The organism is Pseudomonas sp. DE0157, from assembly GCF_007678615.1.
Classification (GTDB): domain Bacteria; phylum Pseudomonadota; class Gammaproteobacteria; order Pseudomonadales; family Pseudomonadaceae; genus Aquipseudomonas; species Aquipseudomonas parafulva_B.
Genome location: NZ_VEJN01000005.1, coordinates 115,344 through 165,118, shown reverse-complemented (window position 1 = coordinate 165,118; position 49,775 = coordinate 115,344). Strand labels below are relative to the sequence as shown.

Genomic DNA, 49,775 nt, shown 5'->3' with positions numbered 1-49,775 from the left:
GGTGGCGCGCTTTAGATCTTGGGGCCGCTTTGCGGCCCATCGCGGCACGAGGCCGCTCCCACCCGGGGAGGTGGGAGCTTTCAAATGCGGTGCTAGGCAGGCGATAACACGGCGTGAAGCACAGGCCTAATCGCACCTGTGGGAGCGGCCTCGCGCCGCGATGGGCCGCAAAGCGGCCCCAGGGTATCAGTCCGCACATCAATAGCGATGGCTGCAAAGGCACGACCACCCCCTCGAGCGCCAAACCCAATAGGCAGGCCAAGCACTTACCGCTCCACCGGCCCCTGGCGACGCTGCAAGTAAACCCAGTCCACGATATCGCCCTGGGGCGAATAGCCGTTCACCATCTCGCGCAGCAACTGCCGCACGCGGGTGAAGTCGTCTTCGGCCACCGCCGCCAACAACAGCGTCAGCCCTTCGCGCAACCGCTCCCACGCCAGATAGTCCTCATTGGCCGCCATGATCATCGGGTGCGCGGTGGGCGATACGTCGTCGCCGATCAGCAGCTCCTCGTACAACTTCTCACCCGGCCGCAACCCCGTAAATTCGATGGCGATGTCGCCCTGGGGGTTGGAGGAGCTGCGCACGCTCAAGCCCGAGAGGTGAATCATCTTCTCCGCCAGCTCGACGATGCGCACCGGCTCGCCCATGTCCAGCACGAACACATCCCCACCCTGCCCCATGGCCCCGGCCTGCACCACCAGTTGCGCCGCCTCCGGGATGGTCATGAAGTAACGCGTGATCTTCGGGTGGGTAACGGTCAGCGGGCCACCCGTCTTGATCTGCTGGTGGAACAACGGGATCACCGAACCGGACGAGCCCAGCACATTGCCGAAACGCACCATGGTGAAGCGGGTCTTGTTCACCCGCGCGATCTTGTTGCAATCGCCATACAGCACCGGCGCCGCTTCCCGGCTAAGCGCCTGCAGGATCAACTCGGACAAACGCTTGGTGCTGCCCATTACATTGGTCGGGCGCACGGCCTTGTCGGTGGAGATAAGCACGAAGTTGGCCACCCCGGTCTGCAACGCCGCCTGGGCCGTGCACAAAGTGCCGTAGACGTTGTTGAGAATGCCTTCGGCGATGTTGTGCTCGACCATGGGCACATGCTTGTAGGCGGCGGCATGGTAGACGGTATCCACACGCCAGGTGCTCATCACATCGACTAGATGCTGCTGGTTGCGCACCGAGCCCAGGATCGGCAGCAGCTGCACCGACAGCGACTCCCGGGCCACGCGCTGCTCCAGCTCGCTGAGAATGCTGTACAGGTTGAACTCGGCATGGTCCAGCAGCAGCAAGGTCTTGGGCCCAAGGCCGATGATCTGCCGGCACAGCTCGGCGCCAATGGAGCCACCGGCACCGGTCACCAGCACCACCTGCTTGTGAATGCAGCGCTCCAGCAAGCCTTCCTGCGCGGGCACCGGGTCGCGGCCCAGCAAGTCGGCAATGTCCACGTCCTGGATATCGTCCACCTTCACCCGGCCAGTGGCCAGGTCGGCAAAGGCCGGCACGCTTCGCACGTGCAGCGGGTACGGTTCGAGCAGGGCGAGAATTTCCCGGCGCCGCGCGCGGGTGGCCGAGGGCAGTGCCAGCAACACCTCCTGGGCGCCGGTTTCCTTGAGCATCTGCTGCAAGTGCTTGGGCTTGTACACCTGCAACCCGGAAATGACCCGGTTGGCCAGGTCGCCGTCATCGTCGAGGAAGGCCACCGGGCGCATCACACGGCCCATGCGCAGCGCCGCCAGCAACTGGTTGCCGGCGGTACCTGCGCCATAGATAGCTACCTTGATTTGCCCGTCGTCGCGGTTGGCGAAAGGGATCTGATGGGCGCCGGTGAACCAGTCGCCCAGAAAATACTGGCGCATGATCAGGCGCAAGCCACCGATGATCACCATGCTCAACCACCAGTAGTTGAAGATGGTCGAGCGCGGTACCACGGCCTCGTGGTTGCTGTACCAGTACACCACCACTGCCAGGATGAGCGAAGACAGGGTCACCGCCTTGATGATCGCCACCAGCGCATCGTTGCCGAAGTAGCGCATCACCGCCCGGTACATGCCAAAGCGGATGAACAAGGGAATAGCCACGCACGGCGCGGCCATGAACAGCCAGGTGTGCTCGACGATGGGGTTGTACATTTCCTCCACGCCCAGCCGCACGATGAACGACAACCACAAGGCGAACCAGATAAGGACAATGTCCGTGCAGACCTGGATGAGGCGTTTCTGCCGGCGTGACAGGGTGACCAGAAACTGCCGTAGCCTGTCGTTCTTTGCGTTGCTCATCCGGTTTTCCTCATGGCTACGCCAAATTGTGAAAATGACCAGAGCGACTGCCGAACATACAGCCCTGTACAACCCTGATTGCGCCTGCCTTGCTGGAGCATGCTATTCCTTCTCCCCTGCCCGGTAGGCAATTGCCAACAGTATCAGAGGGGCATAGGCCACCAAGGTTCCGGTTGCCCCATCCAGTTTGAGCACCACCACGACCAACGCGACGGGCAGCAGCCAGCCCAGGTTGATGGCCGCCACCGCCAGGCTTACCGGCCGGTGGCGACCGTGGCGCCGCGAGGCGTACTGGTAGGCATGGCTGCGGTGTGCTTCGTAGACCCTTTCACCGCGTAGCAAACGGCGCGCCAAGGTGAAGGTAGCGTCCACCACGAACACACCCAGAAGTATTAACCACCCCCAGAAGAGTAGCGGATCTATCCAACCTGCCACGATTGCCAGCAAACCCAGCACGATGCCGAGAAAACCGCTGCCGGCATCACCCATGAAGATACGCGCCGGCGGGAAGTTCCAGATCAGGAAACCGGTGACGGTGGCGGCCAGCAGCAGCGGCAGCCACGCAGCACCCGGCGCACCCGCCAGCCAGAACAGCACGGTGCCACCCAGGCACACACAAATGGCTTCGATGCTGGCAATGCCATCGATGCCGTCCATGAAGTTGTAGAGGTTCAGCAGCCAGACCAGGTACAGCAGCCCCAGCGGCGCGGCTAGCCACAGGGCATGCAACGGCCAGCCGAACACGCTGATTGGCGGCAGGCCACCCAGCCAGGCCAGCCCCCAGGCGGCTGCGGCAAAGTGGCCCAGCAGGCGCCAGCGCGCGGCGATGTGCCCGTGGTCGTCCATGAACCCAATCACGGCCACCAGGCCCCCTGCCCCGAGGATGCCCACCAGCACCGACGGCGCCACATACCCTGCCCAGCCCAGCACCAACACGCCGGCCATGAAGGCCACGACGAAGGCGACGCCGCCGCCACGGGGTGTGGGCAAGGTGTGTGAGCTGCGGGCATTGGGAATGTCCAGCAGGCTGCGCGACAGCGCGTAGCGGCGCAGTGCGGCCGTCATCAGCCAGGTGGCGATGCCTGCCACGATGAGGATGGCGGTCATGGGCGGGGGTTCTCCTTGAAGGCGCGGGCGGTGGCGGCCAGGCCTTGCTCCAGGGTGTAGGGCGGTCGCCAGCCCAGCAGCTGGTGGTTCTTGGTGATGTCCACTTGGAGGGAGCCCAGCAGGCGCTGGGCCAAGTCACGGCGCCCCAGCAGCGCGGCACCCGTTTGCAACAGCGCGGCTGGCACCGGCACCAGGCGGGCGGGACGGCCTAACGCATGGCCAAGGGCCCGCAGCAACTCGCTTAAGGATACATCCTCGCCATCGCTGGCCAGGAACGTCTGGCCCGCGGCCGCAGGGTCATCCACGCAGGTGATGATCAAGTCGACCAGGTTACCCAACGAGACCAGGCTGCGACGGTTGTGTACCGCCCCCAGCGGCAGGGGCACGCCGCGCTCCAGCCAGCGCATCATGCTGAGGAAGTTGGCCTTGACGCCTGGGCCGTAGACCAGCACTGGGCGGATGACGACGACTTCCATGCCCGTTTCGGCGGCTACCGCCTGCAACCCCTGCTCGGCCTCGTGCTTGGAAACGCCATAGGCGTCCTGGGGCGCGGGGGTATCGTCGGCATGCAGGGGCTGGCCCGGCTGGCTGGTTTCGCCATTGACCTTGACCGAGCTGATGAAAATGAAACGGCGCACGCCCGCAGCCGCCGCCTGGCGGGCCAGGTTGAGCGTACCCTGCACGTTCACACGGCGAAATTCGGCCAGGCTGTCGGTGGCGGTTTCCTTCATCACGTGCACGCGCGCCGCCGCGTGCACCACGACGTCTACATCGATAAGGGCCGCTTGCCAGTCAGTATCGGCGCCAAGGTCCGCAACGGTGGCCGCGTCAATGCCCGCCAAAGGCAATGAGCTTCCGCGGCGCAAGGCGGCGCGCGGCGTAAGGCCTTCGACCGTCGCCAGGCGCTGGCACAGGGCGCTGCCGACAAAGCCCGAGGCCCCAGTGATCAATAGTGTGCGTCGTTCCATGAAATCCGTTCTCGGTTCACGCCGGCAGGGCCGGCATGCGGCGATCTTCGCCCTCGTTGTGCCTGACTGACCGGGCTACAAGAGGCCGCGATAAAGCTCGGCGTAGGCATTGGCCATGGCCGATGCGGTAAAGACATGCTCGAAGCGCTGCTGGGCGGCGGCACCCATGGCCTGGGCCTGGGCCGGGTCGTCCCACAGCCGCTGCATGGCCTGGGCCAGTGCCGGTGCGTCGCGCGGCGGTACCACCAGCCCGGTCTGGTCGGCCAGGTTGATGAAGGTGGTGCCGGAGCCCATTTCGCAGGAGATCAGCGGCTTGCCGTACATGGCCGCTTCCAGCAGCGAGATGCCGAAGGACTCCGAGCGCAGGTGCGACGGGAAGGTAAAGGCATAGCACAGTTCCAGCAGCGCCACCTTGTCTTCGTCTGGCAAGCCACCCAGGAACTGCACCTGGCTCAGGCCCGCGTCGCTGGCCTGCTGGCGCAGCTGCTGCTCCAGAAAACCCCCACCCATGATGACCACGGGCAAGCCGCTGATGCGTGCGGCCTCCAACAGGTAGTCCAGCCCCTTGTAATAACGCAGCGCCCCGACGAACAGGAAGAACCGTTCGCCTAACCGTTGCCGCCAGTACGCCAGCTTTTCGGCACTGGCCTTTGGGTACGTGGACCGGTCCAGACCATACGGGATGATCGACACCTTGTCCTTGAACTGGGTCAATACCGGGCTGTGCGCCGCATAGTTGGGCGAGGACGCCACAACCCGGTCGACGCTGGAGAAAAAGCGGTTCATCAGCGGCTGGTACAGCTTGAGCAGCCACTTCTGCTTGACGATGTCGGAGTGGTAGCTGACTACGGTCGGCTTGTTCAGCCGGGTAGCGAAGTGCACCAGGTCCATGTACGGCCAGGGAAAGTGGAAATGCACGATATCGGCCTTGCGGGCCAGTTCGGCAAAGTCCTTGAACGCCGACAGCGAAAAGCCGGTGGAGGCGACATGCAGGTCGAGCTTGGCGCGGTGCGTGAGGTGGTTGGCCACCGGCTCGTTGCGGGCAGCGCCGCGTGAGCTCAGGTACAGCACCTCGGGCTCGATACCGTGGGCCTGGGTGCCTTCGGCGATCTGGAAAATCACCTGCTCGATACCGCCCATGGAATCGGGGTAATAGGTTTTGAAAAAATGCAGGACCTTGATCATCGTTGCTTGACCGCTTGATACACCTTAAGGGTGCCTTGGGCACACCGCTCCCACGAGAAACCACCGGCATGCTGCAAGCCCTGGGCGATGGCCGTGGCGCGCCAGGCTTCGTCTTCCAGGCCGCGTTGCAGCAGTGCGGTCAGGCCATCGACGTCGTCGGGCGCGCACATGAGCGCTGCATTGCCAGCGACTTCCGGCAGCGAAGAGCTGTTGGAGCACACCACCGGCACGCCGGAGCTCATGGCTTCGAGCACGGGCAGGCCAAAGCCTTCGTAGTGCGACGGGAAGGTGAACAGGCGGGCGCCGGCGAACAGCAACGGCAAGTCTTCGCTGGGGGCGAAGCCCAGGTAGCGGGCCCAGCCCTGCTGCTGCGCCTGGGCGATGCGGGCGTGGATGGCCTCGCTGCGCCAGCCTTGGTAGCCGGTGAGGATCAGCGGCCAGCGTTGGCGCAGGGCAAGCGGTAGGCGACCATAAGCGTCGAGCAGGTTCTCGATGTTCTTGCGCGGCTCGATGGTGCCCACGAACAGGCTGTAGCCGCCAGGTTCCAGACCATGACGCGCCAGCGTTTGTGTGAGCGCCTGCGGGCTGCGGGGGTGAAACTGCGGCGAGCTGGCCAGGGGAACCGCATGAATGCGGTCCAACGGCCAGTTGAAGTAATCCGCCAGCTCCTGGCGAATGTAATGGGACACCGTGATCAGCGCATCGGCCCGCTCAAGCGTCAGCATGAGCTCCTTTTGCAAGTACCGGGCGATTTGCGGGGTGTGGCAATGAGCCCAGGTGAACGGCGACAAGTCGTGGAACGTGGCGACGCTCCGGCCTGCGAAGGGCGGCAGGTAAAAGTTGGTGCTGTGGTAGATGAAGTCATCATGCCCACGCAGTGCACGCTTACGCAGAAACGGCATCAGGCGCCGGTAGGCTTCGACAGCCAAGGCGTTTTTCTGGACGAAGCGCTTGAGCCCATGCACGGCATCGGACTGGTCTGCAGGCTTGAGGAGCTCCGGCACGAAGCTGCGCCCGGCAAACAGCCGCAGGTCGTCGATGTCATCGCACTGCTGCAGCCGCGAGGCCAGTTCGTAGGTGTAACGCCCGATACCGGTCAGTGGAAAGCGGACCGATTCGACGGAAAGAATGACCTTCATTGAGCGGCGAGCATCCAACCCAGCGTTTCATCCAGGTCAGGCGTGTGCCAGCCTGGCACCAATGCCCGCAGGCGGGCGTTGTCGCCGCACAAGGTCTTGACCTCGTTGGCGCGCACGAACGCAGGGTTTACCTGCACCTCAAGCGTGTGCCCGGTGATGGCCGAGCACTTGGCAATAACTTCGCGCAGCGAATGGGTAATGCCGGAACTCACGTTCACGGTCTGGCCCACTGCCCGCGCCTCGATCAGGCCGCGGTAGGCGCGCACCACGGCGCGCACGTCGCTGAAGTCACGCCACACATCCAGGTTGCCCAGCTCGATGGCTGGGGCCTTGCGCTGGAAGTGCGAAACGATCTTGGGCAGCAGGAAGTTCTCGGCTTGCCCAACACCTGTGTAGTTGAACGGACGCGTGATGACGATCGGCAGCCGGTCGCACCACAGCCTTGCCATGTACTCCATCGCCAGCTTGCTGACGGCGTAGTCGTTGGCCGGTGCAGGCAGGGTCTGCTCGTCCAGCATCCCTTCGGAAACATTGCCGTAGACATTGGCACTGCTGGCAATGAGCACGCACTCGGGCGCCTTGCCGCAGGCCGCAATGGCTTCGAGCAGGTTGCGCGTGCCGATCAGGTTGACCTGATAGAAGGCATCGGCAGCGCCGTGCCCGACAAACGCAATGGCAGCCAGATGCACGATCACATCCGGCTGCAGTTCGGCCAGCAACGCACGCAGGCCCGGCCCATCGGCCAGATCGACCTGGTGGTAGTCGGGCGCCGCCGAGGGCTGGCTCCCGGTACCGATCACTTCATAACCATTGGCCCGCAATTCGGCCGCCATGTAGCGACCTGTGAAACCATGGATCCCGGTGACGAGTGCGCGTTTGCTGGCCATTTGCATCAGAACGAGAACCCTTTTTCGTTACGACGCAGGTCGGCTTCGACCATCATGCGGCACAGCTCTTCGAGGCTGGTTTTTGGCTCCCAACCCAGTACCTGCTTGGCCTTGGCCGGGTTGCCGATGAGCAGCTCGACTTCGGCTGGGCGGTAGAATTTGGGGTTGATGACGACCAGGACCTTGCCGGTTGCAGCGCAGGTGCCTTGCTCGGCTTCTTCCTTGCCGCTCCAGTTGATCTCGATACCAGCGGCCTTGAAGGCCATGGTGACGAAGTCACGCACGGTTTCGGTGCGGTTGGTGGCCAGCACGAAGGTGTCCGGCTCGTCAGCCTGCAGCATGCGCCACATGCCTTCGACGTACTCTTTGGCAAAGCCCCAGTCGCGCTTGGCGTCGAGGTTGCCCAGCTCCAGCTTGTCCAGCAGGCCCAGCTTGATCTTGGCGACCGAGTCGGTGATCTTGCGGGTCACGAACTCACGGCCACGCAGGGGCGACTCGTGGTTGAACAGGATGCCGCTGGTGGCGAAGATGTTGTACGACTCGCGGTAGTTGATGGTCATCCAGTGGGCGTACAGCTTGGCCACACCGTAGGGGCTACGCGGGTAGAACGGGGTGGTTTCGACCTGCGGGATTTCCTGCACCTTGCCGAACATTTCGGAGGTGGAGGCCTGGTAGAAGCGGACCTTCGGGTTGACGATGCGGATGGCTTCGAGCAGGTTGACAGCGCCCAGGCCGGTGATTTCGGCGGTGGTCAAAGGCTGCTCGAAGGACACACCCACGAAGCTCTGGGCGGCGAGGTTGTACACCTCGGTGGCTTCGGTGGTTTGCAGCAGGCGGATGCTGGCCGACAGGTCAGTGAGGTCGTACTCGACCAGGTGCAGGTTAGGGTTGGTGTGGATACCCAACTCCTCGATGCGCCAGAAGTTAACCGAGCTGGTACGACGGTAGGTGCCGTAGACCGTATAGCCCTTCTCCAGCAGCAGTTCCGCCAGGTAGGCGCCGTCTTGACCAGTGATCCCAGTAACGATTGCTTTCATGCGACTTAACCAACTCCGATAGTGCCGTGCGGGCATGTGTGATTATTGGGGCTTGACGCGGCAGCTCCGAGCCGCGCGTACTCGCTTGCATGCGGCAGTATACATAGGTCGGGGGGAGTACTCGACTCACAAAGTATTGGCGCGCGGCCAGCTGCCGGTCAGGCCTTATTGAGGGGGTTAGGAACCGGCGCGGGAGAATAAGTTCCAGGGGGGAGAATGGCCAGTGATTGGCCTGTAGGAATGGTCTGATTTTGGCTGAGTTCTGAAGGCTGGCCATAGCCCGTGTGGGAGGCTGGCCATACCCCGTGTGGGAGCGGCCTTGCGCCGCGATGGGGCGCGCAGCGGCCCCGGGGATATCTACTGCGAAGCTGCAATCGCGGGGCCGCTTCGCAGCCCATCGCGGCGCAAGGCCGCTCCCACACGGGGTATGCGTAAGGCTCTTAGGAATAGTATCAGGCGTCTGCCAAGCGACGCCTTTCAACCGCCCTACACCCCACACGTCCAATCAGCGACGCGCATCCAGCCGCGCCACGTCACCGCCCGGCAAGGTCGGCTCAGGCACGGGGCTCAGCCACACATTCACGTTGTCCACGCTGTCCTGGTTGAGCTGACCTGCCCAACGATTGAGCAGGAACAGATTGGTGATGAAGTCGTACTGGGTCTTGAGCAAATCACGACGCGCCTTGAACTCGTTCTGCACGCTGGTCAGCACGTCCACCGCGTTGACGACCCCGTAACTGAACGCCTTCTGCGCCGCCACGCTGGACTGCTGGGCCGAGGACAAGGCGTTGCGGTTGGCGCGGATCTTGTCCACCGCCGCCTGGGCCGTGAGGAAGGCCGTGGTGGTTTCCTTCACCACCTGGCGGCGAATGCCTTCGAGCTGTTCTTCGGCCGCCAACTGCTCGTCATACAACCCACGTACCCGGGCCGAGGTAGAGCCACCGCTGTAGATCGGGATCTTCACCCCAAGGCTTGCCACATAGCTGTCGCTGCGCGGCGCCTGGGTGTTGTCGTAACCCTGGTCACTCTGCTGAGCGCTCAGGCTCAGGGACAGCTGCGGGTAGTGCTCGCCCTTGCCTTCACGCACGGCCGCCATAGCCGCCTCGGCACCGCTGCGCGAGGCCTTGAGCTGCGGGTTGGTTTCCACGGCCTGGGTCAACCACTCCTGCAAAGGACGGGTGGGCGCCTGCAGCGCCACATCGTTACGAACCCGGCTCAGCGGCTCGGTGATCGGCCGACCTACGATCTCGGCCAGCGCCTCACGGCTGACCTGCACCTGGTTGCGGGCTTCCACTTCCTGGGCGGCCAGGAAGTCGACGCGCGCCTGCATGTCCAGCTTGTCAGTGATCTTGGCCATCTGCCGGTCGAACATGCTGGTGACGCGGTCCAGGTTTTTTTGCGTGGCGCGGCGTTCGGCCTGCACCAGCGCCAGTTCGTCGTCGGCAGCCAGGGCCACGAAGTAGCGCTTGGCCAGGTCTACCGTGGCCTCGGCCAGGGTGTCCTCGGCTTGCTGGCCCTTCTGGTCCTTGACGCTCTTGGACTTCTGGTACCGCTCCCAGGCCGGCTTGTTGTACAGGTACTGGGTCAGGCTCAACGAATAGCTTTCGTTGTTATAGATGTCACGGTCGATCTCGTTCTTGCGCAGCACGCGGCTGGTGTTGGCGTTGGCCGACACCTGCGGCAGCAAGCCACCCAAGGCTTCACGCTGCTGGGCTTCGGCAGAACGGGCGCGGGCATAGGCGGCGAGCACCCGAGGGTCTTCCAGCCTGGCCTCACGGTACAGGCCGGCCAGGTCCAGCGTGTAGGTTGACGCCGACACCGCCTTGGGCACGTCAGCTGGCGCGCCCTTCCCTTCCACGGCCACCGCCTGGCAGGCGACCATGCACATCAGCATTCCAGGTAGCAAACGCAGCACAATCATTCCTCGATCAGCGATTCGGCGAACATGTTGCGGGCCGGTTTGAGCAGGTACTGCAGCATGGTGCGGTCGCCGGCGTTGATTAGCACTTCGGCTGGCATGCCGGGGTGCAGTTTGCGGTTACCCAGCTTCTTCATGCCATCTTCAGTCACCTGCACACGCACCAGGTAGTAGGTGTCGCCGCTGCGCTCGTCGGTCAGGCTGTCCGCCGAAATGCGCACCAGCTTGCCCTCGATGACCGGCGTGGTGGCCTGGTTGAAGGCGGTGAAACGGATGTCTGCGGTTTTACCCAATTCCAGGCGGTCGATGTCCCGGGTGGCCACCTTGGCCTCCACCACCAGCTCCGACTGGGCTGGCACGATATCCAGGATTGGCGTGGCCGCACTGATCACACCGCCAATGGTGTGCACTTTCATGTCCAGTACCATGCCGCTTTCGGGTGCGCGGATCACCACACGCGACAGGCGGTCACGCAGGGCTGCTTCTTTTTCCTGAAGGTCGAAGACCTGGGCCTGAACGTCCGAAAGCTCGTTTGCCACGTCAGAGTCGAATTTCTTCTTCAGCTGCACGATCTGCAACTCGGTCTCACCGATCTGCAAATTGGTCTTGGTGATGTTGGAGCGGTGGTCCGCCACTTCGGTCTTGAGCATGTCCAGCTTGCGCTCCTGCTCGAGCAGGCGCTGGTTGTCCACAAAGCCCTCGGCCAGCAACTCCTTGAGCTGCTTGATTTCACCGGTGTACGACTTCTCAAGCCCGCTCTTGGTCCCGATCATGTCGTTCAAGCCGGCGATCTGCTGCTTCATCTGCTGGATGCGCTCACGGTTGACCGAAATCTCACCCTGCAACGAGTTGCGTCGCGCGTTGAACACCTGCAACTCACCCGCCATGGCCTCCTGAGCACGGACAGAGTCGGTGCCGTCCATTTTGACCGGTGGAATTTCGTTCAGGCCGTCGCGCTCTGCCCGCAAGCGTGCCTCTTTATAGCGCGCCACGATCAGCTGGTTACGGGTGGACTCGTATTCAGCGCTAAGCTGGGATTCATCCAGCACGATCAGCGGGTCGCCCTTCTTGACCAAATCGCCCTCACGGGCCAGCAGTTCCTTTACGATGCCGCCTTCAAGGTGCTGCACGGTCTTGCGGTAGTTCTGCACGGTGACCACACCGGAACCGTGCACGGCGTTGCTAAGCGGAGCGAAGGCCGCCCAGCTGCCGAAAATGCCGAATGTAACGAAGACAATAGTCAGGCCAATGCGGCGAATGCCGCGGTCGGACGTGGGCATGTCGTCGAAATTGTGATCGAACTCGGTAATCGCTTTACTGCTCATCTACAAATCCTTTCAAACGCCGGGGCTGGTGGTGGCGGCAGGCGAAGCTGCCGGGGCCGCAGGCGGCGCTGCGTTAGGTGCAGCCGGTGGGGCGGCTGGGGGCTGGGCAGCAGCGGGCTGAGCGACCCGCTGCTGCGCCTTGGCCTGCTGGGCGGCCAGCTCGGCAATGACGCGATCACGTTCGCCGTACAGCGAGATGGTGCCCCCTGCCATGACCAGGATACGGTCCAGGCGGGTAAGGATGTTGGGGCGGTGGGACACGATGAACACCGTGGCACCGGTTTCCTTGAGTTTCTGCAAGGCGACGCCCAGGGCACGCTCACCAACATCGTCGAGATTAGAGTTGGGCTCATCCAGCACGATCAGGCGCGGGTTGCCATAAATGGCACGGGCCAAGCCAATGCGCTGACGCTGGCCACCGGACAGGTTGACGCCATCGCTGCCAATGACCGTGTCGTAACCGTCGGGCAGCATGAGGATCATCTCGTGCACGCCGGCCATCTGGGCAGCTTCCACCACCTTCTCCGGGTCGACTTTGTCGAAGCGGGCAATGTTTTCGCTGATGCTCCCTTCGAACAACTCGATGTCTTGCGGCAGGTAGCCGACGTAAGGGCCCAAGGCCTGCTTATCCCAGCTGGCGATGTCGGCGCCGTCGAGGCGAACTACACCGTGCTGAGGGGGCCAGATGCCCATCAGGGCACGCACCAGTGTGGATTTACCGGCCGCACTTGGGCCGACGATACCGACGATGGAGCCGGCGGGCGCTACGAAGCTGATGCTGCGGATGACCGGAGCCTTGGCGCCGGGCGGGGCCACGATGAGGTTTTCGACCTGGATGTGACCTTCCGGAGCAGGAAGCGGCATGCGCTCAGGTTCGTTTTTCAGGTCATCCATGACTTTGCTGAGGCGGTCGTATTGCACCTTTGCGGCGACGAAGCCTTTCCAGCTGCTGATCATCTGGTCGATGGGCGACAAAGCACGACCTAAGAGCAGTGAGCCTGCCATCATCAATCCAGGATTTACCTGATGCGTGATCACCAGGTAGCCACCCGTAGCCAGCATGATGGATTGCGACCAAATGCGAAAGGTTTTGGAGGTAGAGCTCACGATCCCTCCTTTATCGCTAGCATCTGACTGGAGCAGCATTATGTTGCGCTGGCGTTTTGCCCAGCGGTTCATAAGTGTTTCCAGCATTCCCATCGACTCGATGACTTCTGCGTTACGCAACGTTTTTGTAGTGATCACGTTCGAGGCGACGTTTTCCTTGTTGGCGCTGGCCAGTGCCTTACCCGTCACACGATGGTTGATCACTGCTAAGCACGTGAGCACAAGGCCGCATGCTAAGGTGATCCATCCGAACAGCGGGTGGAATACGAACATCACTATCGTATAGATGGGAAACCAGGGTGCATCGAAGAACGCAAACAGCCCTGGTCCCGTGAAGAATTGACGGAGGGATGTCAGGTCGCTCAGAGATTGGGCGGTTGCATCCGAACCGCCACTTGTAAGCGCGCGTTTGAAGCTAGCGCGGTAAACATCACGACTAAGCAAGACATCCAAGCGGTTGCTAATACGCACCATAATCCGTGAGCGCACCCATTCCAGAGCGCCCATGGTGACCACAAGAACCGTCATGATAACGGTGAGCATGATTAGAGTCGACAAGCTGCTGGAAGGGACTACCCGACCCGACACTTGGATCATAAACAATGTGGGCACCAGCATGAGTGCGTTGACAAAGAAGCTGAAAAAGCCCACCGAAAGGAAGCTGCTTTTGCAGGCTCTGAGGGCGGCTTGCAGAGTGTTTTCGGATTGATAACTCATGGTGTCCGTACTGAGGAGTGGCGAAAGCGGCGGGCAGTGTAACACCCACCAAAGAGGGCAGCGTGTCAGATTGCTCCTTGAACCGCTTTGTTCAGCGACGAAGAGCAGAATTTCATGAAATGTTTGATCTGTGGCGGAAACAGACACGTGCTTTGGCGGTCTCAGTGACCAACGGAAGTCGCTGCCATTCGGACGTAACCCATGCGCCATAAAACCATCAGATTGAGCTTAAACCAGACCTTATAACCACAAAATCATGATTTTAAAGGAATTTACCTGCATGCTCATCATCCTACGCTGATACTCGGTTATCAAAAAAAAACGTAGAAATATCGCTGCCCTTATAGCTAAGTTCCCCACTGATATGAATTTTTTTTTAGCTTTCCTGGTTGACATCTTCCCCCTCCAGCGGCATCTTCGCCACTCGCAAGGAGCCTTCAATGGCAGTTCAGTGTATGCACGGGTTTGAGCACGTTAGCTACCAGTGTTATTGCTTAAAAGGAGCTTAACAACGCCATGTCTATGCCTTCGCAAACCCTGGACGGCCTGAAAATCAGCTCCCGGGTCACCCTGCTCGAACCGGGTATGTATATCTTCAGATTTGCCTCCCAGCCTCCGGCAGACAAGCCTGTATGCATCGCGCTGCAACAAGCGCCGCTAGGTAAAGGCTCCATCGATTTCTTCCCCGCCGAGGGCGTCAGCAAAAACATGCTGACCAAGCTTGGCGATACTATCGTCGCCAGGGTCAAAGGCGGTGTCACCACCGTTCTGATCACCGAGTACCACATGTTCGACGAAGTAATCGAGCCTGTGGATTTGCGCATCGATCGCATCGACACCTCCCCCGCCATCATGCGCACCTTCGCAGTAGTAGCAAGCACCGACCCTTCGCAAGCCATCGCCGCCAGCACCAAGCCGCTGCCGATAACCCTTACCGCTCATATGAGCCAAAGCGGTGAAGTCGTGTCGGGTGAAGGCTGGGTTGGCGAACCGGGCGCCGATGAATTTATCGATTCTTTCGCCATCGACTGGGCCGAGAAGCCTGTCGGTGTTGACCTGCTTTACACGTGCACGGTGGCAGGCTCCGGCCCATGCCGCAATGTCTCGACAGGCACCACAGTCGGTGCCCGTGGCCAAGGGCTGCCGCTGATTTGTGTTGGTTTCAGCCTGGTAGGCCCATTGCGCAAGCATTACGAATTAACCGGCCTTGTTGTTTTCAAAAATACGGAACCACAACGCCTGGTCGCGAATCAGATGATGCACGGCCCCACCGGCAACGAGCCGTTGGTGGCCTTGCACCTCGCCCTAACACCCGTAACGAAGATGAACGCTGCCCGCCTTAAGTCTCCGTGGGAAAACTCTGCGTCACAGCAGAATACTATTGCAGCGGGCCACATGGCCTGAAGTAACAGGAATACATCATGCAATACGATAGCCCTCAGTCGAGCAGCGCTCTGCAAGACACCCTGAACGCCGATAGCGCCAACCTGTCCGATTCCACCATCGCTGCCATCAACAGCCTGCTGAACCTGGACAAAATCGAAGACGTCAACATCGCTGGCATCGAAGGCAACGCCGTTCAGCTGCCAACTTCCGGCCAAGCTGACATCGTTATTGGCGAAGTCGAAGGCGAGCAAGGCGACCAAGTTGTTGTCGACCTGGCTGCTGCCGAAGCCGCTGGCGTAAGCGCTTACGTGCTGCAGAGCGACGCTAACCTGGTTGTTGACCTGCAAGGTCAAGCTGCCGCGGCTGGCGACGTACAAACTCTGGCAGCTGCCGTAGCCCCTGCTGTTGATACCTCGGGTATCCAACTGGTAGTTGCTACCGGTAACGGCGACGACGTAATCACCGTTAAAGGCGACCAGAACACCCTGATCGACGGCGGTGACGGCAACGACACCATCGTGACCGGCAACGGCAACAACGTTGTAATCGCTGGCAACGGCAACAACAACGTCACCACCGGTTCGGGCGATGACACCATCATCCTGAGCGGCAGCGACCACGCTGACATCGTCAACGCCGGTGCTGGCTACGACGTGGTACAGCTGGACGGTACTCGTGATGACTACGAACTGACCGTTGGCAACAACTTCAACGTCAACCTGACCGGCAACCAAACTGCCGCGATCAAAGACGCTGAGTTCCTGAAGTTCGTTGACGCTGACGGCGCAGAGCAATCCATCGCCCTGGCGCACAACGATGCCGAAGCCCTTGCCCTGCGCATGTACGAAGGCATCCTGGGTCGCGACGCCGACGTGAACGGCGCCAAGTCGTTCGTTGAAGCTGTCAACAACGGCACTTCGCTGACCGACATTGCCAACGCCTTCCTGAACTCGCAAGAGTTCGCTGGCGCCAACAATGCCGCTGACATCAACGACCTGTACAACACCCTGCTGGGTCGCGATGCAGACCAGGGCGGCGCTGACGCTTGGGCAGCTCTGCTGGCCAACGGTGGCACTCTGGCTGACGTCGCTGGCGCGATCGCTGTTTCGGAAGAAGCACAAGACCGTGACCAGTCGAACGGCGACTTCGTACGTGACCTGTACACCGCTGCCCTGGGCCGCGACGCCGACGAAGCCGGCCTGGACGCCTGGGTATCCCAGCTGTTCAACGGCACCAGCCGCGCCGATGTTGCCAAAGGCATCGTAGGTTCGGAAGAAGCTGCTAATAAAGCTAACGGTGACTTCATCGACTCGCTGTACCAGTCCGCACTGGGCCGCGACGCCGACGACGCTGGTAAAGCTGCCTGGGCTGCTCAGCTGGAAGCTGGTGCTTCGCAAGCAGACGTTGCCTTGGGCATCGTTGGTTCGCCAGAAGCTGCTGCACACATCGACAACGTCGTTGTACTGCACGGCCAGGTGTAATTAGCCCTGTCGTAGCGAAACATACACCCGGCCGCAAGGCCGGGCGTATGTCAAAAAGGGGCGGCTCTAGAGCCGCCCCTCTTTTTTACATTTTCAGCCAAGCCAAGCTTATGTCCAGACAACTCGACCATGAGCGAGAGACGCTCATGGACATTTTTCATCGCCATCGCCAGGCCGGTGAATCCGAGCGCACCGACCGCGTGCTCAATCAGGCCCTGCAGGTAACTGAGCACAGGCCAGAGGCTTTGTTATGGAAAGGAATATCGGCGCTGTCGAACGATCCCAAGCTGGCCTTTTTATTTCTCGCCAATGCAGCGCAACTATTGCCTGATCGGGCCGATGTACAAGCACTTGCTGGACGCGCTCTTCTAGCCCAGGGACGTAGTGATCTAGCCACTCGATTTTTGACCCTCGCATGGCAGAGACTGCCGACGGACACCACCCTAAAGATGCTTCTTTGGCAGGCGCGTGGCGAGTCAGAGCCCGCTGACACTCTGCACAGCATGATTCTCACGCAATTGCCACAGATCACAGCACCTAAAGAATTGGCGCAAGTGCTTAGATTGCTCGCAGACCAGCTCGAAGTGCCCAGCACAGTAGGTGTGGTGCACTACCTTGAAGATTTAGGGGAGATTCAAGGCTGGGCGGTTGATCTGCGCAACTTGCAAGAACCGGTTGTATTAAAGATAGAAGCCGGCGACAAAAAAGTTGAAGCTGTTGCCAACATACCCCACCCCTTGCTCAAAGCTGCAGGTGTATCGGCCATACACGGCGGGTTGCGTATACGAGTGCCTCACGGAACGGATGCCGTGCATGTACGGTTTGCCAACGCAACACAGTTACTGGGTAGTCCAGTGATTGCGATGCCGTCTTTTGTTCCGCCGCTGCATCCCATAATGAATCACCGCGAACAGCCGGTCGATATCTTGATACCGGTTTATAACGGCCTTCACGAAACACTGGAATGTATCGACAGCGCCATCAAAGCGCGCAAGCATAATCGCACACCGCATCGATTGGTAGTCGTAGAAGATGCCACTCCTCTTCCTGGGTTGGCAAAAGCGCTGGCGTTGCTGGCGAGTAAGCGAAAAATTACGCTGGTGAGAAACAGCGTAAATATGGGGTTCATCCGCACTATGAACCGGGCCATGGCGCTGAGTCCCGACAAAGATGTCGTGTGGTTGAATGCAGATACACGGGTACATGGCAGCTGGCTCGATCGGCTACGCAAGGTGGCATACAGCGCCGAAGATATCGCTTCTGTTACCCCGTTCACCAACAACGGCGAGTTGATGAGCTTCCCACGCAGTCAGCTTAGTCATCCAATGCCCACGGCCGCCGAACAGGCAGAGCTGGATGACCTTGCTAAAGAAGTAGACACCAGCCCTGTAGAGATCGAGACGGGCTGCGGCTTTTGCCTGTACATAAAGCGCGAAGCGCTCGGTCAGGTAGGTTATCTAGACGAAACTCACCTGTCCCGCGGTTATGGTGAGGAAACGGACTGGTGTTTGCGCGCGCGCGACTTGGGATGGAGACATATGGGCGCCCCGAACGTCTTTGTTGCGCATCAAGGCGGGCTGTCGTTTGGAGCTGAGAAAATCATTCGCGTAGCACAAAACAATGCCATCTTGCGCCGCCGTTACCCAGATGCCTCTGATCGGTACAAGGCATTCTGCTTACGCGACCCGATCAAACCTGCTCGTGACGCACTGCAACGTGCTCGCCTTGCGTGTTTCGCAAATATCAAAGACCAATATAAGTGTTCGCGATGGCCTAAAGAACACAGCTACACATTGCTGGTTCATGATGGCACAGGCCCTAAGTCCGACTTCGCGCTGGTTTGGCACCGCGACGGCCACCGGACCTGGGTTACGGTGCATGCTCCAATTTCATCACTGGCTTTGGAGCTTGATTACATCTTGCCCAAAGAACTCCCAAAGCTTGTAGATTGTCTGGCGACACTTCCCATTAAAGACTTAGTGTTTGAGCGTAACTCTCTAACTCCACCCAGTGTGTGCGAAATAGCGAAACTGCTTAGCGCTCCCTACACGATTGTTCAAAGTGACGGACATTGGCAAGGCCAAGACCCTGCTTACAATTGGCGGGACTTCTACAGCCAAGCAGAAAAAGTGATCTTACCTTGGCAATCCTGGCAGAGAGCGTTGACCGAGGCGTTCCCTAACACCAATTCGGTGGTTGAGCCGAGGCTGAATCGTACAGCAGTCACGATCACTGAGCCAAAGGGTTTATTGATTGGCGATGCCTTAAACGACCCTAAAAACATCCAGAAGTGGATCGAGGCTGGCAGACACATCATGCGCGAGCAGTTACCCATTGTTCTTTTGATCACTGAAGATTCGCCATGGTTGAAAACGCTGCTAGACACCGGCGCCGTTCAACCTATCCCGGTCATCAGTGGTTTTGACGCAAGCGAAATTGCCGCAGCGATCGGATGTGATGCGGTGGTCAGCTTGGCCGACTCCCCTGGGGCGGCCTGGCCGGCCGCAGCACTTGCCAAAAAATTTGATTTGCCGTTGTATAGCAATCCTCATTCTGCGGGGATTGAAGCAGGGGCGAACCATCTAGCCCTACTACCATTTTCACTGAGCCCACTCTGATGACACACAACCTCCTCGACGAGCGGCCAACGGACCTAGAACCTCTAGCAATCTACTCTTTTCGTGGCTCTATAACCGGACTGTACGGCGATGTGTTGCAGGGGTGGGCAATGAATGTCAACCATCCAGAGCAACGGCCTGTCGTCGAAATACTGATTGATGGTGCCAGCGTGGCGCTTGTCAAAGCAGACCAATATGAGCCAGACGCGCCATACGGCGATCAGTTTCATGGATTCACGGTCCAGCTGCGTAAACGATGGATTGACAAAGCCGTAGCGATCACCGCAAACATTGCCAACACAGATTTCAAGCTTGAGGGTGGCTTGGTATTACCTTCGCCTCCTAGCCAGAATGTCGCAGCAGTAGCCTCTCAGGTATGGCATACCGGTGGGTTACGAATCGGCGGTTGGTCGTGGGACCCTCAAGCACCTCATCGCCATGTTCAGGTAACACTTCGTGAGGGCAATAAACTTATCGCGCAGGTTACCTGCAATGCCCATCATCAAGCGCTAGCCTATCGGGCAACAAGCGATCACGGTTTTACAGTCGATTTGCCATGGGATATGGCTGATGGACGACTGCATGTCATCGACGTGACCGACGATCTAGGGCAGCCCCTCTCCGGAAGTCCCATCAGACTGCGGTGTCATCCAGAGGGTCTGGAAGGTCTGCTGCATCGACTCGACTCAACTTCCGAAACAGCACTACTCGCGCTCGCCAAGGCGCTAGCTAAAGAACAATCATCTCGAATGCCGAAGAGTGCAGGTTGGCATCATTACCCTCAATGGTTTGACGCGTTTCAAACGTGTGATCCCGTGGATCTAGACGCTCATGGCACCAACGTTGGGATATTGTTGATTGGTGAAGGGGGGGCAGCGTCAGAGCAAATCACTCTAGAAAGCCTGTGTCACGAGGCCGACTTTGTAGGTCATTTGGCGAAAGCCAACCGAACGACTCTTTTGCCAGCAGTTGATCAGTTGCTGACGAAAAACTGCGACAGCATTATTCTGATCAGCGCGGGCGACAGGCTGGCGACATCTGCTATAAGCCAATTGACCAGTGCGCTTAAAAATGGCTGCGCATGGGCTTATGCTGACTGTGACCAAGATGCCACCCAAGGCCAACGCAGTAACCCGTGGTTTAAGCCTGTATGGGATATTGACCTGTTCATTGGCGCAGACATTTTCTCCGACGGGGCAATATTTACCGCGAGTGTCGTTCGTAAAGCAATAGCTCTGCTTGATCCAAACCATAAGCAGCCGGCCGTCAACAGAGATCAATTGCTAGCAGCCATTGTGTTAGCGACTGAGCTTGATGGAGGCTCTGTAACGCATCTGCCACGCGTCCTCTACCACCGTGCCAGCACCTCGGTCACAAGCCCTGAACATGCCCCATTTTCGCAGGAGCGGTTTGATGCCATTGCATGGTTATGTCAGCGCTTGGCGCCGGGTGCTAAGGTAAGTGCCCTACCCGATTATCCAGCACTGCTTAGGGCGCACTGGCCACTTCCCAAACAACTACCGCGTGTCAGCTTAATTATTCCTACCCGTGACCAATATGAGTTGCTGCATGCTTGCATCGAAGGCTTACTGAATCATACGGATTATCCGGACCTTGAAATCATCGTTGTCGACAATCAGTCCGCTGATCCACGCACGCTGGCCTACTTCGCTGAAATAGAGCAACGCGGTGTAAGGATCATCGCCCACCCTTACCCGTTCAACTATTCCACGATCAATAATAGGGCTGCAAGCTTCGCAACCGGGGAATTGATTGGACTTGTCAATAATGACATCGAAATTATTGACAGCGGCTGGCTTAAAGAAATGGTGTCACACGCCTTACGCCCAGGGATTGGGGCAGTGGGAGCCAAACTGCTCTGGCCGAACCGAATGGTCCAGCATGGTGGCGTGGTCGTAGGTGTGAATGGCTTGGCTGCTCACACTGGTAATGCCTTGACACAGCAAGACGCCGGGTATTTGGGTACGAATCAGATAACTAAGCGCCAAAGTGCAGTGACCGCCGCATGCCTAGTGCTCCGCAAGGCGGTATTCGACGCTGTCCAGGGCCTGGATGATGTGGCGTTTCCTGTCGCTTTCAATGACGTGGATTTGTGCTTGCGTATTCAAGAGCTGGGCATGCATAACGTTTGGACGCCCTTCGCGCAACTGATTCACGCTGAATCGGCCAGTCGAGGAAAAGATGTGTCGCCAGAAAAGATGGCGCGTGCTCAGCGAGAACAGCAACGGTTCACGGAGCGGTGGTCTACTCACTACGATGACCCCTACTACCATCCAGCCTTAAGCTTAGATTATCTGACAGGCCCATACGGAGGCTTGTCATTACCTCCAACACCCGATTTCATGGTACCAAGACGGCTGCCAGCCGGCATCCATCAGGGCGGAACCTGCTCACTGGAATCCTTCCGAAGCACCACCCATATCATTGATACTCTAAAGGACATGTCAACATGAAGCATCTGGATTGCACACTACGAGATGGTGGTTACTACAACAACTGGAACTTCTCAGAAGCGCTGATAGCACAATACATCACCGCTATGCACGCTGCGGGTATTCAAACGATTGAACTGGGTCTGCGTTCGCTGAAAAACAGCACATTTAGTGGTGCTTGCGCTTACACCACTGATGCGTTTCTGCAAACACTCGAACTGCCCGGATCCATGACTATTGGCGTCATGGTGAACGGCAGTGAATTGGTCGGAGCCAATGGTGGGCAGCGGGCGTTAGAGTTACTCTTCCCTAACCCGGCAAGTAAGTCGCCCGTAGATCTGGTTCGCATAGCATGTCACGTACATGAGTTTGCCGAAGCCTTGCCTGCAGCTAACTGGCTGAAGGAACAGGGCTATGATGTCGGTTTCAATCTTATGCAGATCGCAAATTGCTCGGAGACCGAAATCAAAGCCTTGGCAAAAATCGCAAACAACTACCCATTGGACGTGCTGTATTTCGCGGACAGTATGGGCAGTATGTCACCTGACGAAGCAGCTCAGATCATTCAGTGGTTGCGCAGTGAGTGGCAGGGAGCGCTGGGTATCCATACCCATGACAACCTAGGCTTGGCGCTTTCGAATACACTGCGCGCGATGAAGGAAGGCGTTACGTGGGTAGACTCTACTGTGACAGGGATGGGCCGCGGCCCAGGCAATGCTCGCACTGAAGAGCTTGCGATTGAAATAGCTGCCCAGACTGGTAAACCAGCCAACCTCATCCCTTTGATGACGCTCTTACGCGAGCATTTCAGGCCCATGCAGGTTAAGTATGGTTGGGGCACTAATCCTTACTACTATCTAGCAGGCAAGTACGGCATTCACCCCACTTACATTCAGGAGATGCTAGGTGACTCGCGCTTTGGCGAGGAAGACATCCTTGCGGTTATCGACTATCTGCGTAATGAAGGCGGTAAAAAGTTCAGCGTACACACCCTGGATGCTGCTCGTCACTTTTACAGTGGTGCTCCTACCGGTCAGTGGGCACCGGCAGATTTATTCGCGGACAGAGACGTGCTACTGCTTGGCACAGGTCCGGGCGTGGCAGCACATAGGCAAGCGCTGGAACACTTCATTAGACAGCATAACCCTGTCGTGATGGCGCTCAACACTCAAAGCGCCATCGCTGCTGAATTAATTGATGTCCGAGTCGCATGTCACCCTGTCCGTCTGTTAGCGGACTGCGATGCGCATATTGATCTCCCACAACCTCTAATCACACCCTACTCAATGCTGCCGAAAGACGTTCAAGGCGCACTGGCCAACAAAAACGTGCTTGATTTCGGCTTGAATGTTCAGCCTGATAACTTTACGTTTGAAACTACTTACTGCACTATACCGACCTCACTTGTGGTTGCTTATGCCATGGCTGCCGCGAGCTCTGGTAAGGCTAAACGGGTTCTTATGGCTGGTTTCGACGGCTATCCTGGGGAAGACCCACGTAATGCGGACACTAATAAACTATTGAGACAATATCAGGATACGCGGTCAAGCACGCCACTTCTTTGCTTGACGCCTACTCGGTACGATATCGACTGCCAAAGCATTTATGGGCCACTGAAATGAGATTTGAAAGAACTACATGCTTCCTGCCCTGCCGCAAAGGTAGCGAACGCGTACCTGACAAAAATATCAGGCCATTTGGTCACCATAAGTTTGGTTTGATCGAAATTAAACTTCAGCAGTTAATAAATACAAGCGCGATTGATGAGATAGTGCTTAGCACTAATGATGACGCCATTCTGGAATACGCTTCGTCTCTGCGGACTAACAAGCTAAAGCTCTATAAGCGACGAGAGGACCTTTCATCAAGCCAAACCAGCACCGATCAATTAGTTGCACATGCATTAGATCTGATCAGTGAAGGCAACATTCTTTGGACTCACGTAACCTCACCATTCATCAGCGCACAACACTATGACCAAATCGTTAAGCTTCATAATGAAAAAATAACCCAAGGTTACGACTCGTTGATGACGACGAATGTAATACACGGGTTTCTTTGGAAAAATGGAGCGGCTATGAATTATGATAGAAACGTTGAAAAATGGCCACGAACGCAAACGCTGCCCCCTGTACACGAAGTAAACAGCGGTGCGTTTTTGGCTCATACTGATATCTACCGAAATTTAAACGACCGTATTGGCGTAAACCCTTACCTCCACTCTTTAGGGAAACTCGTTAGCCACGACATCGATTGGCCCGATGACTTCATTATTGCAGAGTGTCTTCTTGAAAAAGGCCTGGTCAGCTTGTGAAAACTTACAAACTCGCGACATCTCAGTATAAAACTCTCATATTTGACTGTGACGGAGTATTGCTTAATTCAAACGAAGTCAAAACAGAGGCATTCTTCAAGACTGCCCTTCCCTACGGCAAGAAAGCAGCTTTAACTCTTGCAGAGCACCACAAGAACAATGGTGGAATCTCTAGATATAAAAAATTCAACTATTTCCTCGAACATATCGTCACAGAACACATACATGGGTTAACACTGGAGCATCTACTGCATAGCTACTCAGAACACGTGATAAGTGGCTTACTTAACTGCGAAGTTGCAAGTGGACTCTCAGAGTTGCGCCAGAAAACACCGCACGCACGTTGGCTCGTTGTATCTGGCGGTGATCAAAGCGAGCTTCGAGAAATTTTTGCACGCCGCGAGCTTGACGGTTTATTTGACGGCGGCATTTTTGGCAGCCCTGACAGCAAAGAGATAATACTGTCGCGCGAGCAGTCACGAGGGAATATAGCACCGCCCGCACTTTTCATCGGCGATAGCAAATATGACTACATGGTTGCAAACGAAGCTAATATTGACTTTGTATTTGTTAGCGACTGGACCGAAGTGAACGACTGGAGAAATTGGTGCGCAACAAAAAAAATTATAGCGCTAAACAATCTTTCTGAGCTAATCAGCTAGGCACACATTCTATCGACCTAAACGCAAATGGGTCAAGTGCAAGTTGTACAGAGGGCAACGAAGTAGACTTCGTTGCCTAGCAAAGATAAAACTACTTTGATAATTAGCACTAATTATAAGCAAGCAACACAAGATCCTTATCGAGCAACCTAAAAACTAAAAAAATTGGCCACTCGATATAAATTCCAAAACCATAGGAGCTACTAGATCAAAATGATAATCGGCCCTTCACACGTAGTGCGATGGAAAAGACTTAAAGAATATTTCGGAGTCGATGCTGAGTTTCTTGGAATTGGCGGCTTGCCCATCTGGCATGACATTATTACTCAAAACACGAGATCTTTAAGCGACTTCATTATGGTCGGTGACTTCCGATTCGGGAACGCATACCACGAAACACTCAATGAGCGCGACGCTTTTGTTGTGAATAAGCAAAACATCAATCACGAAACAGATCAGCTTATGTATGAAAGATCTATTGATAGCTTAGAACAGCTAAACCGGATGGATGTCAGACTGGTTTTCTGGTGTCTGCTGATCAGAGAGTATAAAAATCTGGCAGATAAGAAATATATACAAGAAGGCGCCTACTGCCATCCGATATGGAACCTTTCAGAGCTTGAATCTAAATTTGATAAAAGCGTAAAACTTTCCGAGGTAATCGATCAAGATCTTGATTTCTTGTTTATAGATAGCAGCAACCACCCTTCAACGTATGGCTATTATTTCCTTAACCAAATTTTTAGACGTGTACGACCATCTGACGCTCTAGATTCAGCTCGACTAGCGAAAAGAAACATATCATCAATGTTTGATAACTTCAAAAACGATAGCTACATAATATCTGGAACCACCAATACATTCAGACTCATCAAGGACTATACTAAACGCGGCATCCTCGACACTAGAAATATTGGCGGCTTTCAAATTAGAGAAGCCGATGAAGCCCTTTTTTCATCGCATAAATATCATAAGAATTTGATTTACTTTGCTAATGAGACGGACTCTAAACCTCATGAAGCCTCACTCACCTTCTTTGACAAAGCACCCTACAGCAACAAAATACTTATCATAAAAAAGGATAAGTCAACGTTGTTCTACACATCCTGCAATCAGCAAAAGCCTTCACTGTCATTCATGCTAGCCCACGGCGTAGAGGACGAAGAAATTGTCGGCGACATTTACAATATTGTTGGACTCCTTCAAGTCCTCTATGTAGCAATGACGTTAATCAGCAAGGAAGGAACTCTAGAGTTCAGCCCATATCTTAAGATACGATCAATATTGACTAATGGCACGACGATGCACCCCAGCACCTAAAACCCATTTGATCAATGACATTTTTCCGGCTGCGAAATTAATGCCGTGGCAATAGCTCTAGGTGATCTGAGTGATTAATCGCCATTCACTACCTATCCCTTCAAGTTTGGAGTGAATGGGTTTCAATATCACTCTTTTCGGACAATAAGCAAAGTAAACTTTTTATAATCATCCCGACGCACCCTCAATAATATAACTCACACAATCACATAGCCAAACATCAGTCAACAACGATTATCGAACTAGGCTCTGTACGAAATCCCGAGAAACCCAATAGGCGCCCTTCGGAAGCTGAAATTCTGTAGGGTTCCCGGCCATCTACGGAAAGGAATTCTGTGATGGCAAAGCGTTACGAACTCTCGGACGAGGCCTGGTATGTGGTCTCTGATCTCCTCATCGAAACTCATGGCCGAGGACGGCCACGCCTGAGCGACCGCCTGATGCTCGATGGCTTGCTCTGGGTACTCTGCTCGGGCGCTGCGTGGCGAGACATGCCGGAGCGCTTCGGCCCATGGTCAACGGAGTATCAACGGTTTCGCGGCTGGCGAAACCAAGGGACGTTCGATGAGATGCTCAAGCGGTTACACCTGAGATTGAATGAGCAAGGCTTGATCGATCTTCAGACCTGATGATCGACTCAACCGCAGTACATGCAACCCGAGCCTCATCCGGCGCTCGGAAAAAAGGGGGCCTAACAAACCCGCCGATCACGCTCTAGGCCGCAGTCGCGGTGGCCTGACAACCAAAATCCACATGCTCTGCGACGCCAACAGGACACCGTTGCGCTTCCTTCTCTCTGGCGGTCAAGCCAGTGACATCAGCTACGCCCAACCACTGCTGGACGACGTCAGCGTTCCATCGAGCCAACGTGGTCGCCCGCGTGTGCGCTGTAAATGGTTACTCGCCGATAAGGGCTACGACGCCGAAGCGCTGCGCCGTTACTGCGACCAGTACCTAATGCAACCCGTCATCCCGATGCGCTTAATGAAGCGCAAACCCAAGCTTGGCCTACCCAGACTGTTTGATCGGCCCAGATACCGACAGCGCAACATCATCGAACGCATGTTTGGCTGGCTGAAAGAGAATCGCCGCATCGTGACACGCTTCGACAAGCTCGCGAAAAGCTATGCCGCCATGGTCTCACTGGCTTGTTCCATGCGGTGTTTGCGACATCTCTTTTCGTACAGAGCCTAAACAACACACTTGATATTTTCAAAATTGCGCGAACTCATCAAACAAATAATCAGTCCACCCTAAATAACTCCAAAAAAATTCTTATTTGCGGCGCAGATCTCAGCAGATTATGGACAAAATATAAGCTGTTTATACCATCGAAACCCGTGGCCGAGGCCGACCGCGTCTGAGCGAGCGCCTGATGCTAGACGGCATGCTCTGGGTGCTCTGCTGGATTGCTGTTTGGCGGTATATCCCAGATTGATGCGGCATAAGCGCTCCAGCAACCACACATTCAAAGCGCTTACCTGATCCCCGATGCTGTGCCCCGATTGCTTGCTGTAGTTCGCCGAACATGATGCGACCCAACGCCAAAATTCGAAAAAGCGCACCTCTGCCCTAAGCCTGTCGACTTTCGAAAATCGATTGATGGCCTAGCGGCGCTGGTCGAACTCGATATAAATGTGGCGATGTTCGACCCAGTACTTTTCGTCTTCTTCAACAAGCCGCGCAACCGCGTGAAGATCCTGTATTGGGAGCGCAACGGGTTCTGCCTCTGGCCCAAACGCTTGAAACTTCACCCGATCCGAATGACGTCGCCATTGTCCAGACCGTTAAGGAACTGAACTGGCTACTTGATGGCTTCGAGCTCTGACGCAACCGACCGCATCAGGTTTTGACGCCTCGATACGTCGCCTGACTCGGTATAATCCGCGGCACGATTTGCATACTCGAAAATATTAATGACAATACTGTTTTGCTCAAGCAACTACTTAAGCAGATAATCAACGAGCACGCCTCTGACAAGGGCAAGATCGTTCGTTTCGACGAGGAAGTTGCGCTGTTGCGCCAGCGCTGGTTCGGGCGCAACACCTAGCAGACTGGCGATGCGTCGATACCACATTTGCCACTCTTAGACGAAGCGGAAAGCCTAGCCGAGTCCCTGGATGAGGCTGACGACGAAGAAGTCGTTGCGCCAGCCAGACGCCGTGGTAAGCGCAAGCCGCTGCCAGCTGGTTTGCCACATATCTAAGTTGTCTACGAACTGCTCGAGCATGAACTGACGGGCGCTTGTGGCTACCGTGAACATGCCATCGGTGAAGAAGTCAGCGAATAGCTTGAAATCGTCCCGATGCAGCTTAGCGTCATCATACATCTTCGAAAGGTATACGGCTGCCGCGACCGCGAGTCAGCGCACGTAACGGCGGACAAGCCCGCCCAGATGATCGAGAAAAGCATGGCCAGCCCGAGGATTCTGGCCATGCTGCTGACCACCAAATAAGTAGACTCTTTGCCGCTTCACCTCTCTTCGAAAAAGTGCTGGGGCGTGACGGTATCGATCTCCGGTGCCAAACCCCGACACGCTGGGTGATTCAATGCAGCGAACTCTTTCAGCCGCTGCTGAATCTGATGCGCGAAAGCCTGTGGGCAGTTGGATCATCCACTACGATGAAATACCTGTGCAGGTGTTGAAAGCGTCGGGGCGTGAGCCCAGCAGCCAATCCAGGATGAGGTTACAAACCGGCGGTCCACCTAATCGGACAGTGATCCTTTTCGACTACGCCACCAGCCGAGCGCAGGAGGTTAAGGTGCGCCTGCTGGACGGCTATCGCGGCTATGTCATCACCGACGACGACGCCGGCTTCAACTCGCTGGCTGCACAGGACGGACTGGAGCGATTGTGCTGCTGGACGCAAGCGCGCCGCAATTTCGTCGAAGCGCATCCTGTACAGCCCAAGGGCAATACAGGGCGCGCTGAGATCGCATTGAACCTGATCAATAAGCTATGTGGCGTCGAGCGCTACTTGAAGGATAGTGACGACGAAGGAGGTAAGGTTGACCGCTTGGAGCGTAGCCTGTCATTGCTGACTTAGCTGAAAACTGGGTAAAGAAAACGCAACCTCAGGTCGCGACGCAGAATGTCGTGGCCAAGGCCATCGGTTACTTGGCTTACAACTGGAGCAAATAGGAACGCTACGTCGAGCAGGGCTACTTGCCGATGAACAACAAAGCGGCCAAGCGTGCGATTCGCCCCGTTTGTTATCGGGAGTAAGAAATTTTTGTTCAGTGTCACGCCCACAGGTGCCCCTGCCAGGGCACAACTTTGGAGCTAGGTAGAAGCAGCCAAGAACCCTATACGTGGCTGCGACACGCACTGGGACTTCTACCGCAGGCGTGCTCAGTGGAAGACTACGAAGCGCAACTTCCATGGAATTGTACACTTCAAACACACAGCTAGATGCGCTGCCCATCGTTGGTTAGGTGAAGTTCATGGAGCGCTTACGGCGAAGCCGCAAAGTGCATTAGGCAAGACAGTGCATTATCTGGCGACGAACTGGAGTCGGCAGGGGCGCAATGTCGAAGCGGGTTATTTGCCGATCGACAAAATTGTTGCGGAACTAGCGACTAACCCATTTGTGATCGGACGCACGGCTTAGCTCTTCTGCAATACCGCTAAAGACGCTATTGCCAGCGCGAATAATCTACAGCTTGGTCGAGATCACTAAGATCAATGGCAAGAACTTTATACCTGGAGGCGCAACTTACAAGAACGATTATCAAACTTCTCACCCATTGCGAACTTTGATGCCTTGCTGCCATGGAACTGCTCGCCAGAGATGTCACGTTAATATTATGCTAATGGTGGGCAGCTGGGGTTTATGGGTCGCGTACGATGAAACACATGCTTAAGCCTAGTGTATCCTGAATCTTTAGGCACGAGTACCAACAACGCAACACTATCGAGCACATGTTTGGCTGGCTGAAACAGAGCCGCTAAATCGTATCACACTTCCACAAGCTCGCAAAAAAGGTACGCCGCCATGGTCTTGTTAGCAAGTTCCATGCGGCGCTTGCGGCATATGTTTTGTACACATCTCGAACAGGCTGCCTATCTATTTATCCATATTTAATGGATCGCTTAGAACTTTTACAGACACCCCAGCATTATGGCTTGTGATATCCTTCTCAAAAAAACGCGATAGACGAATTTGTCTTTGCGAGTCTCTTCCATTATCGTAGATTACGAGTATCTCACCATCATCGCCGAATGTTACTACTGGATATGACGCCTGGATAGAACTATCAGGCTCGATGATTTTCTTGTAACGATAAGTATTTCCATCGTCCTCTGAAATTCCGATGGTTAGGCTCCCTCTCATATGATCATTATTCCAGCAAAGCAAAAGCAATCCTGAAGGGGTCCGACCTAGCCAGGCTCTTGAAGATGAGCTAGGGACTGTGACTTTATAGTCTTCCCACGGCGTCCAAGATTTCATTCTATCTCTGCTGACAGAATACTGCATGTTTGATTTTTCACTAGTTGATCTCAGCAAAGCTAAAACACTACCGTCTGAGCGCTCCACTAACTCAGTCTCGAAAAAACCACTGTATTGTCCATTATTGTTGGGTGGGAGCTGCGAAATGTGTTTGATCTTCTTAGCATTCCAATCTAGCTCGTAAACATGTGGCCCAACGTGTTCATCATAAAAAGGCGGGTAAGCTGCAGAAAAGCGCCAACCATCTAAAGTTATATACCATCTGTCTCCAATCGCGACCGGACGGCGAGGATCTCCATAATAAGACAAGCGAAACGGTTCACTCCATTTAGGAGAATCCGAATTGGGATCGTCGCAAATAATAGCCCAGGCGCCACCTACACCATCATAAAGCTTATTATCACCAGATACCCCGTAGAAAAGCCATAAACGACCTTGGGGATCTGTCCAAAGCATTGGATCGATGATCTGATTACCTGGCTGACTTGGTGAGTATGTAACATATCCGTACTCATTCACACTATTGGCCCCGTCATCGGAATACGCCAAAACAGCAAAGTTTCCTGGTCCCTCAGCAGGATTAACGTTATCAGCCCTCCAAGCTGCCCAATACCTGCTAGGCCCAGTTCTAGCAATCGTAGGTGTGGCCTGATATTTGCGGTTAGGAAGACTGTAAAAGGGATCATGCAAATTTCGCTCAATGCGGGCTGCAGAATCAACATAAGGATGTTTAGGTGGCCTGTTAAAAACTACTGAGGCAGGCGAGACTTCGCCTTTAGCAGACGCATTCCAAACTAACTCATTGGGGGCATAGGAATTAGATTTGGCAGAGTACTCACCAGCCTCAACATCTGAAACCATACCGACCGATTGCGACAACATTTTGTTGTTGGCAGGCCACCTAAAAAAACGAGAGGATTCAGCTATGATTGGCGTGGATTTTGTCAACACCCAACTCGTAGATGTCCTTTCCATTCTAGCAACATTCTCACCAGCAGCGATTAAGTTAGCTGAGTCAGTTATTTCTTTGAATACTTGAATGACAGGCAGGTAATCTAGCATTTTCTTCCCTCAGTGAAACAAAAGTGCATTTTTCACCCAGTTCGTCAGAATTGTTTCTGAACAACCTGTGATATAGCGAGAAGCCCAGATCTTGATGATTGTCGATCGTGATACTAATGAGGCACCGAGGAGCATCATTAGTTCCATCATAGCCTGTCCTAGCTACATGCGTTGAACAATTCTGTAGTGGTGTGACAAAACATCTCCCCATTCAGGCCAAATTGCTGGCCAGAGACAGATGTCTTATGACCAAGGGTACCGTCACCCGAAAGTGCTTGCTCAAAGCTACCTGCTTGCTGCTGAATCAAGGTTACTGTCGTGCCGAAGCGGCCCGCTCACTCAGTTTGATCGGGTCAGCACAGCGCCGTGCGGCCGCCGCTTTAGCAGGAGCGCACCGCCATCATGGCCGCATGCAAGGCGTTCATACCAGAGCAGCAAAAATTCGGAAGCGCGGGTACGCGCTATTAACGTAAGTGCTTGAAAATAAAAGGATAATATGCTCTCGATATCGTATGGTTTCGTGGGTAATCGCTGATCCGCCAGCTCGATATACATAAGCACATTAATTGGATGTGCGAGGTGTTTTAAGTCACTCGTTCGTGCTACTACACACAGGGTATCAAACGACGATCTTTGGCAGTTGAGCCGGCGAGGGTGCGTAGTCGAGTAAATGAGTTATGAATCGTCCCTGGTTTCCTAGACACTCTCCAAGCTCAGGAAATAGCGTTTCTCACACTCTATTGGAGACAGCTGCATAGCACTGCTGTGTCGGCGTTTAGGGTTATAGAACATTTCGATGTAATCGAAAATATCACTTCGGGCTTCTTCACGGGTTGTGTAGATCTTTCGTCGGATTCGCTCCCGCTTCAAAAGCTGGAAAAAGCTCTCGGCTACGGCATTGTCGTGGCAGTTTCCCCACCGACTCATGCTGCTGATTACATTGTTAGCCTTCAAGAAACTTTGCCGATCTGAGCTACTGAACTGACTACCTTGATCTGAGTGAATCATCACTTGCTGCTGTGGCTTGCGTCGCCACACAGCCATCAACATTGCGTCGATAGCCAGGTCGCTGCACATCCTTGGCTTCATTGACCAACCAATTACTTGGCGTGAAAACAGATCCAGCACTACCGCCAGATAGAGCCATCCTTCATAGGTGCGGATGTAAGTGATATCTGTCACCCAGACCTTGTTTAGCTCACTGACCTTGAACTGCCGCGCAAGGTGGTTGGGCGATGCCACTGTTGGTTTTCCGCCATAAAACCCAAGATGACGGCGATAGCCCGTTTGCGAACGCAGCCCCTCCGCCTGCATCAAGCGCCCGACTCGATTTCGTCCGCATTCATCTCCCAGCTCACGTAGGTCATCGTGAATTTTGCGGTAGCCGTACACACCTCCGCTTTCTAGCCAAGCGTGCTTGATCAAGCCAAGCAGACGTTGATCTTCTTTTGCTAGGGCAGATTGAGGTTCGGCCAGCCAAGCGTAGTTGCCGCTGGGGTGCACCTTGAGGGTTTGGCAAAGACGCCGCACCGGGTAATCAGTCGAGTGCTTCTTGATGAAGGCGTACTTCAGCCGCACTCCTTGGCAAAGTACGCGGTGGCCTTTTTTAAGATGTCTCACTCCTCAATCACGCGCTTGAGTTCAGCGCGTAGCTTGCGCAATTCGGCCTGCTGATCGTCGTCTTGCTGACGCTGCTCTTGGGGCTTGCTGTAGACCTTTATCCAGGCGTAAAGGCTGTGCACGTGCATGCCCAGGCGCTGGGCGACATCGGCGACAGGTTTGCCTTTTTCGGTCACTTGCTTGACCGCTTCGATCTGGAATTCCTCAGGGTAACGCTGACGACTCATGGCACCTCCTATTTGGGCCTCATTATGAGGCTTGGAGGTGTCTACGAACTCAGGGGCGATTCAGTATGGCAAGCATACTCGCCTAAAAAGATGTCCGGGGTTAGTAGGCCACTACACCTGGCGAACAACTGGAGCCGGCTGGGGGGCTAAGTCCAAGCGGATTACTTGCCCATCGACAACAATGCGGCCGAAAGAGTGATCAAGCCGTTTTTAATAGCGCGCAAAGCTTGGCTGTTCAGGGAATAGCCAACGTGGCCAAAGCCAGCGAGAAGATCTATAGCTTGGTCAAGACCACAAAGATCAACGGCCAGGAGCCCTTTATGTGGCTGCTCCATGTCTGGAACGGTTGCCGTAAGCCTCGTCCGTAGCGAACTACGAAGCTCTGCTGCCATGGAATTACTCGCCGGAGACGCCTCGGTAAACCGTTAACCCCTTGGTAGCTGGGTGGGGTTTATGGATCGCACGCCTGACAATTCCCTAATTATACGACGCTATAACGGATACTTAGCAGATTAAAGATTAGGTCATCTGGCAAAGAAATGAAGCCTGCTTTAACACATATGAAGTTCGGATATTACCCGACCAACAAGAACCTGGCATAACGTGGGACTAGGCCGTTTATAGTCGGAGCCAAAGTCTCGCTATCTAGTCATACGGCTGAAGGCGGCACCGCCAAGGCGCAGATATGCAGCAAGCGCGATCAGTGGCGAACTACGAAGCATAGCTGCCTGGAACTGCAACTCGGAAATGCCAAATTAACAACTGCATCATCTTAGCAGGTTAACTCAATCAGACACTTACTATCCTTAACCACCGCAAACAAAAAAACTTAATCATATTCTAAATTCTTACACGAGCCTGAAGCCAATCGCATCATAACAATAAGCTGCAGGCTCTCCATATATTACTTCCCTCGAAATCGGTCAAGCTTAAGACTACGCGGGATTAAACTGTTTCTCCACCGAATCAAAAAATGTGCTTTTGTATTTAGAGCGCGAGCTTTGAAATCTAGTAAAAATTGGCAAGAAGCTGATTTTACCGTTATATTTTATATCGGCATATCTTGACTCAGAGGGAATTTTTCCTAGACATCTAGCCGCACACTTCATCGCGAGCTCGCCTAAGTTAAGTAAAGCATGACAATCTGAAACTTGACCGAGCACCCAATCATTCCGACCGTGGAAAATATCGTTGATTGCCTTACGAGAAAAATCAAAAGCGGCTAGATATTTCCAGCCGGCTTCTTTCATTTTCCCTGCCCTAAAGAGTATTGTAGCTTTCAAGATCAGGCACTGGCAATAATTCCAGTAGCTCAGCTGATTTAGGTTGGGGTCGTATGTATTCAATGCTGAATCAACCACCCATGCCGCATCGGTAATTCGGTCATTTAAAAGAAGTACCAGCGTAGAAGCTGTAGCTGATGAGATACCCCATCGCGCAATGTTAGGAGTACAGTATTCTACTGCCTTATCGAACCTAACCTTCGAATCCATCAATACATTTATCACCCAATCCCGAAATTCCGGAGCCTCAAGGTACTTATAAGAAATTAATGTAACCAATGCGCCATAGAAGTGATTAGTTACTGGCATAACTGACAAAGCATTATAGGCCACGAAAAATAACTCATTATTTTCCATACCCCTTGTTGCGGCATTAATTATAGCACCAGTTATATAGAACTCATCTGCCAGCTTATTTACATCTAGTCTGTAGCTCGTCAAAGCATCTGAGAGCTCAATCGTACCGCTGTCAGACACCAGCGTTAGTCGTTGATAGACAGAAAAGTCCTTTATATGTATCTCAAGCGCCAACTGTTGCGGATTACCCGTATCGATCCATTTGAAAGGTACATTTTGACCTTCCTGTTTCAGGATGCCATGCATAGGTTGATCAAAAGCAGCAAATTCGAATGTAACAGATGACTTTCCAATATCCGAAACTTTCATATTATTTTCCCCCACTGTCATTTAGGCTGCCGCCCAACATCATGTATAGATCGATCAGTTCAGCAGCTTGGTCAGCGGAAGTTCTCCGAGCATCACTAACGGAGGCAGCTTTGTGGGTCTCTACAGAGTCATTAATGATCTCCAAAGCATGCACTAAGGCCTCCTGAGTGGGCTCAATGATGTAGCCATTTTTGTTCTCAGTGATATCTTCACTAATACCACCCATGCTGCTAGCTACTACCCAACATCCGCTTGCCACTGCTTCGCGCGTTACTAGCCCAAAACTCTCCGGCCACATAGAAGGGGCAAATAAAACGTCGATCTTTCTATAGAGTTTAACAATATCCTCTTGACGTACGCGACCAACAAAAGTAACTGGGACATTACCCCAAGTTGAATGATGCTCATATTCTTCACTTTTGGAGTGATCGACCACCAGAACCTCTATATTCAAAGGCTGACTTTTTATCACCGCCTCTTTAAGCAGATAATAACCTTTGTGTTCGGACATCCCACCAATATGTCCGCACACAACTCGCTGAGTAAACGATGTGTTTTTCGGTCTCCATTTGATGTCACTTGAGACACCATTTGCTACTACCTCAATTTGACGGATCCCATTTTTCCGATAGATCTCAGCGAATGCATTCGACACGGTTAGCACTCTAGAAGCGCTGTGAAGCAAGTCTTTCAGATCCCGACGGCGTGCGATCGAATCGGACAACTTTATATTTGTTGGCATTTCAATGACTTGGTAAGGGTCTGGATGCCCTTCAGGGTAAACTTTCGAATTGTGGTCAACTAGGAACTGGAAGTCTGATATCCACCAAGCGTCGTGAATAGTAACCACGTATGGAATTTTAAAATCTCTTGCCGCTTCTACAATCGATGAGGTGAGGCGCTGAACGCAGTGGAAATGGATCAAATCAGGTTTTTCTAGTTCGAGAAACTCCTGGAATAGGCGATACATCTCAGGATCTTTGGGGTGCCAATCCATGTGTTCACGCCATAGTGTCGTGGCCCTATATACTCGACTCCCCTCGTGAGTGTACACCGTCATCTGATGTGGTTGCCTACACTCCACATCTGCAGTGAAGACACAGACATCAATGCTATCAGCGTAGCTTTTTCTAAATTCAGCGAAATTATCAGCTACGACGCGAGTTGCGCCACCGATGGCCTGAGGCGGAAAGAAAACATTTACCAGCGCAATCTTCTTCTTAGTTTTAGCTTTTTGTGGCATCGGCGCGATGTTTTCCAAAGCATGAACCAGGCTTTGTCCTAACGACTGAAGACTGTAGTCCGTCGTCGCCCGTTTTTGAGCGGCTTCCCCCACCTTGTCCCGCAGGCTCTTATCATCAACCAATTTTTTTAAAGCCGAGTACCAATCATCCTCAGTACTTGCCAAGAAACCGTCAACGCCGTTGTTTACAACATCGCGGTAATTAGCAGTACTGCTCAAGACTGATGGAATTGCAAAACAGCCTGCTTCAAACCATTTTAGCTCACTCTTGCAAGCATTGACTGTGTCATCATGCAGCACTGCAATATTGATGTCAGCCTGTTCCAAGAGCGACCAGTACCCCTGTACGCTATCCACTGCCGGCAATTGGTTGAATTGGTCAGCGTAGCGCTTAGTGAATGTAGTTGGTAAACGTAGGTACCCCACTACAACCAATCGCGCATTCGGTGTTTCACTCAGCACCCGCTCGATCGCAGGCAGCGCCTGCTCGATGAAGTCAGTATTGTGTGCCTGAGTACCGCTACCATAGAATATGTCAATGGTTGATTTAAATGATTTATCGATCGTTCGGATTTTATTGAGCCTATCCAATCCGTTTCGATGTAGCCAGCATGTGTTATCTCGAACCAGTTTTGCAAGCTCTACTCGCAGCGGCTCTGTTGAAGCAATGCCCTGACGGCAAAGTCGAGCAGCTGCGTTAAACAACGACATCCCACGCGTTAACTCACGATGAGTTGCGAGTGAAACATACCCGCCATAGCTGTCGATTGATGGCGGATACTCAGGCGCGAAAAGGAGATCGTCAATTTCGTATAAGCTCAATTTTCCAGTTGTATTGACTTGAGCGATTGCCTTGATGACCTGAACGACTGCAGGCACGCGGTAAAAAATCACTACATCGTGCAATGCCAGTGCATTTTGATTCTTGTCCAGTTCAGTCCAGCTTACGGCGGTCACCTGTTTGCCCAAGGCTTCAAGCTGTTCGACTTTTTGATCTATCCGGTAACGAACGCATTGCGATATATGGAAATCCCCAACAATCAGTACCCGGTCGGTATTGACATGACCTAGAGGAGGCAGACGAGGCAGACCATCATTGGAACTCGGCGTAATGTCGCCATATACGGGCAGATAGGCCTTGTAGATCTTAGCCGCGTATGCATAAGCGGTGTCAATTAGACGGCTACGGTCGAGCATATCCACGCGGGCCATGAGTTTTGCGTGGACGTCCCGCCACTTCTGCTCTGCCAAGCGGTCCAACTCATCCACTTGGGGTTTGTGGTTAGGATTTTCAGCAATGCCTTCAGCCAACACGCTGAGGGCTTCATCCAAACGGTGAAGCTTGGCTAAACAATGTGCTCGGTTGAACGCAGTCCAGATAGGCGGATGCGGAAGTTCAGCGGCGGCCTCAAAATATTGCAAAGCAATACTGAAATGGCCGTCTTCCATGTAGCTATTGCCCAACCGGTTGGATGCAGCAGCATGAGGTGCGATGCTCAATGCTGCTTCCAGAAGGATCCTTCCTTCTTGCACCTTATGATGTGAGAGGTAGTGCTCGCCCAGTTTGAAATAGACCGCTTGATTTTTATCTGGCGTTTCAGCCAGATCTACAGCGATCACTTCCTGCCCGAGGAATATGTTCATGATGCGCTGAGGTTCAAGCTCAAGCCCTCTTAGGGCGCTACGCTCAATGACTGCTGTGAGGCTAAAGCCGCTCGGGATCAGCTGCAAGGGAAGGCCATGCATTTTAGCCCATGCGCTCACGCTAGGAACACGCCCTTCAGCCTTTCCGAAACGTTGGAAATGAGCCTCCGCTATTGCCTGATTGCTTACACCGCCCGCTTTGAGATCAGGGTAAAACGTCAGATAGAAATCCAATTCCACGACTGACTCTGCTTTGACCTCCGAGCCCCTGTCGTCGTCATTCACTGCCTCAGCGATGAGCTCAGCGTCGCCAGCTTCGTGGGAAGCGGAGGCATATCGACCCTCTTGGTAACCAAAAGCATGCCAGTGGTGCTCCAACGCCTCATCGGTTAGGGAAGCCAGGTCAGCGTATCGACGCCGATAGTAGGTTACATCCAGCAAGAAACGCCTTGAGCCAGTTTTTTTTTGAAGAGCAGGCTCAGGGCTGCCCTCAGCGTGCGCGCCTTGCTTTCCATTCACACTTGGCACGCCTTCCATAACAGACATTTCTCACTTTCCTATGACTAATCGAGGGTGCCAGATACTGAGACTCGAGAGTGTGGTCCTACTACCTTCGCAGAAAAATTGAACCTTTCGCTGCTTAAGGATCGTCGCCCTAGGCGCCACCACTTCTGATTAACTTCTCAGGATGACCGGCAAAAATTTGGAACTATCTTACACCGACCTCAGCCGACAGAGCAGCCTCTTGGTATCGGGTGAGGCTATCGGACGGTTCCGAGATCAGGATGCTTTGACCGCCGTCCATCGACCTAGTTGCCACGATATCCTTGGTATCGCGAGGCACCTGGACGTGTAGCGATCAGGTCGAATACTTGATCTAGGCACTAGGGCTTGACGTACCTTGCTTGTGAGCCCGGGGGCAAAACCATATTCACGACGAGTAAGTGCACCAAGCGCACCCAACAGTGTATTTTTCACCATCACGGTGGTCTAATCCGAGGCTAGTACTTCGTCTTAGGTCGCTGGAGCGAAGTTTCTCAGCGTCATCTGTCTACGACAATACCTTTCGTCCAATTCGAGCCAAATTATGATCTTTGTAACAGGCGGAGCCGGCTTCATCGGCTCAAATTTTGTTCTCCAATGGTGCACCCAACACGCTGAACCGGTCCTCAACCTAGACGCCCTCACTTACGCAGGCAATCTGGCCAATCTTGAGGCGCTGGAGGGCAATGCCCAGCATCGCTTCGTCCAAGGAAGCATCTGTGATGCCGCGCTGCTGACCGAGCTGTTTGCGGAGCATCGACCGCGCGCTGTGGTTCACTTCGCTGCTGAGTCCCACGTAGATCGGTCCATCACTGGCCCTGAGGCTTTCGTCCAGACCAACGTGATGGGCACATTCCGCCTGCTGGAGGCTGCCAAAGTACACTGGAGCAGTCTGCAGGCCACGGAAAAGGATGCATTTCGCTTCCTCCACGTCTCTACGGATGAAGTTTATGGCACACTGACGCCGACCGATCCTGCTTTCACGGAAACTACGCCGTATGCGCCCAATAGCCCTTACTCGGCCAGTAAAGCCGCCAGTGATCACTTGGTGCGTTCCTACTTCCATACTTACGGCATGCCGGTGCTCACCACGAATTGCTCAAATAATTATGGACCGTTTCACTTCCCTGAGAAACTGATCCCGTTGATGATCGTAAACGCGCTGGCCGGTAAAGCGCTCCCGGTCTATGGCGATGGGCAACAAATTCGTGACTGGCTGTACGTTGAAGACCACTGTTCCGGTATCCGTCGTGTTCTGGAAGCCGGCAGGACCGGAGAGACTTACAACATTGGTGGCTGGAACGAGAAAGCTAACATCGACATTGTGCGGACGATTTGTAGCTTGCTCGACGAGATGGCACCTGCTGCAGCGCGCCACGTCATCAACCAAAAGACCGGCAAGCCTGTCGAGCAATACGAAGAGCTCATCGCTTACGTAGCTGACCGCCCTGGTCACGATCGCCGCTATGCCATCGACGCCCGCAAGATCGAGCGTGAGCTCGGTTGGAAACCCGCGGAAACCTTCGAGACGGGCATCCGGAAAACCGTTTCCTGGTACCTTGCCAATCAGGAGTGGGTCAAGGGTGTTATGGACGGCAGTTACCGTGATTGGGTAGCCCAGCAATATGAGGCAAACAAAAGGTGAAAATCCTTCTGCTGGGCAAAAACGGGCAAGTGGGGTGGGAACTCCAGCGTGCGCTAACGCCGCTGGGCGAGCTAGTTGCTCTGGATCGCCAAGGCGCCAATGGTTTGTGTGGCGACTTGTCCAATCTGGATGGTCTAATTGCCACTGTCCGTCAAGTCAAACCCGACGTCATTGTAAACGCTGCTGCCTACACCGCAGTAGACAAGGCCGAGAGCGACCAACCATTGGCCGCGCTAATCAATGCACAGGCGCCTGCCCTGCTGGCTCAGGAAGCGAAAGCTATAGGCGCTTGGCTGATTCATTATTCGACCGATTACGTATTTGACGGCAGTGGCGACCATCGCTGGCTGGAAACCGCGCCTACCGCGCCCCTCTCCGTGTACGGTCGTACCAAAATGGAAGGCGAGCAGGGCATTCTCTCAAGCGGCGCAATGGCCATAGTACTACGCACTAGCTGGGTGTATGCTGCGCGCGGACACAACTTCGCCAAGACCATGCTACGCCTGGCTCAGGACCGTGAAACGTTGAGCGTAGTGGCCGACCAGTTCGGCGCCCCTACGGGTGCGGAACTAATCGCAGATGTCACCGCACATATACTGCGTCGAGTCGCTGGTGAGCGAGGCGACAGCCGGTTGAGCGGTGTTTACCATTTGGCTGCATCCGGCGAAACCACTTGGCATGGATTTGCCCAGCTTGTCCTGACGCACGCGCAGCGCAGTGGCGTTGCGTTAAAAGTAACTGCTGATCGTATTGCTCCTATCAGCACAGATGCTTATCCGGTGCCTGCTCCACGCCCACGCAATTCGCGTCTAGCGCTGGAAAAACTGGAAAACACGTTCAATCTCAAAATGCCGCTTTGGGAGCAAGGTGTGCAACGTATGCTGGACGAAATCCAGCAATAGGGACTCTCATGGCTCGTAAAGGAATTATTCTAGCTGGCGGCTCGGGTACACGCCTGCACCCGGCAACGCTCTCTGTTTCGAAGCAGTTGCTGCCCGTGTATGACAAACCAATGATCTACTACCCGCTGAGTACCCTTTTACTCGCTGGGATTCGGGACATCTTGATCATCTCAACACCCCAAGATACTCCTCGTTTCGAGCAGTTACTGGGCGATGGTGATCAGTGGGGTCTTAACCTGTCTTATGCAGTGCAACCTAGCCCTGACGGCTTGGCACAGGCTTTCACAATAGGCGAAGATTTTATCGGTGGCGACTCATCAGCTCTGGTCCTGGGCGACAACATTTTCTACGGCCACGATTTCCAGTCTCTCTTGCTGAGTGCAGGTCAGCGCAGTGAAGGTGCATCGGTATTTGCGTACCACGTTAACGACCCGGAGCGCTATGGTGTAGCTGAATTCAACGAGACGGGACGAGTGCTATCGCTCGAAGAGAAGCCTAAACAACCTAAGTCCAACTATGCGGTTACTGGCCTTTACTTCTACGACAGCCAAGTCGTCGATCTGGCCCGCAGCCTGAAACCATCACCCCGTGGCGAGCTGGAAATCACCGATCTCAATAACCTTTACCTCCAGCAAGAACAGTTGCACGTAGAGATCATGGGGCGCGGCTATGCATGGCTAGACACTGGCACCCACGACAGCTTGCTCGATGCCAGCCAATACATCGCTACCATGGAACGCCGCCAAGGCCTCAAGGTTGCTTGTCCTGAGGAAATTTGCTTCCGTGCTGGCTGGATCAATGCCGAGCAACTTGAGCGATTGGCTCAGCCTCTGCTCAAAAACGGTTACGGCCAATACCTGCGTAATCTGCTTAACGAAAAGGTGTTCTGATGCACGCTACATCCTTGGCAATACCGGAAGTCTTCCTGTTTACCCCGAAGGTGTTCGGCGACGAGCGTGGCTTCTTCTATGAGAGCTTCAACGCTAACGTCTTCAAGGAAGTGACCGGACTACAGCCTGACTTCGTTCAGGATAACCATTCGAAATCGGCAAGAGGGGTGCTTCGGGGCTTGCATTACCAGCTCGCGCCTCATGCTCAAGGCAAACTTGTACGCGTGGTCCAGGGTGAGGTCTTTGACGTAGCCGTTGATATCCGTCGCTCCTCCCCCACTTTCGGCAAATGGGTCGGTGCGGTGCTTTCTGCAGAAAACAAGAATCAGCTGTGGGTCCCGCCAGGGTTCGCACACGGGTTTGTCACTCTGAGTGAAACCGCTGAGTTCCTGTACAAGACTACAGATTTCTACTCGCCTGCCAGTGAGCGTTGCATCGCGTGGGATGACCCGGAAATTGCAATCGAGTGGCCGATTGATTTCAGCCCGAGCTTGTCTGGCAAGGATCAACTCGGCGTGACGTTGGCTAACGCTGAAGTGTTCGAGTAATCTTGCAAAGGGGCCAAGCCGCGTAAGGCTTGGCCTTGCCAACAACTGCAGCTTAAGCAGTTCTGATTTCCCGGCACCTGGGCTCGCCATAGTAAGAAACGCTTGTGTGCGATTCATCCGCTTCGATGATTAGAGCGGCGCCGCTTTTCCCGGTAACTGACTGACTCTGATGTTGAGCACGCAAGCTTAGGCTTCAGAAAGCAAAAAGATCAGAATCTGCCCCTTCCTTGTAGTCCATTTCCGAAAGATACTCTTCCTCCCTATTTCCCGTTGCGGCCAGTCTGGAAGCGACCTAGTCTCGCCCTGTCGTTAGCTATCAACGACACGGCTTTGACAGGCCGTCACGGTACATAGAGATCAGCTCGTCCTTGATGGCGGCTGTACGTGCGGGCACGCTTGCGTGCGCCGGAACTTGCTATGTCCGCCGGTCTGTCAACCCACGTACAGCTGCCACCCACTTGTTTGACAGCAAGAGGCGGCCGCACAGATCAAAGGACATACGCGATGCTTAAAATCGTCCCCGACCCACCGCACCACATCCACTCCCTTGAAGACACCCTGATCCAAGCCTCGGACCACGCGCTATGCGCCGCGACCGTCGCGCATCAGGCCTTGCTGCTACAGCCCAAATCTCCGGCATCGATTCTGATCATGACGTCTCTGCACGAACTCGAGACGCTGCGGGCCTTGCTGGAGTCAGCGCTTGTGCACGTGCAAAAGCCGAAAGAACCTCGAGCAATGCATTGAAGCCAGCTGGCGCTGCGCCAGGCAGACCATTGCCAAGCAATGGTCGCCCACACCGCAGCACTGGCAGCAAACAATCAGGGAGATCAACCAATGACCGCACACCACACTGGCGTCACCGCCGGCAAAACCAAGTTCTATCAAGGCAAACAGCAAACCGAGCCATTGTTCTGCATCGAACCCGGCATACCGTGCGAGCACGCCCGCGCCCAAGCTTCTGAGCTGATGGGTTACGCACAGGAACTGACCATCAGTGGTTTGATGGACGAAAACCCCGAGCTGGTCTGGGCGGCGTACTACCTAGGCGCGCTGGCCAAGACACTGATGGATGATGCAGATGCCGGTATGGCGAACCCAAGTGTCAGGTGACCGGGCGGGGTCGTCGCTGCCCTGCTCGTAGAAAGCTGGCTTTTCGGATCGCCAACGCCGAACGCACGCAGACCTATGCTGTTGTAGATCGTCCTTTGAGACACATTCAACAGGTATTTAAAATGCTCTATTGCTGATCGAAATCCCCTGTTGCTAATCTGGACCACCTTTTCAACTGGCCATGGATTGGCACTAAATGCTCAGACGACGTTTCTTGCAGTTCACAGGCTTGTCTACTTTGGGCCTGACTGGGGCAGGTAGCCTGATGGCGCAGCCCATGGCTACCTTCCCTCGCCCGGAGTTCTCGGTCACAGGTGTTCAGGTTAGGCTTTTCGGTCCCGCGTTTGCACAATCTACCCGTGTCTTCTTTTTGTCGGACACGCATCTCTGGCAAAGCGACGAGCGTGAATTGCCCTATCGGCAATACAGCCAACGCATGGCCGCCGCCTATAACCAAACGCAGCATTTCCAGACTGGTCAACCGACCAACCCCATGCAGGCGTTCGAAGCAACGCTTGACCTGGCTGCCGAGCAAAAGGTGGATTTGCTGGTTCTGGGTGGCGACATCGTTAGCTACCCGTCCGAAGCTGCTATTGAGTGGGTACAAGGCAAGCTCAAGGCGTGCGGTATTCCCTATACCTACATCGCGGGTAACCATGATTGGCACTACGAGGGTATGACGGGAAGCCAGGATGGCCTACGCCGGGAGTGGTCTGAAAAGCGGTTGAAGCCGTTGTACCAAGGGGCCAACCCCCTTATGTCTACACGCGACGTGAACGGTATCCGCTTTATCGTCATTGATGATTCAACCAACCAGATAGTGCCCGAGCAACTGGAGTACTTCGTCCGGCAGGCTGCGTTCGATGGGCCTGTGGTGTTGGTCGCGCATGTGCCTTTGTACGTACCGGGCAGGCCTATCACGTTCTCGTGTGGCAACCCGTATTGGGGGGCTGCCAGTGACACCCTGTACACCATGGAGCGCCGGGAACAGTGGCCAGCCAAGCACACCGACGTGACCATGGAGTTTCACCGACGTGTGTTTTCAACGCCAAACCTGGTCGGCATCCTGGCAGGCCATATTCACAGTCAGTCGGTGGATGTGTTCAACGGGATTGCGCAATTCGTGGCGCCGCCTAACCTTGCGGGCGGGTATCTGGACGTACGCTTCGAACCGGCCTAAGCAAGCCCGGGGTGCGAACCATCACCGGCAAGCCACCAACGCCTGAATACAGGCGCCAGTGGCGGCCCGAAGGCTATCAGCCGAGGCGTTCAGCCAACACGATTTCGGTTAGTCGTTGCGCGCTTTGAGCCCATGTCAGCGATGGCATGCCCTTGGAGTCAGGATGCTGGCCCTGCTCGAACAAGGCCAGCCAGGCCTTGATGCTCTGAGCCAAATCGGCGGGCTGCTCCCCCTTGAAGTAGTAGGCATGATCCAGCGCTACTTCCCTGAAGATCGGGATATCCCGCGCCAGAATGGGCAGACCATGCTGAGCAGCCTCGATCAACGGCAGGCCGAAGCCTTCACCCACCGAGGTAAACACCAAACAGGCACTGCTGGCGTACACCTGCTCGAGGTACTCGTCGCTGATGCCGGTCAGCCAGAACAGCCGCTGGCCCTGCTGTGGATGCTCACGCAACCGGGCGATAGTCTCTGGTATATCGCGACGTGCTTCATCGCCCAAGGCTTTCCAACCCTCCCCGCCCACGATGGCCAGGTTCACGTCTACCCCTTCGTCCCAAAGCAGCTCGAACGCTTTAAGGGCTTGAAGGTAGGACTTGCGAGGCTCGACGGTACCCACCAGCAGGAAGGTCGGCTTGGCACGCAGCGTGCTCAGCGTTTGTTCGGCACTGGCAGGCATGCCTTTGCTGGGCGCTGAGTTTGCAAGGTCCGCGCCGTGGTGAGACCAATCGATCTGCAGGGCTCGCTTACCCTTGCGTTCCAGGGCCTGCTCTTTGACCCACGCTTGCAAGTCATCGGCCACTGCCTTGGACACGGCGACAACCCCATCCATGCCCGTGAGCACCTTGAGCCACTGGGCAAAACCAGGTTCGGTCCCTGGTGGGAAGACATGGGGCATGCGCAGCGGTAGCAAGTCGTGAAGCATGAACCATACGGCCACCCCGGTATCGCGGTAATACTGGATAAGCCCCGCTTCGTTGGCCCGTACCAGTGTATCGCCGGAGAGGTCCAGGCCAATCAGCACGTCGCCGGCCATTGGATCGACCCGCTCTTCGGTCGCCCAGTCATGCGCAACCCCCAGCATGTCCAGGGTATAGCGACGGGCGCAGTGATAGTTCCAGCTGCCGCTCTTGTCGCTCAGATAAACCGGCTCTATGCGGTAGCCGGCAGGCGGGTTTTGCAGCAGGGCCAGCATCAAGGCGCGGGCTACGCGCTCGATGCCTGTCTTCAAGTCGGAGTGGCTGGTGGCGGTGACGTCCAGGAATAGTCTGCGTTGCGGGCGCATCAACGGCATGTTGAGCGCGATGCACTGCGACAATTGCCGGCGTTCAACGTCGGTCAGGGCCTGGTTACGCGTTACAAGCTCAGTGACCAGGCGGTCTACCCCGGCGCGCGCGGTGCGGTCGAACGCTTCAATGGCTTCGAAATAGGCACGTGCACAGGCAGCGGGGGCGTGCTTGTCGTGGATAACGCTGCGTGCGTGGTTACCGAGTGTGGCGCGCAGCTGCGGGTCGCCGTGCAATGCGTTGATCGCCTCGATCAAGCTGTCAACGGTGCAGTCGTCAGGCAGTAGCCAGACCGCTTCAGCATCGAGCTCGGCCATGGAACCGTTGGCATTGACGACCAGTGGCAGGCCGTAGTTCATGCAGTCCAGCACAGCGGCCGACGTCTCGCCGCGCGATGTGGTACGCAGCTGTATCGCCATGTCGGCGGCCTGAAGGTACTGATGGAAAGTTTCACGCGAGGCATAACCGGTGATCTTGACCGTACTGGCATGGCCGCTGCGGCCAATGGTGTCGAGCAGTTGTTGGCCATACGCACCGCCATGGTTGTCACCGACGAACACCAGCTTGCAGGTCTTGTCCTGCGCCAGCGAACTGCCAAACCACGCATCAAGCACCTGATGGTTGAGCTTGGAAGGGTCCAGGAAGCCGAAGCTGCATACGACAAAATCGTCCTCACCCAACCCCAATTGCCTACGTGCCTCGGCCCTGTCCGGTTGCAGAGCAGGCTCGCGCAGCAAGGGGATGACGTGCCAATTGGCGGGGTCATAGTCGCTGTACCATTGCCGGGCAAGCTTGCAGGAGTAGTCGGAATGAACGATCAGCCCCTGAGCGTGCTGCAGCGGGTGCAGGTTAACGGGGTAATTGAGCCTGGCTGCATCTGCATCCCGGTACAGCTCTGCTGCGGCCTTGTAGCCGTGGCTGGCGTACAGCGCCTTGACCCAGTCATGGGAATAGCCGGCGTGTTGCTCGCGCCAGCTCATCAGGCCGCTCATATAGAAATCATGCAGGACCACGGTGCCAGGCACTGCCTGCATCAACGCCAGCATATGGTCGTGATACGGCGAGTTGCCCATCTGATAGATCACCCGGTCGACGGTGTGGGCATTGTCCAGCAACCACTGTGCATCATGCACATCGAACCCGGCCTGCACCCAGTGCTGTTCATAGCGGTCTTGGACCACGATCAAGCTGATGTGGTAATACTCGGCAAGCGCAGGCAGCAACTCTGCGCTGTAGTCGGCAATGCCTGTGCGCTCGGGCGGTAACGGCGAGACAAAGGCCAGCCTGGGTTTCGGCCCCTGGCCAGGTGTACTGTGCCGTGCGGGCTCGACGGCCGCGATGGCTTCGAAGGCTTCAATGGTGCGCTTTGCTGTCTGGTCCCAAGAGAACCGGCGTGCCTGCTGCAGCGCATGGGCGCGCTGGGCATTCAGAAACGCTTCGTTGCCAAGTGCCTCGGTCATCTTGGCCGTGATGGAGGCAACGTCGAGGGGATCGAAAAGAGCTGTTTCCAAGCCGATGACTTCAGGCAGGCTGGAGGTGTTGGCGGCGATCACTGGCGCACCACAGGCCATGGCCTCCAGCGCCGGCAGACCAAAGCCCTCATGCCAGGATGGGAAGACGAAGAGCTCGCACAGGTTGTAGAGCTGTACCAGCTCTTCTTCGGTCACGTAGTTGGTGAAGCGCAGTTCATCCTCGCGCAAGCCGGCTTTACGCGCCTCCTGCATCAACCCCATCCGGTCGCCTTCGGACATCTTCCCGGCGAACAGCAGCTGGTGGTGCTGACGCAGGCCGCTCTCGAGCCTGGCAAAGGCCTGGATCAAGCGCGGCAGGTTCTTGCGTTCGTCCGCCCCGCCGGTGTACAGCACGAATGGCCTGTCGAGCCCGAACTTGGCCTGAAGCGCTTGCGCATGGGCCGGGCTAACTTCACATGGCTTGAAGTGGTCGTCGATGGCAGTCGATACGTTTACGACGCGCTCGGCTGGCACGCCGAGGGTATCCAGTGTTTCCTGACGGGAAAAGGCCGAGATGGCCAGCAGCCCACTGGCGCGCTGTAGGTGCCCTACCTTGCGCATGTAGTACTGCTCGTAGCTGGGGTTGGGCTTGAGGTAGTGGTCGGGGTTGAGCAGCGGAATCAGGTCATAGAGCGAGACGGTGACCGGGACTTGGGTATCGAGCAGCCCTACGCTGCTGATCGCATCGTCGATGTAGCCTTCGAACAAGCTGGTGATGTGAATGACGTCCGGCTTGAGGCTGGCGAGAAACGCCTCTCGTATCAACTCGGCATTCTGGCGGCGCGCCGTGTTGCCAGGGTCGATCTCCTGGACCGGGCCTGGGGCGTGCCAGACCCGAATGTTCTCCTGGGGCAAAAGCCCCTGGAATGCTTCGCGAATGCCTTCGATGGTATGCGCGAACAGGCCATTGAGTGCCAGGAAGACTTCGTGATCGCCGCGATTACGGACGATGCCCTGGGCAAAGGACAGTGTATAGCGACCAATGCCGCGGAAGCGGCTTTCGGTCTGTGCCCCTTGCATGTCAATAACAATACGCATCAACGCACATCCTTAATCTTGGTCGCTTTCTCGAACTTGTGTAACACCTCCAGCCCGCGTGCCGACAAGGTGTCATCGACAGTGCCAGCAGCCATGGCCTGCATCATGCCTGGCATTGAGGAGGCGACAGGATGTGCACCGGCCAGGCCGTGATGACGGGCAAACTGGCGCAGCCTCGAGGCCAGAGGCGGGTATTGGTTGATCAAGTTGACCAGCTTGCGTTTGGCCTCCGGACGCGCGGCCGCCTGGCGGATTAGCACTACCAGCCCTTTGCGCACTACGGCCTTGCTGCGCTGTAGCAGGCCGCGGGTTACCCGCTTGCCCTGCACCACGGCTACCCGCATGGGCTTGGTCATGAACCAGGAGGTGCTGGTCAACAGCGCCTGTACCCGCTGCTCGCTGAGCGCGGCACGTTCCTCGGCTGCAGCCGCGTGGGCCTGACTGGCCTGCAATTGTGCCTGGCTGGCCGCCGCATGCGCTTCGTGCTCCTGGGCCTTTTTTGCCCAGCGGTCAATGTCTGCCTGGGAGGCGCGAAGTTGCGCGTCGATCGCTCGGTTGGCCTGGATATGGCTTTGTACTTCATCGGCCAGCTTCGCCCGCTCCTGCTGAAGTTCAGCCAGGTGGCGTTCGTAGACTTGCGACATCCGATCGCTTTTCTCGTCCAGTGCTCTCAGACGGTCTTCGATGCGGGAGCTTGCAGCGTTTTGATGGGTTTCCACGTGGTGCACATGCTTTTTGATTGCTTGAAGAGCACTTTCGATGCTGCTCATCCACAGCACGCTCGACGTGTCGGGCACTGGCTCATCGCTGTGCTCTGAAAGCCCCTGCAACGTGTCGAGCAGCAACTGGAAGCTCCAGGTACCCACCGGCTTGCTCCAGAGGCTGTTCATCCAGTTGGCGTACGGTTGCGGCAGGCTGAACGGGCTGATGGCAATTTCACGCAACGGCATTGGCTTATCGACGCTGCCAGTCACCACCTCCTTGACGAAAATCATGAAGGCCAGATAAAGGTTG

32 protein-coding genes and 4 pseudogenes (1 of these 36 only partly in view) are annotated in these 49,775 nt (G+C 55.4%); 20 read left to right on the top strand and 16 right to left on the bottom strand.

What is annotated here, in order from left to right:
- Positions 1 to 266: 266 nt before the first annotated feature.
- From FS777_RS08860 to FS777_RS08815, 10 genes are all read right to left on the bottom strand, one after another.
- Positions 267 to 2,285: a nucleoside-diphosphate sugar epimerase/dehydratase gene (locus FS777_RS08860; protein WP_078478172.1), complete on the bottom strand. Its 2,019-nt coding sequence runs from the start codon at positions 2,283 to 2,285 to the stop codon at positions 267 to 269.
- A 102-nt stretch (positions 2,286 to 2,387) separates the two neighbouring features.
- Entirely contained in the window at positions 2,388 to 3,392 is a 1,005-nt protein-coding gene (locus FS777_RS08855; RefSeq protein WP_078478171.1) for a glycosyltransferase family 4 protein, read from the bottom strand.
- Positions 3,389 to 4,360 carry an SDR family oxidoreductase gene (locus tag FS777_RS08850; RefSeq protein ID WP_058638448.1) on the bottom strand — a complete coding sequence of 324 codons (972 nt, stop codon included), beginning with the start codon at positions 4,358 to 4,360 and terminating at the stop codon, positions 3,389 to 3,391. Before FS777_RS08850 ends, FS777_RS08855 begins: the two co-directional genes overlap by 4 nt.
- A 75-nt stretch (positions 4,361 to 4,435) precedes the next feature.
- Positions 4,436 to 5,545, bottom strand: a complete 1,110-nt coding sequence (locus FS777_RS08845) for a glycosyltransferase family 4 protein (protein WP_058638449.1) — start codon at positions 5,543 to 5,545, stop codon at positions 4,436 to 4,438.
- Positions 5,542 to 6,684, bottom strand: a complete 1,143-nt coding sequence (locus FS777_RS08840; protein ID WP_058638450.1) for a glycosyltransferase family 1 protein — start codon at positions 6,682 to 6,684, stop codon at positions 5,542 to 5,544. The genes FS777_RS08845 and FS777_RS08840 overlap by 4 nt, the downstream gene beginning before the upstream one ends.
- Positions 6,681 to 7,577 (bottom strand): GDP-mannose 4,6-dehydratase, encoded by an 897-nt coding sequence (locus FS777_RS08835; protein ID WP_145255095.1) that lies wholly within the window; start codon positions 7,575 to 7,577, stop codon positions 6,681 to 6,683. The genes FS777_RS08840 and FS777_RS08835 overlap by 4 nt, the downstream gene beginning before the upstream one ends.
- Positions 7,577 to 8,608, bottom strand: a complete 1,032-nt coding sequence (gene gmd / locus FS777_RS08830) for a GDP-mannose 4,6-dehydratase (protein WP_058605499.1) — start codon at positions 8,606 to 8,608, stop codon at positions 7,577 to 7,579. Before gmd ends, FS777_RS08835 begins: the two co-directional genes overlap by 1 nt.
- A gap of 505 nt (positions 8,609 to 9,113) precedes the next feature.
- A complete protein-coding gene (locus FS777_RS08825; RefSeq protein WP_027914282.1) occupies positions 9,114 to 10,529 on the bottom strand; it encodes a TolC family outer membrane protein in 1,416 nt (471 codons plus the stop codon).
- Entirely contained in the window at positions 10,526 to 11,851 is a 1,326-nt protein-coding gene (locus FS777_RS08820; RefSeq protein WP_145255092.1) for an HlyD family type I secretion periplasmic adaptor subunit, read from the bottom strand. Before FS777_RS08820 ends, FS777_RS08825 begins: the two co-directional genes overlap by 4 nt.
- Positions 11,852 to 11,863: 12 nt before the next feature.
- Positions 11,864 to 13,675: a type I secretion system permease/ATPase gene (locus FS777_RS08815; protein WP_145255196.1), complete on the bottom strand. Its 1,812-nt coding sequence runs from the start codon at positions 13,673 to 13,675 to the stop codon at positions 11,864 to 11,866.
- A 522-nt stretch (positions 13,676 to 14,197) separates the two neighbouring features.
- Between FS777_RS08815 and FS777_RS08810 the strand changes: the two genes are divergently transcribed.
- From FS777_RS08810 to FS777_RS21880, 12 genes and pseudogenes are all read left to right on the top strand, one after another.
- Entirely contained in the window at positions 14,198 to 15,079 is an 882-nt protein-coding gene (locus FS777_RS08810) for a hypothetical protein (RefSeq protein ID WP_145255193.1), read from the top strand.
- Between the two features lie 17 nt (positions 15,080 to 15,096).
- A complete protein-coding gene (locus tag FS777_RS08805; protein WP_145255089.1) occupies positions 15,097 to 16,542 on the top strand; it encodes a DUF4214 domain-containing protein in 1,446 nt (481 codons plus the stop codon).
- Positions 16,543 to 16,688: 146 nt separating this feature from the next.
- Complete coding sequence (locus tag FS777_RS08800; protein ID WP_145255190.1) at positions 16,689 to 19,160, top strand: glycosyltransferase family 2 protein; 2,472 nt, start codon at positions 16,689 to 16,691, stop codon at positions 19,158 to 19,160.
- Positions 19,160 to 21,634: a glycosyltransferase gene (locus FS777_RS08795; protein WP_145255087.1), complete on the top strand. Its 2,475-nt coding sequence runs from the start codon at positions 19,160 to 19,162 to the stop codon at positions 21,632 to 21,634. Before FS777_RS08800 ends, FS777_RS08795 begins: the two co-directional genes overlap by 1 nt.
- Entirely contained in the window at positions 21,631 to 23,235 is a 1,605-nt protein-coding gene (locus FS777_RS08790; RefSeq protein ID WP_145255084.1) for an aldolase catalytic domain-containing protein, read from the top strand. Before FS777_RS08795 ends, FS777_RS08790 begins: the two co-directional genes overlap by 4 nt.
- Positions 23,232 to 23,927 carry a cytidylyltransferase domain-containing protein gene (locus FS777_RS08785; protein ID WP_145255080.1) on the top strand — a complete coding sequence of 232 codons (696 nt, stop codon included), beginning with the start codon at positions 23,232 to 23,234 and terminating at the stop codon, positions 23,925 to 23,927. The genes FS777_RS08790 and FS777_RS08785 overlap by 4 nt, the downstream gene beginning before the upstream one ends.
- Positions 23,924 to 24,589 carry an HAD family hydrolase gene (locus FS777_RS08780; RefSeq protein WP_145255077.1) on the top strand — a complete coding sequence of 222 codons (666 nt, stop codon included), beginning with the start codon at positions 23,924 to 23,926 and terminating at the stop codon, positions 24,587 to 24,589. Before FS777_RS08785 ends, FS777_RS08780 begins: the two co-directional genes overlap by 4 nt.
- Before the next feature lie 213 nt (positions 24,590 to 24,802).
- A complete protein-coding gene (locus FS777_RS08775; RefSeq protein ID WP_145255074.1) occupies positions 24,803 to 25,909 on the top strand; it encodes a hypothetical protein in 1,107 nt (368 codons plus the stop codon).
- A 338-nt stretch (positions 25,910 to 26,247) separates the two neighbouring features.
- A pseudogene (locus tag FS777_RS08770) lies at positions 26,248 to 27,103 on the top strand (IS5 family transposase).
- Between the two features lie 404 nt (positions 27,104 to 27,507).
- Positions 27,508 to 27,708 carry an IS66 family insertion sequence element accessory protein TnpB gene (tnpB, locus tag FS777_RS08765; protein ID WP_145255187.1) on the top strand — a complete coding sequence of 67 codons (201 nt, stop codon included), beginning with the start codon at positions 27,508 to 27,510 and terminating at the stop codon, positions 27,706 to 27,708.
- Positions 27,709 to 27,803: 95 nt separating this feature from the next.
- A pseudogene (locus FS777_RS08760) lies at positions 27,804 to 29,321 on the top strand (IS66 family transposase).
- Positions 29,322 to 29,373: 52 nt separating this feature from the next.
- Positions 29,374 to 29,712: pseudogene (locus tag FS777_RS21880) on the top strand (transposase); the annotation flags it as partial.
- 264 nt (positions 29,713 to 29,976) lie between these two features.
- On the opposite strand, the gene FS777_RS08755 reads toward FS777_RS21880, so the two are convergent.
- Positions 29,977 to 31,422: a sialidase family protein gene (locus FS777_RS08755; RefSeq protein ID WP_145255071.1), complete on the bottom strand. Its 1,446-nt coding sequence runs from the start codon at positions 31,420 to 31,422 to the stop codon at positions 29,977 to 29,979.
- Between the two features lie 696 nt (positions 31,423 to 32,118).
- Positions 32,119 to 33,269, bottom strand: a protein-coding gene (locus FS777_RS08750; protein WP_372239214.1) for an IS3 family transposase whose coding sequence is annotated in 2 segments (ribosomal slippage) — positions 32,119 to 33,041 and positions 33,041 to 33,269 — 1,152 coding nt in all. Because the reading frame shifts where the segments join, the coding sequence is not laid out codon by codon here.
- A gap of 114 nt (positions 33,270 to 33,383) precedes the next feature.
- Between FS777_RS08750 and FS777_RS21665 the strand changes: the two are divergent.
- Positions 33,384 to 33,690 (top strand): annotated as a pseudogene (locus FS777_RS21665) (transposase domain-containing protein); the annotation flags it as partial.
- Positions 33,691 to 34,204: 514 nt separating this feature from the next.
- Here FS777_RS21665 and FS777_RS08740 read toward each other — a convergent pair.
- Together FS777_RS08740 and FS777_RS08735 are read right to left on the bottom strand one after the other, a co-directional pair.
- Positions 34,205 to 35,218 carry a hypothetical protein gene (locus tag FS777_RS08740; RefSeq protein WP_145255068.1) on the bottom strand — a complete coding sequence of 338 codons (1,014 nt, stop codon included), beginning with the start codon at positions 35,216 to 35,218 and terminating at the stop codon, positions 34,205 to 34,207.
- A 1-nt stretch (position 35,219) separates the two neighbouring features.
- On the bottom strand, positions 35,220 to 38,651 hold the full coding sequence (locus FS777_RS08735; protein ID WP_145255065.1) for a glycosyltransferase: 3,432 nt from the start codon (positions 38,649 to 38,651) through the stop codon (positions 35,220 to 35,222).
- Positions 38,652 to 39,192: 541 nt separating this feature from the next.
- Here FS777_RS08735 and rfbB point away from each other — a divergent pair.
- The 7 genes from rfbB (at position 39,193) to FS777_RS08700 (ending at position 44,926) form a co-directional block, all read left to right on the top strand.
- Positions 39,193 to 40,293, top strand: a complete 1,101-nt coding sequence (gene rfbB, locus FS777_RS08730; RefSeq protein WP_145255063.1) for a dTDP-glucose 4,6-dehydratase — start codon at positions 39,193 to 39,195, stop codon at positions 40,291 to 40,293.
- Complete coding sequence (gene rfbD, locus FS777_RS08725; protein WP_145255058.1) at positions 40,290 to 41,195, top strand: dTDP-4-dehydrorhamnose reductase; 906 nt, start codon at positions 40,290 to 40,292, stop codon at positions 41,193 to 41,195. The genes rfbB and rfbD overlap by 4 nt, the downstream gene beginning before the upstream one ends.
- Positions 41,196 to 41,203: 8 nt before the next feature.
- The gene (rfbA, locus tag FS777_RS08720) at positions 41,204 to 42,085 is read left to right on the top strand and encodes a glucose-1-phosphate thymidylyltransferase RfbA (RefSeq protein ID WP_145255055.1); all 882 of its coding nucleotides are present in this window, start codon (positions 41,204 to 41,206) and stop codon (positions 42,083 to 42,085) included.
- Positions 42,085 to 42,633, top strand: coding sequence for a dTDP-4-dehydrorhamnose 3,5-epimerase (rfbC, locus tag FS777_RS08715; protein ID WP_145255052.1), 549 nt, complete (start codon positions 42,085 to 42,087; stop codon positions 42,631 to 42,633). Before rfbA ends, rfbC begins: the two co-directional genes overlap by 1 nt.
- Positions 42,634 to 43,137: 504 nt before the next feature.
- Positions 43,138 to 43,380 (top strand): hypothetical protein, encoded by a 243-nt coding sequence (locus tag FS777_RS08710; protein WP_145255049.1) that lies wholly within the window; start codon positions 43,138 to 43,140, stop codon positions 43,378 to 43,380.
- Positions 43,381 to 43,470: 90 nt separating this feature from the next.
- Positions 43,471 to 43,746, top strand: coding sequence for a DUF3077 domain-containing protein (locus FS777_RS08705; protein WP_145255046.1), 276 nt, complete (start codon positions 43,471 to 43,473; stop codon positions 43,744 to 43,746).
- A 277-nt stretch (positions 43,747 to 44,023) separates the two neighbouring features.
- On the top strand, positions 44,024 to 44,926 hold the full coding sequence (locus FS777_RS08700) for a metallophosphoesterase (protein WP_178091254.1): 903 nt from the start codon (positions 44,024 to 44,026) through the stop codon (positions 44,924 to 44,926).
- Positions 44,927 to 45,002: 76 nt separating this feature from the next.
- Here FS777_RS08700 and FS777_RS08695 read toward each other — a convergent pair whose 3' ends face one another.
- Both FS777_RS08695 and FS777_RS08690 read right to left on the bottom strand, forming a co-directional pair.
- Positions 45,003 to 48,761 (bottom strand): glycosyltransferase, encoded by a 3,759-nt coding sequence (locus FS777_RS08695; RefSeq protein ID WP_145255040.1) that lies wholly within the window; start codon positions 48,759 to 48,761, stop codon positions 45,003 to 45,005.
- A protein-coding gene (locus FS777_RS08690; RefSeq protein WP_058638469.1) for a methyltransferase domain-containing protein crosses the window boundary here: on the bottom strand, positions 48,761 to 49,775 show its 3' end. 1,127 nt of this gene lie beyond the right edge of the window; only the last 1,015 of its 2,142 coding nucleotides appear in the window; its start codon lies beyond the right edge, outside the window; the stop codon is at positions 48,761 to 48,763. Before FS777_RS08690 ends, FS777_RS08695 begins: the two co-directional genes overlap by 1 nt.

Excerpts from the sequence above, each read along its gene's own strand:
- FS777_RS08860 (WP_078478172.1), bottom strand. The coding sequence starts at position 2,285 with ATGAGCAACGCAAAGAACGACAGGCTACGGCAGTTTCTGGTCACCCTG.
- FS777_RS08855 (WP_078478171.1), bottom strand. The coding sequence starts at position 3,392 with ATGACCGCCATCCTCATCGTGGCAGGCATCGCCACCTGGCTGATGACG.
- FS777_RS08850 (WP_058638448.1), bottom strand. The coding sequence starts at position 4,360 with ATGGAACGACGCACACTATTGATCACTGGGGCCTCGGGCTTTGTCGGC.
- FS777_RS08845 (WP_058638449.1), bottom strand. The coding sequence starts at position 5,545 with ATGATCAAGGTCCTGCATTTTTTCAAAACCTATTACCCCGATTCCATG.
- FS777_RS08840 (WP_058638450.1), bottom strand. The coding sequence starts at position 6,684 with ATGAAGGTCATTCTTTCCGTCGAATCGGTCCGCTTTCCACTGACCGGT.
- FS777_RS08835 (WP_145255095.1), bottom strand. The coding sequence starts at position 7,577 with ATGCAAATGGCCAGCAAACGCGCACTCGTCACCGGGATCCATGGTTTC.
- gmd (WP_058605499.1), bottom strand. The coding sequence starts at position 8,608 with ATGAAAGCAATCGTTACTGGGATCACTGGTCAAGACGGCGCCTACCTG.
- FS777_RS08825 (WP_027914282.1), bottom strand. The coding sequence starts at position 10,529 with ATGATTGTGCTGCGTTTGCTACCTGGAATGCTGATGTGCATGGTCGCC.
- FS777_RS08820 (WP_145255092.1), bottom strand. The coding sequence starts at position 11,851 with ATGAGCAGTAAAGCGATTACCGAGTTCGATCACAATTTCGACGACATG.
- FS777_RS08815 (WP_145255196.1), bottom strand. The coding sequence starts at position 13,675 with ATGAGTTATCAATCCGAAAACACTCTGCAAGCCGCCCTCAGAGCCTGC.
- FS777_RS08810 (WP_145255193.1), top strand. The coding sequence starts at position 14,198 with ATGCCTTCGCAAACCCTGGACGGCCTGAAAATCAGCTCCCGGGTCACC.
- FS777_RS08805 (WP_145255089.1), top strand. The coding sequence starts at position 15,097 with ATGCAATACGATAGCCCTCAGTCGAGCAGCGCTCTGCAAGACACCCTG.
- FS777_RS08800 (WP_145255190.1), top strand. The coding sequence starts at position 16,689 with ATGGACATTTTTCATCGCCATCGCCAGGCCGGTGAATCCGAGCGCACC.
- FS777_RS08795 (WP_145255087.1), top strand. The coding sequence starts at position 19,160 with ATGACACACAACCTCCTCGACGAGCGGCCAACGGACCTAGAACCTCTA.
- FS777_RS08790 (WP_145255084.1), top strand. The coding sequence starts at position 21,631 with ATGAAGCATCTGGATTGCACACTACGAGATGGTGGTTACTACAACAAC.
- FS777_RS08785 (WP_145255080.1), top strand. The coding sequence starts at position 23,232 with ATGAGATTTGAAAGAACTACATGCTTCCTGCCCTGCCGCAAAGGTAGC.
- FS777_RS08775 (WP_145255074.1), top strand. The coding sequence starts at position 24,803 with ATGATAATCGGCCCTTCACACGTAGTGCGATGGAAAAGACTTAAAGAA.
- FS777_RS08755 (WP_145255071.1), bottom strand. The coding sequence starts at position 31,422 with ATGCTAGATTACCTGCCTGTCATTCAAGTATTCAAAGAAATAACTGAC.
- FS777_RS08740 (WP_145255068.1), bottom strand. The coding sequence starts at position 35,218 with ATGAAAGTTTCGGATATTGGAAAGTCATCTGTTACATTCGAATTTGCT.
- FS777_RS08735 (WP_145255065.1), bottom strand. The coding sequence starts at position 38,651 with ATGTCTGTTATGGAAGGCGTGCCAAGTGTGAATGGAAAGCAAGGCGCG.
- rfbB (WP_145255063.1), top strand. The coding sequence starts at position 39,193 with ATGATCTTTGTAACAGGCGGAGCCGGCTTCATCGGCTCAAATTTTGTT.
- rfbA (WP_145255055.1), top strand. The coding sequence starts at position 41,204 with ATGGCTCGTAAAGGAATTATTCTAGCTGGCGGCTCGGGTACACGCCTG.
- rfbC (WP_145255052.1), top strand. The coding sequence starts at position 42,085 with ATGCACGCTACATCCTTGGCAATACCGGAAGTCTTCCTGTTTACCCCG.
- FS777_RS08710 (WP_145255049.1), top strand. The coding sequence starts at position 43,138 with ATGCTTAAAATCGTCCCCGACCCACCGCACCACATCCACTCCCTTGAA.
- FS777_RS08705 (WP_145255046.1), top strand. The coding sequence starts at position 43,471 with ATGACCGCACACCACACTGGCGTCACCGCCGGCAAAACCAAGTTCTAT.
- FS777_RS08700 (WP_178091254.1), top strand. The coding sequence starts at position 44,024 with ATGGCTACCTTCCCTCGCCCGGAGTTCTCGGTCACAGGTGTTCAGGTT.
- FS777_RS08695 (WP_145255040.1), bottom strand. The coding sequence starts at position 48,761 with ATGCGTATTGTTATTGACATGCAAGGGGCACAGACCGAAAGCCGCTTC.